The 57,671-nt window shown below is 59.3% G+C and carries 47 protein-coding genes, 1 pseudogene and 1 riboswitch (1 of these 49 running past the window's edge); of the genes and pseudogenes, 20 read left to right on the top strand and 28 right to left on the bottom strand.

Annotated elements, in window-relative coordinates:
* Positions 1 to 2,169, bottom strand: partial view of an immunoglobulin-like domain-containing protein gene (locus G5179_RS17615; RefSeq protein WP_421258823.1) — the 5' portion only. It extends 21 nt beyond the left edge of the window; only the first 2,169 of its 2,190 coding nucleotides appear in the window; the start codon lies at positions 2,167 to 2,169; its stop codon lies beyond the left edge, outside the window.
* 50 nt (positions 2,170 to 2,219) lie between these two features.
* A riboswitch (cyclic di-GMP riboswitch) is annotated at positions 2,220 to 2,305 on the bottom strand.
* Positions 2,306 to 2,742: 437 nt separating this feature from the next.
* On the opposite strand from G5179_RS17615, the gene prlC reads away from it, so the two are divergent.
* Positions 2,743 to 4,785 carry an oligopeptidase A gene (prlC, locus tag G5179_RS17610; protein WP_421258822.1) on the top strand — a complete coding sequence of 681 codons (2,043 nt, stop codon included), beginning with the start codon at positions 2,743 to 2,745 and terminating at the stop codon, positions 4,783 to 4,785.
* Positions 4,786 to 4,989: 204 nt separating this feature from the next.
* Positions 4,990 to 7,536: a putative bifunctional diguanylate cyclase/phosphodiesterase gene (locus G5179_RS17605; protein ID WP_421258821.1), complete on the top strand. Its 2,547-nt coding sequence runs from the start codon at positions 4,990 to 4,992 to the stop codon at positions 7,534 to 7,536.
* 5 nt (positions 7,537 to 7,541) lie between these two features.
* On the opposite strand, the gene G5179_RS17600 is transcribed toward G5179_RS17605, so the two are convergent.
* Positions 7,542 to 8,282, bottom strand: coding sequence for a substrate-binding periplasmic protein (locus tag G5179_RS17600; protein WP_421258820.1), 741 nt, complete (start codon positions 8,280 to 8,282; stop codon positions 7,542 to 7,544).
* 70 nt (positions 8,283 to 8,352) lie between these two features.
* On the opposite strand from G5179_RS17600, the gene G5179_RS17595 reads away from it, so the two are divergent.
* A complete protein-coding gene (locus tag G5179_RS17595) occupies positions 8,353 to 9,099 on the top strand; it encodes a class I SAM-dependent methyltransferase (RefSeq protein ID WP_421258819.1) in 747 nt (248 codons plus the stop codon).
* A gap of 59 nt (positions 9,100 to 9,158) precedes the next feature.
* Here the strand turns inward: G5179_RS17595 and G5179_RS17590 are convergent, their stop codons facing one another.
* The 4 genes from G5179_RS17590 to rhlB all read right to left on the bottom strand — a co-directional run bounded on the left by G5179_RS17590 (position 9,159) and on the right by rhlB (position 13,418).
* Positions 9,159 to 9,428 (bottom strand): Rho-binding antiterminator, encoded by a 270-nt coding sequence (locus G5179_RS17590; protein ID WP_421173146.1) that lies wholly within the window; start codon positions 9,426 to 9,428, stop codon positions 9,159 to 9,161.
* 25 nt (positions 9,429 to 9,453) lie between these two features.
* Positions 9,454 to 10,431: a DUF4382 domain-containing protein gene (locus tag G5179_RS17585; RefSeq protein WP_266135501.1), complete on the bottom strand. Its 978-nt coding sequence runs from the start codon at positions 10,429 to 10,431 to the stop codon at positions 9,454 to 9,456.
* A gap of 195 nt (positions 10,432 to 10,626) precedes the next feature.
* On the bottom strand, positions 10,627 to 12,117 hold the full coding sequence (gppA, locus tag G5179_RS17580) for a guanosine-5'-triphosphate,3'-diphosphate diphosphatase (RefSeq protein ID WP_227341662.1): 1,491 nt from the start codon (positions 12,115 to 12,117) through the stop codon (positions 10,627 to 10,629).
* 11 nt (positions 12,118 to 12,128) lie between these two features.
* Entirely contained in the window at positions 12,129 to 13,418 is a 1,290-nt protein-coding gene (rhlB, locus tag G5179_RS17575) for an ATP-dependent RNA helicase RhlB (RefSeq protein WP_005339414.1), read from the bottom strand.
* 113 nt (positions 13,419 to 13,531) lie between these two features.
* On the opposite strand from rhlB, the gene trxA reads away from it, so the two are divergent.
* From trxA to G5179_RS17545, 6 genes are all read left to right on the top strand, one after another.
* Positions 13,532 to 13,858 carry a thioredoxin TrxA gene (trxA, locus tag G5179_RS17570; RefSeq protein WP_005339416.1) on the top strand — a complete coding sequence of 109 codons (327 nt, stop codon included), beginning with the start codon at positions 13,532 to 13,534 and terminating at the stop codon, positions 13,856 to 13,858.
* A 204-nt stretch (positions 13,859 to 14,062) separates the two neighbouring features.
* Positions 14,063 to 15,328: a transcription termination factor Rho gene (gene rho, locus G5179_RS17565; RefSeq protein ID WP_005342418.1), complete on the top strand. Its 1,266-nt coding sequence runs from the start codon at positions 14,063 to 14,065 to the stop codon at positions 15,326 to 15,328.
* 108 nt (positions 15,329 to 15,436) lie between these two features.
* The gene (locus tag G5179_RS17560; protein WP_421207186.1) at positions 15,437 to 16,429 is read left to right on the top strand and encodes a hypothetical protein; all 993 of its coding nucleotides are present in this window, start codon (positions 15,437 to 15,439) and stop codon (positions 16,427 to 16,429) included.
* Between the two features lie 33 nt (positions 16,430 to 16,462).
* Positions 16,463 to 17,932, top strand: coding sequence for a 4-hydroxy-3-polyprenylbenzoate decarboxylase (ubiD, locus tag G5179_RS17555; protein ID WP_005339421.1), 1,470 nt, complete (start codon positions 16,463 to 16,465; stop codon positions 17,930 to 17,932).
* Positions 17,933 to 18,078: 146 nt separating this feature from the next.
* Positions 18,079 to 18,777 carry an NAD(P)H-flavin reductase gene (gene fre / locus G5179_RS17550; protein ID WP_421258818.1) on the top strand — a complete coding sequence of 233 codons (699 nt, stop codon included), beginning with the start codon at positions 18,079 to 18,081 and terminating at the stop codon, positions 18,775 to 18,777.
* A 217-nt stretch (positions 18,778 to 18,994) separates the two neighbouring features.
* Positions 18,995 to 20,008, top strand: coding sequence for a diguanylate cyclase domain-containing protein (locus G5179_RS17545; protein WP_421258817.1), 1,014 nt, complete (start codon positions 18,995 to 18,997; stop codon positions 20,006 to 20,008).
* A gap of 54 nt (positions 20,009 to 20,062) precedes the next feature.
* Here G5179_RS17545 and ubiK read toward each other — a convergent pair whose 3' ends face one another.
* Entirely contained in the window at positions 20,063 to 20,320 is a 258-nt protein-coding gene (gene ubiK / locus G5179_RS17540) for a ubiquinone biosynthesis accessory factor UbiK (protein ID WP_005339429.1), read from the bottom strand.
* Positions 20,321 to 20,620: 300 nt separating this feature from the next.
* Here ubiK and G5179_RS17535 point away from each other — a divergent pair, with 300 nt between their 5' ends.
* Positions 20,621 to 23,065, top strand: a complete 2,445-nt coding sequence (locus tag G5179_RS17535) for a VolA/Pla-1 family phospholipase (RefSeq protein ID WP_421258816.1) — start codon at positions 20,621 to 20,623, stop codon at positions 23,063 to 23,065.
* A 66-nt stretch (positions 23,066 to 23,131) separates the two neighbouring features.
* Here G5179_RS17535 and glpG read toward each other — a convergent pair whose 3' ends face one another.
* From glpG to G5179_RS17500, 7 genes are all read right to left on the bottom strand, one after another.
* Positions 23,132 to 23,965, bottom strand: a complete 834-nt coding sequence (gene glpG, locus G5179_RS17530) for a rhomboid family intramembrane serine protease GlpG (RefSeq protein ID WP_421258815.1) — start codon at positions 23,963 to 23,965, stop codon at positions 23,132 to 23,134.
* The gene (glpE, locus tag G5179_RS17525) at positions 23,962 to 24,285 is read right to left on the bottom strand and encodes a thiosulfate sulfurtransferase GlpE (RefSeq protein ID WP_005355913.1); all 324 of its coding nucleotides are present in this window, start codon (positions 24,283 to 24,285) and stop codon (positions 23,962 to 23,964) included. The genes glpG and glpE overlap by 4 nt, the downstream gene beginning before the upstream one ends.
* A gap of 122 nt (positions 24,286 to 24,407) precedes the next feature.
* Entirely contained in the window at positions 24,408 to 25,109 is a 702-nt protein-coding gene (locus G5179_RS17520; protein ID WP_236297787.1) for an ABC transporter ATP-binding protein, read from the bottom strand.
* Positions 25,110 to 25,119: 10 nt separating this feature from the next.
* Positions 25,120 to 25,893: a high-affinity branched-chain amino acid ABC transporter ATP-binding protein LivG gene (livG, locus tag G5179_RS17515; RefSeq protein ID WP_219296971.1), complete on the bottom strand. Its 774-nt coding sequence runs from the start codon at positions 25,891 to 25,893 to the stop codon at positions 25,120 to 25,122.
* Positions 25,890 to 27,158 carry a high-affinity branched-chain amino acid ABC transporter permease LivM gene (locus G5179_RS17510; RefSeq protein ID WP_005355922.1) on the bottom strand — a complete coding sequence of 423 codons (1,269 nt, stop codon included), beginning with the start codon at positions 27,156 to 27,158 and terminating at the stop codon, positions 25,890 to 25,892. The genes livG and G5179_RS17510 overlap by 4 nt, the downstream gene beginning before the upstream one ends.
* Positions 27,158 to 28,084 carry a high-affinity branched-chain amino acid ABC transporter permease LivH gene (gene livH, locus G5179_RS17505; RefSeq protein ID WP_005339439.1) on the bottom strand — a complete coding sequence of 309 codons (927 nt, stop codon included), beginning with the start codon at positions 28,082 to 28,084 and terminating at the stop codon, positions 27,158 to 27,160. Before livH ends, G5179_RS17510 begins: the two co-directional genes overlap by 1 nt.
* A 66-nt stretch (positions 28,085 to 28,150) precedes the next feature.
* The gene (locus G5179_RS17500; RefSeq protein ID WP_005342436.1) at positions 28,151 to 29,272 is read right to left on the bottom strand and encodes a branched-chain amino acid ABC transporter substrate-binding protein; all 1,122 of its coding nucleotides are present in this window, start codon (positions 29,270 to 29,272) and stop codon (positions 28,151 to 28,153) included.
* A 433-nt stretch (positions 29,273 to 29,705) separates the two neighbouring features.
* On the opposite strand from G5179_RS17500, the gene G5179_RS17495 reads away from it, so the two are divergent.
* Positions 29,706 to 30,710 (top strand): substrate-binding domain-containing protein, encoded by a 1,005-nt coding sequence (locus tag G5179_RS17495; RefSeq protein WP_005355925.1) that lies wholly within the window; start codon positions 29,706 to 29,708, stop codon positions 30,708 to 30,710.
* 64 nt (positions 30,711 to 30,774) lie between these two features.
* Here G5179_RS17495 and G5179_RS17490 read toward each other — a convergent pair whose 3' ends face one another.
* Both G5179_RS17490 and G5179_RS17485 read right to left on the bottom strand, forming a co-directional pair.
* Positions 30,775 to 32,100: a 6-phospho-alpha-glucosidase gene (locus tag G5179_RS17490; protein WP_421258814.1), complete on the bottom strand. Its 1,326-nt coding sequence runs from the start codon at positions 32,098 to 32,100 to the stop codon at positions 30,775 to 30,777.
* A complete protein-coding gene (locus tag G5179_RS17485; RefSeq protein WP_139438824.1) occupies positions 32,097 to 33,686 on the bottom strand; it encodes an alpha-glucoside-specific PTS transporter subunit IIBC in 1,590 nt (529 codons plus the stop codon). Before G5179_RS17485 ends, G5179_RS17490 begins: the two co-directional genes overlap by 4 nt.
* 282 nt (positions 33,687 to 33,968) lie before the next feature.
* On the opposite strand from G5179_RS17485, the gene G5179_RS17480 reads away from it, so the two are divergent.
* Positions 33,969 to 34,676, top strand: a complete 708-nt coding sequence (locus G5179_RS17480) for a GntR family transcriptional regulator (RefSeq protein ID WP_227341655.1) — start codon at positions 33,969 to 33,971, stop codon at positions 34,674 to 34,676.
* A 156-nt stretch (positions 34,677 to 34,832) separates the two neighbouring features.
* Positions 34,833 to 36,050, top strand: coding sequence for a 4Fe-4S binding protein (locus G5179_RS17475; protein WP_421258813.1), 1,218 nt, complete (start codon positions 34,833 to 34,835; stop codon positions 36,048 to 36,050).
* 124 nt (positions 36,051 to 36,174) lie between these two features.
* Here G5179_RS17475 and G5179_RS17470 read toward each other — a convergent pair whose 3' ends face one another.
* The 4 genes and pseudogenes from G5179_RS17470 to glyQ form a co-directional block, all read right to left on the bottom strand.
* Positions 36,175 to 36,939: an EAL domain-containing protein gene (locus tag G5179_RS17470; RefSeq protein WP_421258812.1), complete on the bottom strand. Its 765-nt coding sequence runs from the start codon at positions 36,937 to 36,939 to the stop codon at positions 36,175 to 36,177.
* Positions 36,940 to 37,182: 243 nt separating this feature from the next.
* Positions 37,183 to 38,000 (bottom strand): annotated as a pseudogene (locus G5179_RS17465) (restriction endonuclease).
* A 162-nt stretch (positions 38,001 to 38,162) separates the two neighbouring features.
* On the bottom strand, positions 38,163 to 40,232 hold the full coding sequence (gene glyS / locus G5179_RS17460) for a glycine--tRNA ligase subunit beta (RefSeq protein ID WP_335838063.1): 2,070 nt from the start codon (positions 40,230 to 40,232) through the stop codon (positions 38,163 to 38,165).
* A gap of 9 nt (positions 40,233 to 40,241) precedes the next feature.
* Positions 40,242 to 41,165, bottom strand: a complete 924-nt coding sequence (glyQ, locus tag G5179_RS17455) for a glycine--tRNA ligase subunit alpha (RefSeq protein WP_005339464.1) — start codon at positions 41,163 to 41,165, stop codon at positions 40,242 to 40,244.
* Between the two features lie 222 nt (positions 41,166 to 41,387).
* Here glyQ and G5179_RS17450 point away from each other — a divergent pair, with 222 nt between their 5' ends.
* Together G5179_RS17450 and G5179_RS17445 are read left to right on the top strand one after the other, a co-directional pair.
* Positions 41,388 to 41,960, top strand: coding sequence for a DNA-3-methyladenine glycosylase I (locus G5179_RS17450; RefSeq protein WP_047434822.1), 573 nt, complete (start codon positions 41,388 to 41,390; stop codon positions 41,958 to 41,960).
* Positions 41,961 to 42,089: 129 nt separating this feature from the next.
* Positions 42,090 to 42,746: an OmpA family lipoprotein gene (locus tag G5179_RS17445; protein ID WP_005339468.1), complete on the top strand. Its 657-nt coding sequence runs from the start codon at positions 42,090 to 42,092 to the stop codon at positions 42,744 to 42,746.
* 144 nt (positions 42,747 to 42,890) lie between these two features.
* Here G5179_RS17445 and G5179_RS17440 read toward each other — a convergent pair whose 3' ends face one another.
* Both G5179_RS17440 and tusA read right to left on the bottom strand, forming a co-directional pair.
* Positions 42,891 to 43,238: a RidA family protein gene (locus G5179_RS17440; protein ID WP_005355943.1), complete on the bottom strand. Its 348-nt coding sequence runs from the start codon at positions 43,236 to 43,238 to the stop codon at positions 42,891 to 42,893.
* A 21-nt stretch (positions 43,239 to 43,259) separates the two neighbouring features.
* Positions 43,260 to 43,505 carry a sulfurtransferase TusA gene (gene tusA / locus G5179_RS17435; protein ID WP_005342448.1) on the bottom strand — a complete coding sequence of 82 codons (246 nt, stop codon included), beginning with the start codon at positions 43,503 to 43,505 and terminating at the stop codon, positions 43,260 to 43,262.
* 169 nt (positions 43,506 to 43,674) lie between these two features.
* Here tusA and G5179_RS17430 point away from each other — a divergent pair, with 169 nt between their 5' ends.
* Complete coding sequence (locus tag G5179_RS17430) at positions 43,675 to 43,866, top strand: hypothetical protein (protein ID WP_005339471.1); 192 nt, start codon at positions 43,675 to 43,677, stop codon at positions 43,864 to 43,866.
* A gap of 75 nt (positions 43,867 to 43,941) precedes the next feature.
* Here G5179_RS17430 and G5179_RS17425 read toward each other — a convergent pair whose 3' ends face one another.
* From G5179_RS17425 to G5179_RS17400, 6 genes are all read right to left on the bottom strand, one after another.
* Complete coding sequence (locus G5179_RS17425) at positions 43,942 to 45,180, bottom strand: ABC transporter substrate-binding protein (RefSeq protein WP_421258811.1); 1,239 nt, start codon at positions 45,178 to 45,180, stop codon at positions 43,942 to 43,944.
* Positions 45,181 to 45,184: 4 nt separating this feature from the next.
* The gene (locus G5179_RS17420) at positions 45,185 to 46,630 is read right to left on the bottom strand and encodes an ATP-binding protein (RefSeq protein WP_005339474.1); all 1,446 of its coding nucleotides are present in this window, start codon (positions 46,628 to 46,630) and stop codon (positions 45,185 to 45,187) included.
* A complete protein-coding gene (locus G5179_RS17415; protein WP_005339475.1) occupies positions 46,627 to 47,349 on the bottom strand; it encodes a response regulator in 723 nt (240 codons plus the stop codon). The genes G5179_RS17420 and G5179_RS17415 overlap by 4 nt, the downstream gene beginning before the upstream one ends.
* A 278-nt stretch (positions 47,350 to 47,627) precedes the next feature.
* Positions 47,628 to 48,791 carry an acetyl-CoA C-acyltransferase FadA gene (gene fadA, locus G5179_RS17410; protein WP_005342451.1) on the bottom strand — a complete coding sequence of 388 codons (1,164 nt, stop codon included), beginning with the start codon at positions 48,789 to 48,791 and terminating at the stop codon, positions 47,628 to 47,630.
* A 21-nt stretch (positions 48,792 to 48,812) separates the two neighbouring features.
* A complete protein-coding gene (gene fadB, locus G5179_RS17405) occupies positions 48,813 to 50,960 on the bottom strand; it encodes a fatty acid oxidation complex subunit alpha FadB (protein WP_421258810.1) in 2,148 nt (715 codons plus the stop codon).
* Between the two features lie 204 nt (positions 50,961 to 51,164).
* Entirely contained in the window at positions 51,165 to 53,102 is a 1,938-nt protein-coding gene (locus G5179_RS17400; RefSeq protein WP_421258809.1) for an acetoacetate--CoA ligase, read from the bottom strand.
* A gap of 191 nt (positions 53,103 to 53,293) precedes the next feature.
* On the opposite strand from G5179_RS17400, the gene pepQ reads away from it, so the two are divergent.
* Genes pepQ through hemG form a run of 4 tightly spaced genes read left to right on the top strand, consistent with a single transcriptional unit; the run spans position 53,294 to position 57,259 of the window.
* A complete protein-coding gene (gene pepQ / locus G5179_RS17395; protein ID WP_421258808.1) occupies positions 53,294 to 54,616 on the top strand; it encodes a Xaa-Pro dipeptidase in 1,323 nt (440 codons plus the stop codon).
* Positions 54,616 to 55,233 carry a YigZ family protein gene (locus G5179_RS17390; protein WP_421258807.1) on the top strand — a complete coding sequence of 206 codons (618 nt, stop codon included), beginning with the start codon at positions 54,616 to 54,618 and terminating at the stop codon, positions 55,231 to 55,233. Before pepQ ends, G5179_RS17390 begins: the two co-directional genes overlap by 1 nt.
* A gap of 36 nt (positions 55,234 to 55,269) precedes the next feature.
* Complete coding sequence (locus G5179_RS17385) at positions 55,270 to 56,727, top strand: TrkH family potassium uptake protein (protein ID WP_005339482.1); 1,458 nt, start codon at positions 55,270 to 55,272, stop codon at positions 56,725 to 56,727.
* Between the two features lie 7 nt (positions 56,728 to 56,734).
* Positions 56,735 to 57,259, top strand: a complete 525-nt coding sequence (gene hemG / locus G5179_RS17380; protein ID WP_005339483.1) for a menaquinone-dependent protoporphyrinogen IX dehydrogenase — start codon at positions 56,735 to 56,737, stop codon at positions 57,257 to 57,259.
* Positions 57,260 to 57,671 lie beyond the last annotated feature (412 nt).

Raw genomic sequence — 57,671 nt, 5'->3', positions numbered from 1 at the left:
GCTCCAGGCAGAGCCGGTACCCGGTGCATAATGGCTGGTCGAGCCGCCACACCAGCCGCTGTAGGGCCAGGGTTTGCACTCGTAGTTGCCACCGGCATTGCTGACCCGATCACCGGCCTGATAGCCGGTGTTGGGAGCGTAGGCCGGGTAGTCACCTTCGCTACCGCCGTTGCTCTCTTCGGTCAGCGCAACCGGGAAGCGCTGTACCACCGGCTTCTGGCCATCTGCCAGACCGGTGATGACTACTTCGTAGCTACCGTCGGTCACATTGCTGCCCTGCAGCACCAGGGTGCTGGTGCCGTTCACCTGGCTGCTGGTGGTACCGTGGCTGTGGCCGCTCTGCTCCAGAGTCGCGGTGATCTGTACCGGGTTGGCGGTGGTCACGTTGAAACGGATGCTGACCTGACCGTTGACAATGGTGTAGTCGGAGCCCATGGCGCTGACGGTGAAGTCGCTGCTGCCTTCTGCGGGTGGCGTTGTGCCGCCGCAGTCGCTGTCGCCCTGTACGCGCCAGACGCCCCAGTCACCCGTGGTGCCCGGCTCTTCGTTCTGGGTCCACCAGCCTGCCAGCCAGTTCTTGCCGTTGTGGCTGACGATGTCGCCGCCCACGTAGACCTTCTTGGCATCCCAGCTGTTTTCACAGACGGCGCCTTGCTCCCTGACGGTCACGTTGCGCTGCTGGGTTACCTGCTGACCGGCGCTGTCGCTCACCTGATAGGTGAGGGTGTAGCGGCCGACCTTGCTGCTGTCGACGCTGCCGCTGACCTTGATTTGGGCGGTCAGGTCGCCATCTTCCTCATCGTGGGCGCTGACGCCGCTCATCGGATCGAAGGGGGTACCCAGCTCCAGCGTGGTGTCGGTGACACCGCTGAACACCGGCTTCATGCTGTAGACCTCGACGGTGCGAATCTGCTCGGTTGTCTGGTTGTCGCTGTCGCTCACCTTGTAGGTGAGGGGATAGAGGCCGATGCGCTGGCTGTCTACCGAGCCTTCCACCTGGATCTGGCCAGTCAGGTCGCCATCTTCCTTGTCGTTGGCGCTGACACCGGCCAGCGGATCAAAGGCGGTGCCCTGCTTGATGCGGGCATCGCTCAGGCCGCTGAACACCGGCTTGCCGTTGTCGTCCGGGGGCGTGATCTCCTGATCGTGTATGAATGGGCCGTAGCTCTTGATGAAGGATTCGTTGTAGGACTGACCGGCGGCGTTGCGGCCCATGTCCCAGTTGATGGACCAGGTCATCACGCCGCGCAGCGGTTGCCCCTCGCTCTTGAGGCGGTTGAAGGCGTTGTAGAGCTTCTGCGGATCCTGCACATAGCCGGTGGCGGCGGCGTCGATGTTGGTCGGAATGCCGAACACCAGCTTGTCATGGGGGATCTTGTAGAAGCCGCGGGTACCGTTGCTCAGCGAATCCGCCATGTAGTAGATGAACTCTTCTTTCAGGGCATCGTTGTTCTGGGCAATCCAGCCGATGCCATCGATGTAGATACCGTCGCCACCCTGGTTGTAGAACTGGGGGTTGATCCAGTCGTAGTAGCCTTCCAGATTGCGGATATAGGGGATGTAGGCGCCAGTCTGGGTCAGATAGGGGAACTCCGGCGCCATGGTGATGAGGAAGTTTTTCCCCTGGGCGCGGTAGTGATCCTTGACCAGACGCAGGGCTGCCGGGATCACGGTCTGGTTGTCGGCGGCGGTGATGGCGGCCTGTTCCAGGTCGATATCCAGCCCGTCGAAGCCATAGGTCTCCACCAGACGGATGATCTCGTCGGCAAAGGCCTGCTCCTGACCCTTGCGCAGCTCGATGTGTGCATCGGCACCGCCCAGCGCCAGCAGCACGGCTCGGCCCTGACGGTTCAGCTCGGCGATCTGCTCGATAAACTGGCTTTCGCTCATGCCGATGGCCGGGTCGAGTTTGAAGGTGGGGATGGGATCGCTGCCATAGACCTTCATGAAGGAGACATCGACCACGTTGTATTGCGGGTTGACCTGATCGAGCTTGACGCAGGGGGCGATACCGCCCTTGTAGCCCGAGCCGTCACACCAGTTGTGCCAGTAGCCGACCACTACGCCGGACTGGGGGTTAACCATCGCCTGACCGGCACTGGCGGCATATGCCATGGGGGTGCCCATGCCGAGCAGGCAGCCAAGCAGGGATAATTTGAGTTTGTTCATCGTCTCTCCGTACGGTGCAAATGGGGCGTCGGTTGTGACCGGACGTCCCCGGGGGCAGCCCCGCTGTCATAGGTGTTTTCCCTTAGACCGGTGGCTTTGCGTCGCGCCCTTTCGGGTCACTTTGCCTTTTTCACCCGATTTCTGTGCAGCACAGAGAATCAAGTGACCTGCATGGCAGGTTACCTATGATAGATGCTTGAAAATAAATTAATCAATAGTTGGTTTTGATTCTAATTGACTGAAAAATATTGATAATTTGTTACAGTTACCACATCTTGTCCGTTTCCATGATTGAGCATGACGGCACTTGGCTGGCAGCTGTGGCGCCGGTAAATGGCGGCTTTTTGCCCCTTGAAAGTAGCGATAAGAGCCAAAAAAGGCCCACAGATTCATCCTGTTACTGGCTGTTGATGGCAAAACTGCAGCAACGGCAGAGATCCGGGTCGCAATGGCTGGAAAAGTACAGGGTTGCGGCGGATTCCCGCTTGATTATTGCGTGGCTTGGCCACATGTTAGAAAGCCATACAGAGCTGCTAAAGCGGTCTGTTCAAGACCAAACAAGAGGTAACCGGGATGAATAACCCTTTGCTGACAATGGATTCACTGCCCCCTTTCAGCCAGATCAAGCCGGAGCAGGTTCAGCCTGCCGTGATTCAGGCGATTGCTGACTGCAAGCAGAAGATCAGCGATGTGCTGGCCCAGCGTGATCCCCATACCTGGGATAGCCTGATTGCCCCGCTGGAAGAGGTAAATGACCGCCTGTCACGGATCTGGTCACCGGTCAGCCACCTCAACTCCGTACTCAACAGCGAAGCGCTGCGCGAGGCCCATGACGCCTGCCTGCCGCTGCTCTCCGAATTCCAGACCTATGTCGGTCAACATGAAGGGCTCTATCAGGCCTATCTGGCCCTCTCCCAGAGCGATGATTTCCCGCTGCTCAGCGGCGCCCAGCGCAAGGAGATCCAGAATACCCTGCGTGACTTCCGCCTCTCCGGCATCGGTCTGCCTGCCGAGGCGCAGCAGCGCTACGGCGAAATTCAGGCCCGCCTCTCCGAGCTGGCCTCCCGTTTCAGCAACAACGTGCTGGATGCGACCCAGGGCTGGCACAAGCTGGTGGTTGATGAAGCCGAACTGGCTGGTCTGCCCGAGAGCGTGCGTGCCGCTGCCCGTCAGATGGCTGAACTTAAAGGCAAAGAGGGGTGGCTGTTCACGCTGGATATCCCTTCCTACCTGCCGGTGATGATGTACGCGGACAACCGCGAACTGCGCGCCGAGATGTATGAGGCCTTCACCACCCGCGCCTCCGATCAGGGCCCCAATGCGGGCAAGTGGGACAACTCCGCCATCATGAGCGAGCTGCTCACCCTGCGCCGCGAACTGGCCCAACTGCTGGGCTTTGCCAACTATGCCGAGCTCTCCCTGGCCACCAAGATGGCGGACAAGACCGAACAGGTGGTGAGCTTCCTCACCGATCTGGCGGCCAAATCCCTGCCGCAAGGCAAGGCCGAGCTGGAGGAGATCCGCGCCTTCGCCGCCGAGCAGCATGGTCAGAGCGAGCTGGCCGCCTGGGATCTCCCCTACTACGCCGAGAAGCTCAAACAGCACAAGTTCTCCATCTCCGATGAGCAGCTGCGCCCCTATTTCCCTGCCAACAAGGTGGTGAAAGGGTTGTTCGAAGTGGTCAAGCGGGTGTTCGGCATGAAGGTTCGCGAGCGCCTCGGCATCGACACCTGGCACCCTGACGTGCGCTTCTACGACATCTTCGATGCCGACGACGAGCTGCGCGGTAGCTTCTATCTCGACCTCTATGCCCGCGAGCACAAGCAGGGCGGGGCCTGGATGGATGTTTGTTTGGGTCGTCGCTACCGTCAGGATGGCTCGCTGCAAAAGCCGGTGGCCTACCTGACCTGCAACTTCAACGGTCCGGTGGATGGCAAACCTGCGCTGTTCACCCACAACGAAGTAGTTACCCTGTTCCACGAGTTCGGCCACGGCATTCACCACATGCTGACCCGGGTCGATGTGGCCGGCGTGGCCGGCATCAACGGCGTGGCCTGGGATGCGGTAGAGCTGCCGAGCCAGTTCCTCGAGAACTGGTGCTGGGAGTCCGAAGCACTGGCCTTTATCTCCGGCCACTACGAGACCGGCGAACCGCTGCCAGCCGATCTGCTGGAGAAGATGCTGACCGCCCGCAACTTCCAGGCTGCGATGCAGATGTTGCGCCAGCTGGAGTTCGCCCTGTTTGACTTCCGTCTGCACCAGGAGTTTGATCCGGCCAATCCGGCGCAGCTTCCGGCGCTGCTGGATGAGGTGCGCAGTCAGGTAGCAGTGATGACGCCACCGGCGTTCAACCGCTTCCAGCACAGCTTCTCCCACATCTTCGCGGGCGGCTATGCGGCGGGCTACTACAGCTACAAGTGGGCCGAGGTGCTCTCTGCCGATGCCTTTTCCCGCTTCGAGGAGGAGGGCATCTTCAACCCGGCCACCGGACAATCTTTCCTGAAGAATATTCTGGAGAAGGGGGGCTCGAAGGAGCCGATGGAGCTGTTCCGAGCCTTCCGTGGTCGTGAGCCCAAGGTGGATGCTCTGCTCAGACACAGTGGGATTGCCGCATGAGGCTGATGGCCACGACTGCACAGAGCCTCAAGCAGATACATTTTTGAGCCATAGTGGGATCAAGACGTGATTTCTGCGATAAAAAGGGACCTTTTGGTCCCTTTTTTCAAGGCTTTTTAATATCTTGCTGATTGCATATTTGCACAGCCTACGGCTCTTCAGTAGAGTCGTGTTCTAACCTTCAAGGAGAGAAAGCCACTTGCCATGAGGCGAGCACTCGATTCCGTCTGTCAAATCATCTCCAGTCTGGCTCACTCGAGCGGTCAGGGATATTTCGATACCTTTGTGAGTGAAATCGCCGCTGCTGTGATGGCTGATGTCGTCCTGATCGCCAGCAGGGAATCAAATGCTACCCACCTGACGGTTCAGACCGCCTATCCCTCCTCCCTTGACACCGATGCCCTGACGCTGCCACTGACTGACTCTCCGGTTGCCATTACCTGGCAGGAGGGGGAAGCCTGGTTCAGCGATCGTCTGCTTCAGCTCTTTGCCAACGTTCCCCTTGCACAGGAGTGGCAACCTCAGGCCTATGCCGGGATTGTCCTCAGGAATGCAGATGGCGAGACCATAGGTATCTGCGCCCTGCTTTATCGTCAGCCGCAGGCCAATATGAGCAAGGTGATTGGGTTACTCCGGTTGCTTGCTCCGTTGGCGGGTCGCGAGCTGGCGCTGATGCTGCAACGACAGCTGCCCTCCCCTCTGCCTGAACCGTCCCATGCATTGCAGAGCATGCTGTTCCAGGCTCCGGTGGGGATCGGCAAGCTGGACCTGGCTGGCCGTATCCTCTGGGCCAACCCGGCCATCGAGCAGATGCTTGGTTATCCCCTCGACGAGTTGCTGCAGCGATCCATCTCCGACATCAACCATCCCGAGGATTGGCAGGGCAGCCTCGTTTGCTACGAAGAGATCCGCCGTGGCGAGCGCAGCAGTTTCACCCGGGAGAAGCGCTACTTCTGCAAGGGGGGGCAGATCTTGTGGGGGCGGGTAACCGTCACCCTGATCCGTGACAAGCAGCAGCAGCCGGACTACCTGATGGTGCTGCTGGAGAATATCGATCCTCTCAAGCGCCATGCGGAGCAGCTCAAGCTCTCCCACCGGGTCTATGACAATCTCTCCGAGGCGATCCTGGTCTGTGATGCCGATAGCCGCATCATCTCGGTCAATCCGGCCTTCGAGCAGATCACCGGCTACAGCAGTGACGAGGTGCGAGGCCAGCGCCCCAGCCTGCTCAAGTCGGGGCTGCACGATCAGACCTTCTATGCCGACATGTACCATGCGCTGGAGCGGGTGGGGGTATGGCGTGGTGAGGTGTGGAACAAGCGCAAGAATGGCAAGCTCTATCCACAGCAGTTGATGATTAGCACCCTGCGGGAAGGGGGCAGGATCAGCCAGTACATCGCCATCTTCAGCGACCTCTCCCAAACCAAACTGGCCGAGCAGAAGATCGCCGCACAGGCCAACTATGACAACCTCACCAGCCTGCCCAACCGCTGGCTGTTCAGTCGCTGTCTCAGCCGCTTCTGCGAGCGGGGCGAGCGCTTCGCCCTGATGGTGCTCGACCTCAACAACTTCAAGGCGGTCAACAACAGCATGGATCACCATGCCGGTGACGCCCTGTTGCGGGAGGTGTCGGACCGGCTGGTGAGCCGGGTGCGCACCGAGGACCTGGTGGCCCGCATCGGTGGTGACGAGTTCGCCTTTCTGGTGCCAGGCATCGTCACCCGTCGTCAGGCCGAGGTGTTTGCCAAGCAGGTTATCGGTAGCTTTACCCGTCCCTTCATGCTGGCCAACCAGCATCTCTATGTTACGGCAACCGTGGGGATGACCCTCTGCCCCGTCGATGGTAGCGAGAGTGACGAGCTGCTGCGAAACGCCGAACAAGCGTTGTTTGCCGCCAAGCGGCAGGGGCGGTTGATCGGTACCTACTGCTCCTCAATGCGGGAAGAGGTGCGTCAGCGCCACCAGATGCAACAGGATCTGGCGGAGGCGATCAAGCTGGAGCAGTTAACCATGGCCTACCAGCCGATCTGGGACAACCGCAGCGGTCGGGTCGCCAAGCTTGAGGCGCTGGTGCGCTGGTATCACCCCCAGTGGGGACAGGTGTCGCCAGCCGAGTTTATCCCGCTGGCGGAAGAGGCGGGGTTGATTCAGGGGCTGGGTGCGCTGGTGTTGTGGCAATCATGCCGGGATCTGGCTCGGTTGCAGCAGTCCGGCTTCCCTGATCTGCAGATGTCGATTAACCGCTCCACCATGGAGTTCCAGACTATCGACCCTGAGGCGAGCGAGTGGCTCAAGGTGATCCAGCACTTCGGGCTCGATCCTGCCGACATCGTCATCGAAATCACCGAATCTCTGCTGATGGAGAGCAGTGATCAGCACAGGGTGCGGATCGATGCCCTGCGCGAGGCGGGTTGCAAGCTGGCTATCGATGATTTCGGTACCGGCTACTCGGCCCTCAACTATCTGCGCTCTTTCCCGGTGGATCTGGTCAAGATCGACCGCTCTTTTGTGCGCCATATCCCCTTCAACGAGCAGGATCGGATGCTGCTGGACGGCATCATCAACATAGTGCACAACCTCGGTATGCAGGTGGTGATTGAGGGGGTAGAAACCCGCGAGCAACTCAACTTCCTCTGTCAGAAGGGATGTGCCTTCACCCAGGGTTATCTGCTCAGCCGCCCGCTGGCCTATGACGATCTCACCGAATATCTGCAGCTCAATGACAAGGGGATGTTTCTGCAGATCAGTTAGGGGGTTTACTCCTTCGATGTCATCTCTGCCTGCTTCGTTTGCAGTGTCCGGTAATTCTCGCCGAGATAGCGCAGATAGATGCGATCCAGTACCCCTTCATCCAGCATCTGTTGCAGCGCCTTGTTGTAGGCAGGCAACAGGTCTGCTTTCTGCTTACCAAAACAGAGGTAGAGCGGTGTCGAGTCGATAAAGGGGGTGAGGGCGCGGATCCTGACGTCCTGCTCTCTCGACAGAATGGGGGCAGAGAAGTAGTCCAGGATGATCATATCGACCCGGCTCTTTTCCAGCATCAGGAGCAGCTGTTTGTCGGAGTGAACCTTGATGGGCTCCCAGCCGGTGAAGTTCCTGATCTTGGCCGTGTAGTCATACCCCCTGACCATCCCTACTTTCAGCCCCTTGGCCATCTCCCACGAGAAGTTCTGTAACGGACTGTCGGTACGCACATAGGCGGCCAGAGGATAGAAGGCGGTGGCAAGGTCAGAGTGATAGCAACCGGGGAGAGGGGCGTTGTCGAGAATGCCATCCGCCAGCTGGGTGCTGACATATTGCTCGCAGCGTCCCCAAGGCAGTTCAAGCAGGGTGAGGTTCATGCCAAGGCGGCGCGCCACCTCTTGATGGATCTCCACCGAAATGCCCTCTTTCAGGTTGCCCTGTTCGGCGTAGGAGAAGGGGGGCCAGTCTACACCGCATACCTTGAGACTGGTGCTGCTCTGGGCGGCAAGCAACAGGGCTATCAGCAGCTGCATGGGATTCTCCGGGATATGAGGGGGGTTGTGGTACACTCGCTTCACTGAACTTAGAACGCATCCAGAGACCATGCAAATCCTCCTCGAAGACCCCGCCAAGGCCGCGCAGGCAGACGCGCTGGCCAGCCAGCTTGGCCAAATCGACCTTCCCCTGTTTGCTCTGGTGTTTACCCCGGAGCGGCTGGAGTTGCGCAAGCTGGATGAGCCCAAGCTGGGGGCCGTCTATGTGGATTTCGTCGAAGGGGCCGTCGCCCATCGCCGCAAATTTGGCGGCGGTCGTGGCCAGTCCATCGCCAAGGCAGTGGGGCTCAGGGCCGGCGCCACACCGACCGTAGTGGATGCCACTGCCGGACTGGGGCGTGATGCCTTCGTTCTGGCTTCTCTTGGTTGCAAGGTGACCCTGATCGAACGCAGCCCTGTGGTAGCCGCCCTGCTGCAGGATGGTCTGGCTCGAGCCGCCGAAGACCCGGAGATTGGCCCCTGGGTGCGCGAGCGGATGCAGTTGCTGCACGGCCCGGCGGTGGAGACCTTGCTAGGGCTAACCGAGCGGCCTGACGTCATCTACCTCGACCCCATGTTCCCCCACAAACAGAAGTCGGCGCTGGTGAAAAAAGAGATGCGGGTGTTTCAGTCGCTGGTGGGGCCGGATCTTGACGCCGATGCCCTGCTGCCGGCGGCGCTGAAGATGGCACAAAAGCGGGTAGTGGTGAAGCGACCGGACTATGCTGGCTGGCTCAATGAGCACAAACCCAGCATGGCTATCGAGACCAAGAGCAACCGCTTTGACGTCTATGTGATGGCGGCGCTGGCGGGATAACGCCGCACGCGAGGGGTAAAAGAAGAGGGCCAACCCGATGGGGTTGGCCCTCTTGCCATCTATTGGCCGTCGGCTGGGGCCGGCGGGGTAAAGCGGATCAGTTTTTCCTCCCCCTGCCAGCTGAATCTCATGGTCGCCAGATCCGCCAGACTGAGTTGCTCGCCGCTGTGCAGCTGGAGATACTCTACTCCATCGCGGGCCTCTATGGTGCGGATCCGATCCGCCCACTGACGTCCGTCCCGACTGGTCAGCGCGACCGGCAACTGCCAGCTGGCGGCGATCTCCAGCCAGTCGTAGAGATCGCAACTGATGGGTTGGTAGGTGTTCATGTGCGGGTTGCCCTCTTGTCGCCGGTTACTGGAAATTGATGATGGTGGCGGGCGCCACCACCGCCTGGGCTTTCTGCACCTGTTCCAGTTGCAGCGGGTCGCCAGCCAGCGCCGGATCGTCCTCGTGGCCATTGCAGACCAGCGCCAGATCGTAGCTACCGAGATTAACAAATCCCAACTCGTAACCAAAGCCGCCACCGCTTTGCGGCAACACGGGCGCGCTGGCATAGAAGCCGTTGTCGCTGTCCGCCATGTCGGGGTAGTTGTCGTCACTTCTGGGTTGGTAGAAGTAGACGAAAGCCTTGTCGGTCAGCAGGCCGCCACACAAGCCAGCTGCTACCGTGCCCCTGACGATGGTGACCTGGGTGTTATTCACCAGCCGCACCCCTCTGGGCTTGAGCTTGTAGTACTGCTCGTGGCCGGGCAGCACCATGGCCTGGCGCAGGTCGAACTCGGTGGTGAAGGCGCTGAGGCCGTTTGCTGCGATGGTGAAGGCATCCAGCTTGAGCTCGCTGCTTGGCACTTCCAGCGGCTTGATCCCCCCATCATCCCGTTTGACGTAGGAGTAGGGGGTGCCATTCAGAAATTGGTTGCTGACCTCCCGTCCATCCAGTATCCGCAACCTCATCTGGCTGTAGTCACCGGGCATCACGCTCTGACCGGACAGCAGGGGGCGACTGGCGGATCCTTGATAACTCAGCAGGTCGATGTAGGTGAACTGCGGCCGGTCTGCACTGTCGAGCGGTATCGTCTCGCCGCTCGGGGTGCAGCCATCGTCCTGGGCCGAGGTGAGAAAACTGGCGGTGGTCCAGATCTGTTCGTTGCCGGCGACGGGGTGGATGCTGATGTTGGCGACGGCGATGCAGACCTTGCTGACCGCATCCACCGGGGCGTCGGAGAAGGCCAGCGAGAGCTGGGCTGGTTGTGGTTGGCTATTGCTGTCGCCACCACCGCCGCAGGCGGTGAGCAGGGTGGTCAGTCCGATCAGAGTCAAGGATTTCATGGCGTCCATTCCGGTTGGTTATGAAGACACCCCAACTCTAGTCGAACGTTGGTCATGAAGGGGAGGCTGGGCCCAGACGCAAGGGCGGGATCTGCCCGTCAGCCCAATAACATCAAGGTGTAGGCCTGAGTAGCACCAGTGTTGGCAGCGAAAGAGATTTTCGGAACGCCGGGGCACTGATTGGGCGTGGCCCAATCAGGCTTCCAGCAGGCGGGTGGGCCAGCCCATCTTCTGCTGGCGCTCTACCTCGAGGCGCAGCTCGCTGGCGCGCAGGTAGTGCTCGTCCAGCCACCCCTTGGGCAGGGTCAGGGTCAGTGACTCCTCTTCTGCCTGCAGGGTGAAGCTGGGCACTGTGCCCTGGGTACGGCGCATGCAGAGGATCAGCGCGATGCGCAGGATACGGGCCAGCCGGATCGCCTGACGACCGGTGACGGCACCCTGTTTCTCCAGTGGTTCCAGCTTGAATTCGTCCCGCTGGTTGAACAGCAGGGCCGACAACAGCTTCTTTTGCGCGGGAGTAAAGCCCGGCATGTCGATGTTGTCGATGATGTAGGCGGCGTGTTGCGGCGCCTTCTTGTATTCGATACAGAGGCCGATCTCATGCAGCAGGGCGGCATAACGCAAAATCGGGCGACCGTAGCGTTTGGAGAGTCGCCAGGCCGGTTGCAGCTGGTTGAACGCCTCGACGGCGGTATCGCGCACCCGTTCGGCGTGCTCTTTATCCAGCTGATAGCGGCTGATCAGGCTGTCGGCGGTGCGATCCCGGGCATCACAGTCGTGATTGTTGCCAAGCAGACCGTAGATCAGTCCTTCGCGCAGGGCGCCACCCGCCAGCGTCATGCTCTCGATATCGAGGGTTTCGAAGATGGCGATCAGGATGGCAAGGCCGGAGGGGAACACGGTCAGCCGTTCGGCCGCCAGCCCTTCCAGTTGCAGCCGGTCGAGCTTGCCGCAGGCGATGGCCTGACCCATCAGCTCCTGCAACTTCGGCAGGGTGACCCGCTCGCTCTTCCCTTGCGCCAGCATGATCTCTTGCAGCGCCTGTACCGTGCCGGAGGCGCCGACGCAGGTGCGCCAGCCGAGGGCGCGGTAATCTTCCGCCACCTTCTCCAGCACCGTCTTGGCGGCGGCAATCGCCTGCTCGAAACGGGCTTCGGAGAGCTCGCCATCACCGAAGTGATTGTTGAGCCAGGTGACGCAGCCCATGTGCAGGCTGTTGAGCAGTTTTGCTTCGCTATGTTCGCCGATCACCAGTTCGGTACTGGCGCCGCCGATGTCGATCACCAGCCGGTTGCCTTCCCCGGCAGAGGTCCAGGAGACCCCTTCATAGATGGTCTTGGCCTCTTCCTCGCCCGAGATGATCTCGATGCTGTGGTTGAGCACCCGTTCCGCTTCGCTGAGGAACTCGTCGACGTTGGTGGCCAGCCGCAGGGTGGCGGTGCCCACCACCCGGATATTGTCGGCCGGAATGTCCTGCAATTGTTCGGAGAAGAGACGCAAACAGTCCCAGCCCCGCTCCATGGCGGCACGGCTGAGACGAAATTCCGGATCAAGCCCTGCTGCGAGGCGAACCTTGCGCTTGACCTTGGCGACGGTGCGCAGGGCACCGGCGACCTCGCGCACCACCAGCATATGAAAGCTGTTGGAGCCGAGGTCGATGGCGGCATAGAGAGGCGAGTTGTGCAACGGGCCTGTCCTTAGCTCTTGCGCGGCGGACGACGACGGTTGTTGCTGTTGCCACCGCCCTGACGATCCCGCATGTTGCGGTTCACCGGCTGACGGTTGCGGAACACCCGTTTCGGCGGGGTCACGTCATCCAGCAGCGCTTCGCGATCATATTTGCTGACCGGAATGGCGTGGTGGATGTACTCCTCGATGGCCGGCAGGTTGAAGGCATAGTCTTCACAGGCTAGGCTGATTGAGTGACCGCTCTTGCCGGCACGACCGGTACGACCGATGCGGTGTACATAGTCTTCAGCGTCGTCGGGCAGGTCATAGTTGAAGACGTGGGTCACGTCAGGGATGTGCAGACCACGGGCGGCCACGTCGGTGGCGACCAGAATATCGAGCGCACCCTTGGTGAAATCCTCGAGGATCTTCATCCGTTTCTTCTGCGGCACATCACCGGTCAGCAGACCGACGCGGTGGCCGTCATTCTCCAGCCAGGCATGGACGTCTTCACAGACATGCTTGGTGTTGGCGAAGACGATGGCTTTTTCCGGCCACTCCTCTTCCATCAGGGAGAGCAGCAGCAACATCTTGTCTTCATTGGAGGGGTAGAACAGCTCCTCCTTGATCCGCACGCCGGTCATCTGCTCCGGCTCGACCTGCACATGTTCCGGGTGGTTCATGTGTTCGTATGCCAACTCCTGCACACGCAGGGAGAGGGTGGCGGAGAACAGCATGCTCAGACGCTCGGTGGCGGGCGGCATGCGGCGGAACAGGAAGCGGATGTCCTTGATGAAGCCCAGATCGAACATGCGATCTGCTTCGTCCAGTACCACGACCTGAATGTTGCTCAGATCGATCACCTTGGACTTGAAGTAGTCGATGATGCGGCCAGTAGTGCCGATCAGGATGTCGACGCCCTGCTCCAGCACGGCCAGCTGCTTGTCGTAACCTTCGCCACCGTAGGCGAGGCCGAGTTTCAGGCCGGTAGAGGCGGCGATGCTGTCGGCATCGTTATAGATCTGTACTGCCAGTTCCCGGGTGGGGGCCATAATGATGGCTCTGGGTTGGTTAACCAGACGGGGCTTGGTCAGCGGGTGAGTCAGCAAATAGTTGAATGTCGCGGCCAGGAAGGCAATGGTCTTGCCGGTTCCTGTCTGGGCCTGACCGGCGAGGTCATGGCCCTCTACCAGCAGTGGCAGGGAGAGTGCCTGGATGGGGGTGCAATAGTGAAATCCCTTTGATTCCAGACCAGCCAGAACTTCGGGTTCGAGGCCCATTTGGGCGAATTTGTCGGTCGTTAAGTGTGTTTTGCTCATGGCGGTAGGTTATCAGGTTAGGCTTGCAATAATAAACAGGATCATTTCAAATAGGGCAACTATTGCCTTTATTGACGAGTCAATAAAGCCTTATTTACTGACTGGAGTTGGAGATGAGTGACAAGATTGTTCAGCTGAGCGATGCCAGCTTCGAGGCAGATGTAATCAAAGCCGATGGCGCCGTTCTGGTCGACTTCTGGGCCGAGTGGTGTGGTCCGTGCAAGATGATTGCCCCGATCCTGGAAGAAGTTGCCCAAGAGTACGAAGGTCGCGTGACCGTAGCCAAACTGAACATCGACCATAACTCTGATACTCCGCCCAAGTACGGCATTCGTGGTATCCCGACCCTCTTGCTGTTCAAGAATGGCGAAGTGGCAGCGACCAAGGTCGGTGCACTGTCCAAGACTCAGCTGAAAGAGTTCCTGGACGGCAACCTGTAATAATTAAAGAGGAGCGCATTGCAATAATGCGCTCCTTGTGTTTTATCACCTAGACGCTCATCCCGATTGGTGCTAGTTTATCGCTCGTTTGCTAACCTTTTTGCCTGACTCTTTGCTAACCACAGCCTGGCAATCAAATCCGATCAGCATCAATCCAGCAGACTGTCTCCTCATTTCAATCCTTGCTTACAGACTTTCACCACTATGAATCTGACTGAATTAAAGAACACTCCTGTGTCCGAGCTGGTCAAGCTTGGCGAATCCATGGGGTTGGAAAATCTGGCTCGGGCGCACAAGAAAGATATTATTTTTGCAATCCTCAAGGCGCACGCCAAGGGTGGTGAAGATATCTTTGGCGACGGTGTGCTGGAAATCCTGACCGATGGTTTCGGCTTCCTGCGCAGTGCAGACGGCTCTTATCTGGCAGGCCCTGACGATATCTACGTCTCCCCGAGCCAGATCCGCCGCTTCAACCTGCGTACCGGCGATACCATCTCCGGCAAGATCCGGCCACCGAAAGAGGGCGAACGCTACTTCGCACTGCTCAAGGTCAATGAGGTCAACTACGACCGTCCGGAAAACTCCCGCAACAAGATCCTGTTTGAAAACCTTACCCCCTTGCATGCCAACGAACGTCTGCGTATGGAACGGGGTAACGGCTCTACCGAAGATATCACCGCCCGTGTACTGGACTTGGCATCCCCCATCGGTAAAGGCCAGCGCGGCCTGATCGTGGCGCCGCCCAAGGCCGGTAAGACCATGCTGCTGCAGAACATCGCCCAGAGCATCGCCTACAACCACCCGGACTGTGAACTGATCGTTCTGCTGATCGACGAGCGTCCGGAAGAAGTGACCGAGATGCAGCGCATGGTGAAGGGCGAAGTGATCGCTTCCACCTTCGACGAGCCTGCTTCCCGTCACGTTCAGGTTGCTGAAATGGTGATCGAGAAGGCCAAGCGTCTGGTCGAGCACAAGAAAGACGTAGTGATCCTGCTGGACTCCATCACCCGTCTGGCCCGTGCCTACAATACCGTTATCCCGTCATCCGGCAAAGTACTGACCGGTGGTGTGGACGCCAACGCCCTGCACCGTCCCAAGCGCTTCTTCGGCGCCGCGCGTAATGTGGAAGAGGGCGGCAGCCTGACCATCATCGCCACCGCGCTGATCGATACCGGCTCCAAGATGGATGAAGTCATCTACGAAGAGTTCAAGGGTACCGGCAACATGGAACTGCACCTCTCGCGCAAGATTGCCGAGAAGCGTGTCTACCCGGCCATCGACATCACCCGCTCCGGCACCCGCAAGGAAGAGCTGCTGACCACTGGTGACGAGCTGCAGAAGATGTGGATCCTGCGCAAGATTGTCCACCCGATGGGCGAGATCGACGGTATCGAGTTCCTCATCGACAAGCTGGCGATGACCAAGACCAACGACGAGTTCTTCGACGCCATGCGGCGCCAGCAGAAGTAAGTCCGGTCAGAAAATGACGAAACCGCGGCCCTGGTCGCGGTTTTTGTTTATCTGTTTTCCGGTTGCCCTAGTAGTATGAGATCCCGATGTCGCATGGATGGAGACGTCATGAAGCCTGTTGTCTGGTTATTGCTGGGATTGCTGAGTGCAATGCCAGTCTGTGCGCAGAGTGCTCCGGCTACGGTGACAGCCGAGACGTTGCAAACGCATCGGCACTATCTGGCGAGCCGTCTGCAGCAAGGACAATTTGCCGCCATCGACTCTCTGCTGGCGACCCTGAGCCGCGAGCAGCGGGAGTTCCTGCTGTTGCAGCTGCTGCGGGATATTCCGGTTACCGCTCCTGCGTCCCCCGCGTTGCAACGCTGGGTCGAGGCACAGGCCGACAAGGCTCCAGAGTGGCTGCAGGAGCAGCAGGTAGACGGTTTTCTGGTGCAGCAACCTGTCTACGATTTTGCCGCGCAGGCCCGTCAGTTGCTGGGCGAATGGCAACTGCACTCATTGGTGCAGCGTTATCAGCAGCAACTTGCCCAGGGCAACTTCCAGCTAAAGTCCATCTACTACAGCAGTAACCCCGATATTGCCATGCAGCAGCAAGCTCTGTTGCTGGCCCTCGACGCCTTGCCGCAATCGATCTGGATGCGGGAGGCGCAAGCGCTGGCCAGCCGGAATATCTATCTGCCCGACAATCAGCTGTTGCTCCATCTGCTGCTGCGCACAGGTGAACCGGCGCTCTATGGCATGTTGTGGCGGCGGCCGGCAGATCAGGATGCGCTGCGCGCACTCGCCACCATCAACCGCTTCCATCATGGCAATACGGCCAGCTCCCTGCTGATTGCCGCCAGCGGCAATCCCGGTTTGAGAGAGCCGGCCCTGCGCCAGCTGAGCGCCCTCTCTCCTTTGCCGCCACAAGCCCAGAAATACCTGCTGGCCGAGCTCTCCAACCGCCAATACGGGGCGCTGGTGGCCGGTCTATTGATGGAGGTGGATGAACCCCAGTTGCTCTCCGGCCTTGCCAGACGCCTCGGCCAGCGTGATCTCCCCCCCGCAGCACCGAGTCTGCTGCCTGATTCGGGTACACCCGATGGGCAGCCAGGGTTATAATGCGTGACCTCCTGAACCCGGTTGGGAACTTGCATGAAATACAAGGATTTGCGTGATTTCATCGCGCAGCTGGAACAAAACGGACAACTCAAGCGCATCACCCGCGAGATAGACCCCTATCTGGAGATGACCGAGATCAGCGATCGCACCCTGCGTGCGGGTGGCCCGGCTCTGCTGTTCGAAAATCCCAAAGGCTACACCATGCCGGTGCTGACCAATTTGTTCGGCACCCCGGATCGGGTTGCCATGGGCATGGGGCAGCCCGATGTGGGCGCTCTGCGTCAGGTCGGGGTCTGGCTCTCCTATCTCAAGGAGCCCGAGCCGCCCAAGGGATTCAAGGAGCTGATGGAGAAGCTGCCGATCTTCAAGCAGGTGCTCAACATGCCGACCAAGCGCCTCTCTTCCGCCCCCTGCCAGCAGGTGGTGCAGGAGGGCGATGCGGTCGATCTCGACCAGATCCCGATCCAGCACTGCTGGCCCGGCGATGTGGCGCCGCTGGTCACCTGGGGCCTCACCATCACCCGCGGCCCCTACAAGAAGCGCCAGAACCTCGGCATCTATCGCCAGCAGAAGATCGCCAAAAACAAGCTGATCATGCGCTGGCTGGATCATCGTGGCGGTGCCATCGATTTTCGCGAGTGGCAGGAGGCCCACCCGGGCGAGCGATTCCCGGTGGTGGTGGCACTCGGTGCCGATCCGGCGACCATTCTCGGCGCGGTGACGCCGGTGCCGGATACTCTCTCCGAATATGCCTTTGCCGGTCTGCTGCGCGGCAGCCGTACCGAGGTGATCAAGGCCATCAGCTGCGATCTGGAGGTGCCCGCCAGCGCCGAGATCGTGCTGGAAGGCTATCTGGAGCCGGGTGAGATGGCGCCGGAAGGGCCCTATGGCGACCACACCGGTTACTACAACGAGGTGGACGAGTTCCCGGTCTTTACCATCACCCACATCACCAAGCGGCGCGATGCCATCTATCACAGCACCTACACCGGCCGTCCGCCCGATGAACCGGCGGTACTGGGTCTGGCGCTGAACGAGGTGTTCGTGCCGCTGCTGCAGAAGCAGTTCCCCGAGATTGTGGACTTCTATCTGCCGCCGGAGGGGTGCTCCTACCGGATGGCGGTGGTGACCATCAAGAAGCGTTACCCGGGCCACGCCAAGAGGGTGATGCTGGGAGTCTGGTCATTCCTGCGCCAGTTTATGTACACCAAGTTCGTGGTGGTGTGTGACGATGACGTCAACGCCCGCGACTGGAAGGATGTGATCTGGGCCATCACCACCCGGATGGACCCGGCACGGGACACCACCTTGATCGAGCATACGCCGATCGACTATCTGGACTTCGCCTCGCCGGTCTCCGGTCTCGGCTCCAAAATGGGGCTGGATGCCACCAACAAGTGGCCGGGCGAGACCAATCGGGAGTGGGGTCAGCCCATAGTTCAGGATGAGGCGGTGAAGCAGAAGGTCGATGCCATCTGGGATGAGCTCAATATCCTCGGATGAGGCAAACATGACAGCTTTGCTGCAAAAAGTGATGCGATCCGCACTGATTTGAGTATTCTCGACTGACGGGGCCAGGGCTGCTGGTCGTCACTCCATAGTGAAACAATGAGCGAAGCGGGCCGAGCGAGCCCGCCACAAGGACAAGAATGCAACGTATCAAATGCCGCGTAGAGGAACTGCGCGAATATGTCGACACCATCTGGCATGTGGCTCTGACGCCGCAGCAAGCGATCAGCTTCAAGCCGGGCCAGTATCTGCTGGTGGTGATGAGCGATTCGGACAAGCGCCCCTTCTCCATCGCCAACTCGCCGACCCGCCCGGGCGTGCTGGAGCTGCAAATTGGTGCCACTCCCGAGAACGCCTATGCCGGTCAGGTGCTGGCCCGCATGCGCGAGCAGGGGGAGATCGAGGTCGAATTGCCGGCTGGCAAGGCGTTCCTGCGCGATGAGTCTCCCCGTCCGCTGATCCTGATGGCGGGCGGCACCGGCTTCTCTTACGCCCGCTCCATTCTGGAATATCTGATCGACACAGGCAGCAAGCGCCCGGTGTTCTTCTACTGGGGGGTACGTCAGGCTCACTGGCTCTACGAACTGGAGCAGATGCAGCAGTGGGAGCGTGACTATGCGCCGCTCACCTTTATCCCGGTGGTGCAGGAGCCGGATGCTGACTGGACCGGCAAGAGCGGACTGGTGCACAAGGCGATCATGGATGACTTCGTCAGCTTCCACGACTACGACATCTATGTCGCCGGTCGCTTCGAGATGGCGGGGGCCGCGCGTGAGGAGTTCAAGATCCTCGGTGCCGAGCCGGAGCGCATCTTCGGTGACGCCTACGAATTTATCTGACGGGATCCCCGCTTGGATGACGCAGCCCCCGGTTTGCCGGGGGCTTTTGTTTTTGGGTTGTCGCAGTACCGGATCGCCCAGAATGGTTGGATTATCGCGGCGTTATCCCATTATTTTTCAATATTTTGACTATGAATGGCTACTAATCAAACGTAGCTGATGGCATCTTTGTGAGGGATTGACAAGATCATCTATAGAGCAAGCACAAGGGGGCGTAGTGTTGAGTGAAGAGGGCAGGGCATCTGCGGAGGATGACAGGGGAGAGACCGGTTCTGTCGAGCGGGTCGCAACGCTGATCCCGTCCCCTCATGGCGGTGAAATAGCCCGTTTGCAGGCAGAGATCGCCGCTTTGAAGCATGAAAACGGCCTGTTGCAGGAGAAGCTCAATGCCGCCCTCGATGGCACCGGCATCTGTCTCTGGCAGGGCACCATTCCCACCGGCGAGCTGCGGGTCTTCAATCTGCAGAACTTTCAGGCCGGTGACATGGCCCCTCATTTCGATCAGTGGAGCGCCAAGCTCCATCCCGACGATCGCGCCCATGCCATGGGCAGCTACTTTGCCCACCTTGAGGGTAAAACCCCCTTCTATGAAGCCGAATACCGCACAATCAATCCGCAAGGCGAGGTCACCTGGCTGTGGGATCGTGGTCGCGTCGTGGAGTGGGATGATGAGGGCAGGCCATTGCGGATCATGGGCTCCCATATCGATATCACCCAGCGCAAGGCTTATGAGCAGCGGCTGGCAGAGCGTGCCAACTGCGATGCGCTCACCGGCCTGCTCAACCGGCAGGGATTTGGCAAGGCGTTCGCTCTACAGCCGCCACAAGGGACGGGGGCACTGCTCTTTATCGATCTGGATGACTTCAAGGGGATCAATGACCAGTTGGGCCACGCTTGTGGTGATCAGGTACTGCAGCAGATGGCGGAGTGGTTGCGTCTCATTATGCCGGGTTCTGCCCTGTGCGGCCGTTACGGCGGTGACGAGTTTGTGGTTTATCTGCATCGTGATGTATCAAACCATGCTCTGGCTCATCTGGCCGATGCCCTGATCTGCCGGATGCATGGTTACGTGCCCAAACCCGGTTGCCCGCAGCGGGTGGGGCTGAGTATCGGCATCGCCCTGTGGGAGGAGCAACCATTGAGCTTCCGACAGGCATTGGAGGTGGCCGACCGGGCCATGTACGAGGCCAAGGCGCGCGGCAAGCGGGCCTGGTATCTGCTTCAGGTGTGATGCTTTTTACAGGTTCAATACAAAGCAAAAACCCCAGCTGAGCTGGGGTTTTCGTTATTCGCCTTTGGCGCCGAGCTGCTGCTCGAGCTGAGCCAGCTTGCTTTCGAGGGCGGCCAGTTTTTCCCGGGTACGCAGCAGCACCTTGGTCTGCACGTCGAACTCTTCACGGCTGACCAGATCCAGCTTGCCCAGCTGCGCTTGCAGTACCTGACGCATCTTCTTCTCGGCCTCTTCACCCATGCTGCGAATGCCGGGTGGCAGGGAGTTGTGCACCTGCTTGGCGATCTCTTCCAGTTTCTTCGGGTCGATCATGATGTCCTCCTTAAGCGTTGGCGGACATTCTACCGACAATTCCCTCACTTTGCCGAGATCGCGGCGGCTTTTTAGTCGTGATGGTGCCCGCTGGCTGGTCGGGTCTGGTTAATCACTCACTGTTGTTACCCTTGCGCCCCTTTGTTGACGTAAAACCTTGATTCTCTCCACAAACCTGAGCAGAAGATGACCAACATGAGTCTCGTTGGTTGTTGGTTTTATGTTAACGTCTTGCAGTCGCGGTCGTGATGGCCTCGTTGGCTGGTGATGGATAACAACCCTATAAAAAGAGAATAAAAAATGAAGAAGAAGCTAATTTATGCAGCTGTTGTCAGCGCTCTGCTGAGCGGATGTGGTGGAGATGACAACAAGGGAGATACTACCAGCTCCCTGGACTATGCCCTGAGTGGAGCCAATGGACTTCGCCCGAGTGTGCTGGCCCCCCGCGCCAGCGATGGTACCCTGAAGTTTTCGACAGAAACTGCTGATCTGTCGAACCCGGTATCTGCCCTCTCCACCCTTGATGGCTGGTCAACCACCCAACCCGTCCAGCTGGTACCGGCGACCGTGACCGGTGTCTCTGTGCCGGCCCCGGCGGCCAGCGAGTATGTTTCTGCCATTGCGCCCCTCTACCTGATCGAGCTCACGCTGGATCCGGTCACTCTGCAACCCAACGGAGTCAAGGGCGGCAAGCCACTGGTTTATGGGGCCGACTTTGTGGTCACTGGCGGGGACGGCAAGCTTAATCTGGTTCCGCTCAAGCCGCTCAATCCCTCTTCCTACTACATGATCGTGGCGACCGACTCCCTCAAGGACAGTCGTGGTACGCCGCTCAAGGCCGGTGGTGATTACAGCAACTTCAAATCGACGGCTGGTGCAACCGCGCAGGAGCAGAGCATCAGCAGCCTGATTGCGCTGCAGGAAGCGTTGTTCAAGGCCGCTACCGGGATTACTGGCGATCGGGTGATCTTCTCCGACTGGTTTGCCACCCAATCTGGCGCCGATGTGCTGCTGGCTGTCAAGGGAGCTGCGGCCACCGTGTTGCAGAGCCCGACCCTGGATGCCGCATCGTTGTGGAAGCAGGACGCCAAAGGCAACACCAACCTGCCGGGGACCTATACGATTGATGCGCTCAATGGCGGGGTACCCTTCCTGACCCAGCTGGCGAACGAGCCATTCTTGCCTCAAGATGATCGGGATGCGATTGCTGCCGCTGTCGCTGCCAATGCCACATTGAACGGCATCGCGGCGGTGACCAAGGTGTATACCGGTGCCGTCAAGCTCCCTTACTTCCTCTCTACTCCAGCGATAGCTGGCTCATGGGACAAGGCCAAGACCCAATCCTGGCATGGCGCCATTCCCAGCCTCTATGCCATCGCCAACGCGCTGAAAGCGGGTGATAGCGAAGTGATCGGTGGGCTGGTAGGCGCCGGAGTGAATCCGGATCTGCTGGGTGAGCTGATTGCCGATCCGAGCCGTCAGGCCGATCTGCTGAGGGAGGCGAGCAAGCTGATCGGGGTGACCCTCACCTCGGGTGGCAAGCCGCTGGATGCTGAGCGCAATATCGGTCGTTTCAACCCGCTGCCGACCCTGACCGAAGTACAATCTGTACCGCTGCGGATCTTTGCCCCCACCACTGACCTCAGCACTGTCACCGATGTGATCATCTATCAGCACGGGGTCACCTCCATCAAGGAAAACGCCTATGCGCTGGCGCTGAGCCAGATAGGTGCCGGGTTAGACCCATCAGTGAACAAGGTGGTTGCTGTGGTGGTGATCGATCACCCGCTGCACGGTGAGCGTGGCTATGCCCTGAGTGGCAGCATGGATACCGTCACCACCTCCGAGAACCCGACTCCCTATCTGAATTTGGGTTATCTGACGGTGGCGCGGGACAACCTGAAACAGAGCGTGGCCGATCTGCTTGGCCTTCGCCTGGCTGTCGGTCTGGCCAATGCCAAGGGGCTGGGTGGCCAATTGGGTGGTGCTGGTCTGAAGGTGCATTTCCTCGGTCACTCACTCGGTGCCATTACCGGGGCCAATCTGCTGGCTGTTGCCAACCAGACCACCGGCAGTGCTCAGGCTGATGCCCTGTTCAAGTTCGATACCGGCGGTCTGGCGATGCCGGGTGGCGGCATCGCCCCGCTGCTGCTCAACTCGCCGAGCTTCGGGCCGACCATCAAGATGAGCGTGCTCACCTCGGGCAGTCCTGAGTTGAAGGCCGGGTTTGAGGCTTATGCTCCCGGTTGCCAGACGGCGGTGCCGACCTGTTTCGTGAACGAGTTCCTGCCCAGTCTGGATGCGGCTACTCAGGCGGGGGCTGCGAGCACCTTGCAGAGCTATACCTTTGCCGCCCAGTCAGTGCTGGACTCTGCCGACCCGATCAATCTGGGCAGTGGCGTCGCCAAGAGCTTCCCGCTGTTCGCCACCGAAATTGTTGGTGATGGGGCGCTCAGCTTACCGGATCAGGTGATCCCCAACAGCATCGCCTCTGCGCCGCTGGGTGGCACCGAGCCGCTGTTCCGGGTGCTGGGTTTGCAAGAGCTGAAGGGTTCCGGCGTGCTCCCGGCGGGTCACCATGCTGCGCGCTTCCTGAAAGGGGGCCATAGCTCGCTGCTGGCTCCTGACGAGAACTTCGATCAGGCTGGCGCGGTCACCACCGAGAGCCAGACCCAGTTCGCCAGCTTCTTTATGAGTGGCGGTGCGGCGGTCAAGGTGACTGACGACACCCTGCTCAAGCAGTAACTGCGCAGACCATAAGCAAACGCCGCCCTTCGGGGCGGCGTTCTCGTTTCTGAAACTGCTGAAAAATCAGGTCGGCTGGTGGTTGCGATCCAGCCAGCCTTGCAGCAGGCCGACCAGCAGGCCGGCCAGGTGGGCGATGTTGGCGGTGCTGGTGCCGAGCATGTCGAAGAAGCCGAGCACCATCCAGAACAGCATAAAGCCCATCAGTGCCGGTGGCAGAGTCAGGCCGCAGGCCGGTTGCAGCTTGCTGCGCAGCCAGCAGTAGCCGAGCAGGGCATAAACCACGCCGGAGAGGCCGCCAAACAGCGGGCCGCTGGCAAAGAACTCTGCGATATTGGGCAGGGCGGCGCCCACCAGCAGCAGGATCAGCAGCTTGCCGCTGCCGAGGCGCTGTTCGATCTGGCCGCCGAGATACCACCACCACAGCAAGTTGAACACCAGATGGAGCACCGAGAAGTGGATCAGGGCGGGGGTGAAATAGCGCCACGCCTGCCAGTCGGTGAACTGAGCCAGCGTCGGGTGGAAGGCCAGTTCATCGTAGATGGGCAGGCCGATGGCCTCGATCCCGTAGATGGCGAGGCAGGCGATGATGACCACCAGCGTCAGTGGCCCCGCCTGATGGAGGAAGTCGGTGATGGGATCCGTCATCCCCTTGCTGTAGTCGATGCGGGCATCGGCGCGGCCGGATTGCCAGGAGGCCTCCATGTAGCGCGGGTGGGCCGGCTCGGCCAGAAAGCGCTTCACCTCCAGCTGGGCCTGAGCGAGGCGTAGCTCGTCCGCCAACCAGATGGTGACCCCCAGCTCGGACTGGGTCAGCTCGCAGGAGATCCCCAGCGTCGCCAGATAGTCCACCAGCGCCTGTGCCATGCGGGCGTTGTCGAGCACCAGCAGCTGGATCATGCCTCGCCTGCCTCGATGGGAAACTCCCGGCGCCACGCCTCGAAACCGCCATCCAGACTGTAGACCTCGTCATAACCCTGTTGCAGCAGGTATTGGGCCGCCCCCTGACTGCTGTTGCCGTGATAGCACATCACGATGACCGGGGTATCGAAATCCACTTCGTTCATAAAGCGCACCAGGGTGCCGTTGGTGAGGTGGAAGGCGCCGACCGCGTGGGCCGCTTCAAAGGATTGCGGGTCGCGAATATCCACCAGACGGGCTTCACCCGCGCTCAGTTTCTGGTGGGCATCATGGGCATTGATATGGGCAAACTGGTCCATCGGGATGTCCTGCGAATAGGTTGATTACGGGCCAGTGTACCGCAAGCTTGGGCGCAAACTAACCCCACAAAAGATAAGGGAGCCAGCGGCTCCCTTGTTGATATGGCATGTGGCTCAGTGGGTTAACCGCCCAGATAGGCCTGCCGCACGGCCGGGTTGGCCAGCAGGGCGGCGCCCGTGTCTTGCAGCACCACGTGGCCGTTCTCCAGCACATAACCGCGGTCGGCCAGCTTGAGCGCCTGGTTGGCGTTCTGCTCCACCAGAAAGATGGTCATCCCCTTCTGGCGCAACTGCTCAATGGTGTCGAAGATCTGCTGGATGACGATGGGGGCCAGCCCCAGCGAGGGTTCATCCAGCAGCAGCAGGCGTGGTTTGCTCATCAGGGCACGGCCGATGGCCAGCATCTGCTGCTCGCCGCCGGACATGGTGCCCGCCCGTTGTTGCAAGCGTTCGTGCAGGCGCGGGAACAGGGTGAATACCTGATCCAGCAGGCCATGCTGCTCTGCCTTGTCGACGAAGAAGGCGCCCATCAGCAGGTTCTCCTCCACCGTCAGGCGGGCGAAGATGCGGCGCCCCTCCGGCACCACGGCGATATCCTTGCGCATAATGCGAGCGGTGGTGAGGGAGCTGATCTGCTCCCCCTCAAACCAGATGGAGCCGCTGCTGGGCTTGGGTTCACCGCAGAGGGTCATCAGCAGGGTGGTCTTGCCCGCGCCGTTGGCGCCGATCAGGGTGACGATTTCCCCCTCTTTCACCTCGACGCTGATATCGTGCAGCGCCTGAATTTTGCCGTAGTGGGTCGATACGTTGCGAAGTTCTAACATCTTTTTGTCCTTACGACTCGCCCAGATAGGCCTTGATCACTGCCGGGTTGTTGCGGATCTCATCCGGCTTGCCGTGGGCCAGCGGGGTGCCCTGGCTGACCACGAAGATGCGGTTGGAGATGCCCATCACCAGCTTCATATCGTGTTCGATCAGCAGCACCGAGACCCCGAATTCGTCCCGCAGGCTCATGATCAGCTCATCCAGCTCGTCGGTCTCCTTCGGGTTGAGACCGGCGGCCGGTTCGTCCAGCATCAGCAGCTCGGGACGGGTCGCCATGCAGCGGGCGATCTCGAGGCGGCGCTGCTGACCGTAGGCCAGGTTGCCGGCGGCGCGGTTGGCGAGATCCTTGAGGCCCACTTTATCCAGCCAGAAGGCGGCCCGCTCCAGCCCCTCCTGCTCGGCACGGCGGAAGGCCGGGGTCTTGAACAGGCCGGCGATAAAGCTGGTGTTGAGGTGCTGGTGCTGGGCAACCAGCAGGTTCTCCACCGCCGTCATCTCCTTGAACAGCCGCACGTGCTGGAAGGTACGCACAATCCCCTTGCGGGCGATGAGGTGGCCGGGCAACCCCTGGATCTCCTCACCCTTGTAGCGGATGATGCCGCCGCTCGGGCAGTAGAAGCCGGTCAGGCAGTTGAAGATGGTGGTCTTGCCCGCGCCGTTGGGGCCGATGATGGAGATCACCTCGCCCTTGTCGATATCCAGTTTGACCCCGTTGACGGCCAGCAGGCCCCCGAAGCGCATCGACAAATCAGAGACTTCCATTAACTTCTGATGTGTACTCATTTCTTCAACTCCAGATGCGGACGGGTCATCGGTAGCAATCCCTGTGGCCGCCAGATCATCATGAACACCATCAAGAGGCCGAACATCAGCATGCGGTACTCGTTGAATTCGCGGGCCAGCTCCGGCAGCACCGTCATCACGATGGCAGCCAGCACCACCCCGATCTGGGAGCCCATGCCCCCCAGCACCACAATGGCGAGCACGATGGCCGACTCGATAAAGACGAAGGATTCCGGGCTGATAAAGCCCTGCCGGGAGGCAAAGAAGCTGCCGGCAAAGCCCGCGAAGGTGGCGCCTATGGTGAAGGCGGTCAGCTTGATGATGGTGGGGTTGAGCCCCAGCGATTTGCAGGCGATCTCGTCCTCCCGCAGCGCTTCCCAGGCTCGGCCAAGGGGCATGCGCAGCAGGCGGTTGATGACAAACAGGGTCACCACCACCAACACCAGCGCCATCAGGTAGAGGAAGATCACCTTGTGGTTGGCGTTGTAGGTAATGCCGAAGAAGTTGTGGAAGGTATCAAAGCCCCCATCCTTGACGGTGCGGTTGAACTCCAGACCCCCCAGCGTCGGCTTGGGGATGCCGGAGATCCCGTTCGGGCCGCCGGTCAGGGTGGTCATGTTGTTGAGCAGGATGCGGATGATCTCGCCAAAACCCAGGGTGACGATGGCCAGATAGTCCCCCCGGAGCCGCAGCACCGGGAAACCGAGCAGGAAGCCGAAGGTCGCGGCCATCAGCCCGGCGATGGGCAGGCACTCCCAGAAGCTCAGTCCGAAGTAGGTGTTGAGCAGGGCATAGCTGTAGGCACCGACCGCGTAGAAGCCGACATAGCCGAGATCGAGCAGACCGGCGAGGCCGACCACCACGTTCAGCCCCAGCCCCAGCATGATGTAAATCAGGGTGAGGGTGGCGAGATCGATGGCGCCGCGAGAAGCCATAAAGGGCCAGCTCACCGCGAACAGCAGCACCAGCACGGCAGTGAGGTTATAGAGCTTGGGTGCCTCTTCCGGGCTCGGCAGCACCAGCTTGGTGAAGCCGACCGAGAAGCCGCTGATGGAGGCCTGAAACAGCTTGGCGATCTGGCCGCGCAGCATCTGGAACCAGAAAACGAGGGTGGCGCCCCCCAGTAGCCAGGCCAGCGACACATCGAGGCGGCTCACTACCTGCAGGCTGGAGCCATCGGTCTCCAGCTTGAAGCCGAGCAGCCAGAAAGAGAGCACCAGCAGCACCAGGCTGGCGATACAGGCGTGGATAAATTGATGTTTCATCACACTTTCTCCACTTCCGGACGACCCAGAATGCCGGTCGGCATAAAGAGCAGCACAAAAATGAGCAGGGCAAACGCCATCACATCCTTGTACTCGGTGCTGAGATAACCGGCGGTGAGCGCTTCAACCACCCCCAGCAGCAGGCCGCCCAGTACGGCACCCGGAATGCTGCCGATACCGCCCAATACTGCGGCAGTGAAGGCCTTCAGACCGGCCATAAAGCCGAGGTAGGGATTGATGACGCCGTAATACATGCCGAGCAGCACCCCGGCGACGGCGGCCAGCGCGGCCCCCAGCACGAAGGTGATGGAGATGACTACATGGGTGTCGATGCCCAGCAGGTTGGCCATCTTGATATCTTCCGAACAGGCGCGGCAGGCGCGGCCCATGCGGGAGCGGCCGATGAACTGGGTCAGCGCCAGCATGGTGATGAAAGTCACCACGAAGATGATCAGCTGCATATAGGAGAGGCTGGCCTGAAAGCCATCCTCACCCCCTAGGGTCCAGCCGCCGGAGATCAGGCTGGGCATGGCGATATCCCGCGAACCCTGTGCCATCCGCATCATGTTCTGCAGGAAGATCGACATGCCGATGGCGGAGATGAGAGGGATCAGCCGGTTGCCACCGCGCAGTGGCCGGTAGGCGACCCGCTCGATGCTCCAGCCATAGGTGCCGGTGATGATGATACTGACCAGGAAGGCGCCCCCCAGCAGTAGAAAGGTGCTGTCGATGCCCATCATCATGAGCCCCGCCATCACCATAAACGCGACATAGGAGCCGATCATGTACACCTCGCCGTGGGCGAAGTTGATCATGCCGATGATGCCATAGACCATGGTGTAACCAATGGCGATCAACGCATAGGTGCTGCCTATGGTTAATCCGTTCAGCAGTTGCTGAACCAGATAGAGGAGGTGTTCGGACATACTGCGTTCCCTGTACTTGCCCGCAAAGAGAGGAGGGGGTGAGCGTACTCACCCCCGATCGGCAGATTATTTGACTTGGCTGGAAGTACCGTCAGCGTGCCACTGGAACACACCGAATTCGAAGCCTTTCAGGTCACCGTTAGGTGCCCAGGTCAGGGGGCCCATCACGGTATCGATCGGTGCGGCCTTGATGGCGGCGGCAACGGCGGCCGGGTCATCTTCACCCGCCTTGGCGATACCGGCAGCCAGGCTCTGCACCGCGGCATAGGTGGTCCAGACGAACGGGCCGGAGGAGTCCTGACCCTTGGCCTTGAACGCTGCGACCAGCGGGGCGTTGGCAGGTACCAGATCGTATTTGTTCGGCAGGGTCACCAGCAGGCCTTCGGAAGCCGGGCCGCCGATGGCGGAGATATCCTTGTTACCCACCCCTTCCGGGCCCATGAACTTGGCTTTCAGCCCCTTCTCGCCAGCCTGACGCAGGATCAGGCCCAGCTCAGGGTGATAGCCGCCGTAGTAGACGAAATCGACGTTCTCTTTCTGCAGCTTGGCGATCAGGGCGGAGAAGTCCTTGTCACCGGCGGTGATCCCTTCATAGGCCACCACCTTCACGCCAGCCTTGTCGAGTGCGGCTTTGACGCTGGAGGCGATACCTTCACCGTACTGCTTCTTGTCGTGGATAACGGCCACGCGCTGGGGTTTGACCTGCTCGATGATGTACTTGGCGGCAGTCGGGCCCTGATCGCTATCCAGACCGATGGTGCGCAGGGTCAGCTGGTAACCGCGTTCGGTGATCTTGGGGTTGGTGGAGGCGGGGGTAACCATCAGGATCCCCTCGTCTTCATAGATGTCGGAGGCGGGCAGGGTGTTGTCGGAGCAGAGGTGACCGACCACGAACTTGACGCCATCATTTACCACCTTGTTGGCGATGGCTACCGCCTGCTTGGGATCACAGGCATCGTCATAGATGACGGCTTCGATCTGCTTGCCATTGATGCCGCCAGCCTTGTTGATCTGCTCGACCGCCATCTTGCCGCCGGTGAACTGCATGTCCCCGTACTGGGCAACCGGGCCGGTGAGCGGGCCTGCGATACCTATCTTGATGGTGTCTGCCGCGTGTGCGATGGAGATCGATCCAAACAGAGCCAAAGAAACCGCTGCGCTTACTGTAATTTTGCTCAACTTATGCATTGATTCGTCCCTTAATCAGTGGATTGTTTCATTTACGAGTGCCATTCCGGATCGACATCCCGTGCATCCGGCTATAGGTATGGTTCTATCATTCCTCACGGGGCAATAACAAGCTGTTAAAGATACTAACCAGAGGGGGTGGGGTGGGCTTATTTTGAAATAAATGACCTGTCATTTGTGTTTAATTGGAATTTAGTATCGATTTTCGCCTTAACATCTTGGTAACCAGAGGTGATTATGATGAAGCACAGAGGATTAGTCTGGTGATATTTTACTCTGATGGTGCTCCCATTTTGACCATTAATCGTTTGCGCAAACAGAAATGAGCGCCTAAATTAGCCGGCATTGACAATTCCGTGGCAGAGCCCGTTAAAACCAAGCCTTTATTCGGGAAATCTGCTAATGTTCCGCCTTTGACAGTCAGGAGACAGAGATGGCCACTATCAAGGATGTCGCCTCGCGCGCAGGCGTATCCATCTCCACCGTCTCACATGTGCTCAACCACACTCGGCGGGTCAGCGAAGACGCGACCCAGAAAGTGATTGAGGCGGTGGCAGAACTCAACTACGCGCCCAACTCGGTAGCGCGCAGTCTTAAGATAAATTCGACCAAGACCATTGGCATGCTGGTCACCACCAGCGTAAACCCCTTCTTCGCGGAAGTGGTGCAAGGGGTTGAAGCGTACTGCTTCGAACAGGGCTACAGCCTGATCCTCTGCAACACCGAAAACCAGCCGCCTCGCCAACAGCATTACCTGAGAATGCTGATGGAAAAACGGGTGGATGGTCTGCTGGTATTGGGGACCGATATCGACACTCCGTTGCGCGACATGCTGCGCATCCACAAGAACGTGCCGCAGGTGGTACTGGATTGGGGGACGGAGTGCGATTTCGCCAACGTCATCAACGACAACGCCCGCATCGGCGCCCGCATGGCCGTACGCCATCTGCTGGAGCTGGGGCACCGCGACATCGTCTGCATCACTGGCCAGCTCTCCAAGCCGACCACCCAGCAGCGGCTGGACGGGGTACGTGATGCGCTGGGCGAGCACGGTCTGACCCTCAAAGATGAACAGGTCTTTGAAGGGGATTACGAGAGCCAGAGCGGCTTCGATGCCATGCAGCGCATCCTGGCCCTGCAGCCTCGCCCGACCGCGGTCTTTGCCTTCGACGATCCCATGGCGATCGGCGCGATTTGCGCAGCCTGGGAAGCCGGAGTCAAGGTGCCGGACGATATCTCCATCATCGGTTACGACGATGTGGAGATGGCGCGCTTCTCCAGCCCGCCGCTGACCACCATCCGTCACCCGAAGGCCGAACTGGGCCAGCTGGCGGTGAAGCATCTGGTCAGCCGGATCCGCAACAAGGAGCTGGAAGTGGAGTCGATGACGGTACAGCCCGAGCTGATTGTCCGTCGCTCGGTCAAACCGCTGCGTTAATCCGCACCCGTTGCCAACACGAAAAACCCCCTCTGTCACGAGGGGGTTTTTGTTTATGGGCGGTTTATTTCAGTTCCGGCCAGTAGGCTTTGTTGGCCTCTATCAAGTCATCGAGAATGGACTTGGCCACCGATGCACTGGGCACTGTCTTGGATAGGGTGATCGCTTGCCACAGCTTCTGGTAAGAGTGCTCGACCCAGGCTTCGACCACCAGTTTCTCGACCGCGACCTGCTGGCCCATCATGCCCTGCTGGAACAGCGGGATGCTGCCCACCTGCAACGGCTCTGGCCCGCTACTGCCGACCAGGCAGGGGATCTCGACCATGGCTTCCGGGTCAAAGTTGGGGATGGCGCCGCGATTGGGAACGATCAGCAGCATCCGCTCCTGGGTGTTGAAGGCAATGGCGGTTGCCAGGTCAACGATATAGGAGGCGTGTTCATCGATCTCCAGCTCGCCCGCTGCTGAATTACCTGCCCTGACGATGTCGCTACAGGCGGTGAAGACCTGCTTCTCGCGGTGCTCCATCACCTCGTTGGCACGGGTGTGTTCCGGATTGGAGTGGGCCACCACATAGTCCGGGTAGAGGTAGTACTTCAGATAGGTGTTGGGCAGGGTATCCGGGTCGAGCGCCCACACATCCTTTGCCTTGGCGAAGGTATCGTTCCAGCTTGCTTCGGCATGGCTGGTGCTGTTGGGCACATAGCCGTGGCGGGCGACGTGCTCCTTGATCTTCGGCATCAGGTCGTTGCCTTCCAGATCCTCGATGCGGGTCCACCAGCCAAAGTGGTTGAGGCCGTAATAGCGTACCCGCATCTCTTTGCGGGATTTGAGACCGGCAATCTGGGCCATGCGCCCCTCGATCCCGATCGGCATGTCGCAGATGTTGAGGATTTTGGCGTTGGGACGCAGGCGACGGGTCGCTTCGGCGACGATGGCGGCCGGGTTGGAGTAGTTGAGCATCCAGGCATTGGGTGAGTACTGCTCCATATAGTCGACCAGCTCCAGCACTCCGCCGATGGAGCGCATGCCATAGGCGATACCGCCCGGGCCGCAGGTCTCCTGACCGACCACGCCATGACGCAGCGGGATCTTCTCGTCCAGCTCGCGCATCGGATATTTGCCAACCCGGATATGGGCCATGACGAAATCTACATCGCTAAACGCTGCTTTGGGGTCGGTGCCATAGCTGAAGGCGATCTCGGGAGCCTTCTCTTTCAGCAGGATTTTGCAGGCTTCGGCGATGATCTCCTGACGGGCACCATCGTTGTCGTAGAATTTGATCTCCTTGAGCGGGAAGCGATGTTGATTTTCCAGCAACATCAGAACGATACCAGGAGTAAAAGTGCTGCCACCACCGGCAATGACTACAGAGAATTTTTTCATGATCATGACTCCATTACTAAAGATGATTGTTGATGACTGTTGTTCATAATCGATTCCATATTTTCACGTACCTGAGGTACATGCAGACCGATAATTACCTGGATACTATCGCCATGGCGGACGACACCATGGGCCCCTAATTTAATAAACTCCTCATCTGCAGCGGCTAGCTTGCTGTTAACCAGCGATATTCTTAAGCGGGTGGCACAATTATTCAGACTGCGTATATTTTTGACTCCACCAAGCGCTTCGATAATTTGTGTTGCACTATCACTGCCACGCTGGTTTTTGGCTGCCTGATAATCTGACTTGGAATAAAGCTTTATTTCACTGTCTTCCCGGCCCGGTGTTTTAAGATTGAGTCTGATAATCAGCGCGCGGAATATCAGGAACCAGATTCCGGTAAAGACCAACCCGATAGCGATCTGGGTGAACATCATTCCCGCATGGTTGTGGAACATGGGTATCCAGTTCTGCGGCAGGAACTGGTCGAGCAGACCTCCACCCATGTTGCCGACCACACCAAACAGGTACATCACAGTCGACATGGTGGCTGCCAGCAGGGCGTGGATGGCAAACAGCAGAGGCGAGATGAAGAGGAAGGTGAACTCCAGCGGCTCGGTGATACCGACCAGAATGGCGGTCAGGGTGGCCGGGATCAGCAGGCCTGCCACCTTGGCCTTGTTCTCTTTGGCTGCCGTGGCATAGATGGCCAGAGCAATCCCCATGGCACCGAAAATCTTCGAGTTGCCGTGCAGGGCGAAGCCACCCTGAGGGAACTGTTCAATCAGCGGGCGAGTGCTCTGGCTGAACTCCAGCATGTGCTGCGCCCAGTAGAGCTGAATGCCTCCCTCTACTGCCGCTGGGCCGAAGATGAAGGGGCCGTAGATAAAGTGATGCAGGCCGGTCGGGATCAAAATCCGCTCGAGGAAGGTGTATACCCACACCCCGACCGGACCCGAGACCAGCATGAAATTCTGCAGGGAGGCGATGCCCATCTGTACTTTTGGCCAGCCGAGCAGTGTCAGCCAGGCACAGGGGATCATCACGAAGAAGGCGACAATGGTGACAAAGGAGCTGCCCTGAAAGATGCCGAGAAAGACCGGCAGTTGGCGATCAAACAGGCGGTTGTGCAGTGCCGTCACGATGCCGGAGATGACGATGGCTCCTATGATGCTGGTATCCAGGGTCTTGATCCCCGCTACCATGGCGAGGCCACTTTCACCCCCTACATCCTGACTGAAGTCGACCCCGAAATAACTGCCCCAGGTCATGCCCATGGCGTTGATAAAATAGTTCCAGGTCATGAAACTGACCAATACAGCCAGACAGGCTCTGGCTTGTGCCTTATTTGCCAGACCGATTGGCAGGCCAATCGCAAATATAAGCGGCATATTCCTGAATACTGTCCAGCCACCCTCTTCAATAATATGGATGATCTGGAAGAATAATCCTTGTGGGTTTGCCAGTGATTCACCGACAAACATCGGGTTTTTCAGCATAATTGCAATGCCTACTACCATACCTGCAAAAGGAAAAAGCAGTACAGGAGTGAACATTGCTCCGCCAAAACGTTGAATTTGACTGAGCATATATTGTCCCTTGGTTGAAATAGCTAATCGAATCCTTGCCGGTGTTGCCTGATGCAAATTAGCAACGATAAAAAGAGACCTCATGAAATATCTTGGAATAATGTGATCTGACGCATGCAGTTATTTAGACAAAGATGTCTAACTTTTGCGATATTGTTGTACCTCTTGGTTTCGTGATGTTCTTGCAGCTTTAGTTGAAAGTTAAGTTATTGTTTTTAAGCAATTTAGTCACTTGATTCAGAATAAGATGGTTGGCGTTGTGACCACAGGAGATGTCTAGCAGTGATCTATAAATCGGTGGCTGATCGACTCAGGATCAGGGTAAACGGTGCCGAGTGCCGGGTGGGTGATGTGTTGCCGGGCGAAAAAGCGCTGGCAGAACAGTATGGCGTCTCCCGCATGACCATTCGCAAAGCGGTAGACATGTTGATCGAGTGGGGATTGGTCGAGCGGCGCCACGGCAGCGGCACCTATGTGACGAAAAAGGATGTCCAGCATGAGACCAAAGGGCTGAGCGGGTTTACCGAACTGATGCGCGAGCAGGGGCGTACTTTGACCAGCCAGGTGTTGGAATTTCGCACCATGCCTGCGCCACCGGCCATCGCCAGTCAGCTGCGGGTGAAGGTGAATGAACCTGTCTACTACTCCAGCCGGATCCGCTCGGTGGATGGTCGGGCTCTGCTGCTGGAAGAGAGCTACATGCCGGTCAGACTGTTTCGCAATCTGTCGGTCGCCCATCTGGAAGGGTCCAAATTCGACTACATCGAACGGGAGTGCGGCATCGCGATTGCGGGCAACTATGAGTGCTTCAGTGCCGTGCTGGCGGATCGGGCTACTGCCGAGCTGCTCCATATCGAGCAGGGGGCCCCTATCCTGCGGCTTACCTCACTCTCATACAGCGAGAGCGGAGAGTTCCTCAACTACTCCATCATGTTCCGTAATGCCAACGACTATCACGTTGACTACCACCTCCACCGTGCCCGCGGCTAGTGCCTGGCTGATGAGGCAGCGTGTCGTTGAAAGAGGGGAGAGCCTGCGAGGGAGGCATTGGCCATAACTCCTCCCTCGGCCCATGCAGATCAAAATAATCAACTCAAATGTTAGTTATCCTTGCTGCCGGATCCGGATGTAGGCAGTGGGGGATGCATGAGCGTGATTGAAGCGATAACCATGGTGGCCGGTATGGTTTATCTGGTGTTGTTGGCGTGGCAGGTGCGCACCGGCTGGCCGGGGCGTCTTGCGCTCGGCCTGCTGGGGCTGGTCTGGTTGCTGGCGGCGGACAGCCTGCTCTGGCTCGCACTGGGGACGGTCACCGCCGTGCTTGCCCTCCGGCATCAGAGGCGGCCGCTGCCCGTGTTCGGGGCGATCGACAGTCAGCAGTTGCGGGCAGGCACTCGCCATCTGCTGCTGCTCTGCTGGGGGCTGGTCACAGTGCAATACAGCCTGCATATCTGGCAGTTGGGACAGGGGATGAGCCCCTGGCTGGAGCGCCCGGATGTGGTGGATGCCTTCCTGCCCATCGCCGGTGGCCTCGGGCTGCGGGCCTGGTTCGCGCAGGGGTTGGTGGATCCCCACCATCCGGCGGCCACCGTCAGCGTACTGGTGCTCTCCCTGTCGGCCCTGCTGCTGGGGCGGGCGTTCTGTGCCTGGTTCTGTCCGCTCGGGCTGGTGGGGGAGTGGCTGCATGGCCTGCGCCACCGGTTGCTGCCAGGGGAGTGGAGCCCGCCTCGCTGGCTGGATCTTGCCCTGCGCACCCAGAAATTTCTGGTGCTCGGCTTTCTGCTCTTCATCATCCTGCTGGCGGTGCCGGCTGCTGCCCTGCCCGGCTACTTCACCAGCCCCTACCATCAGGCGGCGGATATGAAGATGGGGGCCTTCTTCTTCAACCTGACCCTGATCTCGGGTCTGTGCCTCGGCTGGGTGTTGCTGCTTACCGCGACCTTTCGTCAGGGATTCTGCCGCTACCTCTGCCCCTATGGCGCTTGGCTCGCCCTGCTGGGGCTACTGACGCCGCTGCGCATTCGCCGTGACCCGGCCCGCTGCCTGCGAAGCCAGGGTCATGACTGCGACAAGTGCAGCCGGGCCTGTCCATCGCGCATTGCGGTGCACCAGCTTATTGCGGTACGCAGCCTGGAGTGCACCGGCTGCCTGAGCTGCGTGGCCGCCTGCCCCAAGCGGGTCGAGGCCCTGCACCTTGGCAGCAAGGTGAAGCGGCTTGCACCAAGCCGTTTGCTGGGGCTGCTCTGCCTGTTGCTGCTGGTGCTGCCGTTGCTCGCGTATGGCCTGCTGGAGATCTGGGTTAGCCAGACGCCGCTGGCGATACGGGCTCACCTGCTGCAACTGTTGCCACAGCTGACCCATTAACCGGGGAGGGTGACTGTGTGACCATGGCGCAAGGTCATAGGGTATGCACATGGACACCCTCGGGTGTCCGTTTTCATATTCGGGTGGGAGTGGGCTGAGGGGGAGGCAGTGCAGACCGACTGGCTTATAAGCTGGCGAAATCCACTTCGGGCAGGGTTTCGAAGCCGGGGCGGGCGAACAGGTAGCCCTGCATCAGGTTGATGCCCATCTCCCGCAGGCAGGCCATCTCTTCGCGGGTCTCGATCCCCTCCGCCAGCGGGGTGATCTGCAACTCGGCAAACAGCGCCAGACAGTGGCGCACTATGGCTTGTCGGGTCGGGTCCTGGTCGATGCCGCGCAGCAGGTGCATATCGAGTTTGACGATGTTGGGATGAAAATCGGCCAGCAGGTTGAGGCCCAAGTAACCGGCGCCAAAGTCATCGATCGCCGTTTTGAAGCCGAGGGCCTGATAGTGATCGACGATGCCGCGAAGATGCTGGCTATCCTGCACCTGCTCCACCTCGGTCAGCTCGAACATGATCTGCTCGATGGGGAAGTGGTGCTCGCGGGCCGCCTGCAGGGTGGTGCGGATGCAGCGCTCCGGGCGATAGACCGCATTGGGCAGAAAGTTGATGCTCAGCATCCCCTTCATCCCGAGTCGGGCCGCCAGCGCGATGGCCTTGATGCGGCACAGCTGATCGAAGCGGTAGCGGTTGTCGTCGTTGACCCGGGCAATCACGCTCTGCGCCGGCTCGTTGTGGAGCCCCCGCACCAGCGCCTCATAGCCGAAGATGGTGCGCTGGCTGCAATCGACGATGGGCTGAAAAGCCATGGTGAAGTCGAAGCCGAGCTCTGCTTTCTCCTGACACAGCTGGCAGATGGACGGGGCGGGGGCGGCAGGTATATCCATGACTCTCCTCTTGGGGCGTGGCTGCGCTGGGCACTGTCTCAAATGATAACAGCTCATCACCCCCCTGTAGGTTCGATTAGCGAAGCGTAATCGGACGAACGAGAGGCTTTGATTACGGTTGTTGCCGTGTAACCGTGTCGGCCAACCGGAGGGTGGAATTAGGCTGGCCGTTATGGCGGGAGAATCCATTTACGCGAATGTCCGATTACGCCTGACGGCTAATCGAACCTACGATCAAAAATTTCAATCATCTTCAAAATAGTCATTGTCAACTTTAAATGTGGAGTAGTTTTTAATAGTTGACACTCCTACACCATGATTAATCATTAAGTCACATAAAAGAATTCCATCTACTAAAATAATACTTTTTTGTTGTTTTGCTGCATACTCAATGGCAGTTTTTGAAAATGACGACGTTGTGATGAAAACTCCTTTTTGGACATTTCCATTGCGCCAACAAATTGTTGTACATCGGGTCTTCCAATGCTTTTCTCTGCATATCTCTTGGCTTGAATATATATTTTATCTAGACCAAGTTTGTCTTCTTTTATCACGCCGTCAATGCCACCATCTCCAGGAGATCCACTAACTAATCCTGCATCTGGGGAGTTTCCGCTATAACCCATTGACAGTAATAGATCAACAACTAGCCTTTCAAAAAATGCAGGGTCAGATGCTAGAATTCTTTCTAGTAGAAGGGATTTAACATTATTGATATGCTCCCGATATGCATCATGGAGTTTCTCTTCTGGAATTTTATCCGTACTTGTTTCGGTGACTTCTTTTTTGCTCAGTAACTTCTGTTGCTGGAGGTTTTCAAATATAAAGTATTTAGTTATCTTTCCATTCTTACTAGATATTATAAAATGCTTTGCAGGACTAGAGGATGGAAAGTCCAATCCAAAACAATGCTTTCGTAACTTACTGTTTACAATAGATTCTGGTTGCTTTGCTCCAAACTCATATAGCCCTCTAGATATGATTTCACTATATATTTCCTGTGAGGTCATTGGTTTGTTATTTAAGCTAAGAACTTCTTTTATCGCCTCAACAATAGTCATTGTATTTTCCCAGAAAAACAAAGCTAATATTAATATCCTCCATATAACTTGTAATGGTCAAGTGAGGAAGCCTCCATATGAAATAGCATTGATGTTTATGTGATCAAAAACAAAAAAAGGCGCCTTACGGCGCCGTTTTTTATATCACTAACCCAACCAAGATCACTGCAGCAGGGAGATATCCGCGACTTGCAGGAACAGGTTGCGCAGGTTGTTCAGCAGTGCCAGACGGTTGGCCTTGAGGGCTTCGTCGTCGGCCATCACCATCACTTCGTTGAAGAAGGTATCAACCGGCTCGCGCAGGGCGGCCAGACGGGTGAGGGCAGCCTGATAGTCACCGGCGGCGAACAGCGGGGCCAGTTCGGCTTGCAGTTCGGCAACCTGGGTAGCCAGCGCCTTCTCGGCGGCATCGACCAGCAGTTCCGGTTTGACGGCAGTCGGCAGTTCGCCTTCGACCTTGGCCAGAATGTTGCTCACGCGCTTGTTGGCGGCAGCCAGTGCCAGTGCGGCATCCAGAGTGCGGAAGTGGCTGACGGCCTTGACGCGACGATCGAAGTCGAGCGGACGGGTTGGGCGGCGGGCCAGTACGGCCAGCACCACGTCGGCACCGATGCCTTCGTCCTGATAGGCGGCGCGGAAGCGGCCCAGCATAAAGTCGACCACGTCGGTAACGACGGTTTTGTTGGTCAGCTTGTCGCCGTAGACGCGTACCGCTTCTTCAACCAGTTCAACCAGATCCAGATCCAGCTGTTTCTCGGTCATGATGCGCAGGGCACCGATGGCGGCGCGACGCAGGGCGAACGGGTCCTTGTCACCCTTGGGCAGCATGCCGATGCCGAAGATACCGGCCAGGGTGTCGAACTTGTCGGCCAGCGCGACGGCGCAGGCAACCAGACCGGACGGCAGGGCATCACCGGCAAAGCGCGGCATGTACTGCTCGTTGAGGGCCACGGCCACTGCTTCGTCTTCGCCATCGTGACGGGCGTAGTGCATCCCCATGACACCCTGGGTGTCGGTGAACTCACCGACCATGTTGGTCATCAGGTCACACTTGGAGAGCAGACCGGCACGCTTGGCCTGAGCCACGTCGGCGCCGATACGCTCGGCGATAAAGCCGGCGACGGTCTCGATACGCTCGACCTTGGCCTTGACGGTACCCAGCTGTTGTTGGAACAGCACGGTTTCAAGGCGCGGCAGGCGGGAGGCCAGGGTCTGCTTGAGGTCGGTCTTGAAGAAGAACTCGGCGTCAGAGAGACGGGGGCGAACCACCTTCTCGTTGCCGCTGATGATCTGGCTCGGGTCTTTGGACTCGATGTTGGTGACGAAGATGAACTTCGGCAGCAGCTTGCCGTTCTTGTCGTAGACCGGGAAGTACTTCTGGTCACCCTTCATGGTGTGCACCAGCGCTTCAGCCGGCACGGCCAGGAACTTCTCTTCGAAGTTGGCGGTCAGCACCACAGGCCACTCGACCAGTGCGGTCACTTCTTCCAGCAGGGCGTCGTCCAGGTCGGCCACGCCACCGAAGGCGGCAGCGGCCGCTTCGACGTCAGCCTTGATCTTGGCCTTGCGCGCCATAAAGTCGGCAATCACCATGCCGCGCTCCTGCAGGATCTGCGGGTACTGGCTGGCGTTGTCGATGGTGAACTCGCTCTCGCCCATAAAGCGGTGACCGCGGATGGTGCGGGCAGAGTCGATACCCAGAATGTGGGCGGGCACCAGCTCTCCATCCAGCAGCAGGGTCACGGTGAAGACCGGACGCACGAACTGGATGGTCTTGTCGCCCCAGCGCATCATTTTCGGGATGGGCAGTTTGGCCAGCGCCTGGCTAACCAGCTCGCCCAGCAGATCTTTGGCCGGACGGCCTTCGACCTTGGCGGTGTGAACCAGCCACTCGCCCTTGTCGGTGACCAGACGCTCGGCCTGCTCAACTGTGATGCCGTTGCCACGGGCCCAGCCTTCGGCAGCCTTGGTCGGCTTGCCTTCGGCATCGAACGCCTGCGCTACGGCCGGGCCGCGCTTCTCGACGCTCTTGCTCGGCTGTTCGCCGGCCAGCTCGCTTACCTTCAGCGCCAGACGGCGCGGTGAGGCAAACCACTCGACGTCGCCGAAGGCCAGATCGGCCTTGGTCAGTTCGGCTTTGAAGTTGTCGGCAAAGGCTTCGGCCAGGGAGCGCAGGGCTTTGGGCGGCAGCTCAGCAGTACCGATCTCTACCAGAAATGTATGTTGTGCCATGTCCGTTCCTTAACCTTGCTTGTTCTCACTGCGCTGACACATAGGGAAGCCCAGCGCTTCGCGGGAGGCGTAGTATGCCTCTGCCACGGCCTTGGTCAGGGTGCGAATGCGCAGGATGTAGCGCTGACGCTCGGTGACCGAGATGGCCTTGCGGGCATCCAGCAGGTTGAAGGAGTGAGCGGCTTTGAGGATGCGCTCGTAGGCAGGCAGCGGCAGCGGTTTTTCCAGTGCCAGCAGATTCTGGGCTTCCTTCTCGTACTGCTCGAAGCAGTGGAACAGGAACTCCACATCGGCGTGTTCGAAGTTGTAGGTGGATTGCTCCACTTCGTTCTGGTGGAACACGTCGCCGTAGGTGGTCTTGCCCAGCGGGCCGTCAGACCAGACCAGATCGTAGACGCTGTCCACGCCCTGAATGTACATGGCCAGACGCTCGAGACCGTAGGTGATCTCGCCGGTGACCGGCTTGCACTCGAGGCCGCCAACCTGCTGGAAGTAGGTGAACTGGGTCACTTCCATGCCGTTCAGCCACACTTCCCAACCCAGACCCCAGGCACCCAGAGTCGGGTTTTCCCAGTTGTCTTCCACGAAGCGGATGTCATGGATCTCGGGATCCATGCCCAGCTCTTTCAGGGAGCCCAGATAGAGTTCCTGAATGTTGTCGGGGGAAGGCTTGATGATCACCTGGAACTGGTAGTAGTGCTGCAGGCGGTTCGGGTTTTCACCGTAGCGGCCGTCAGTCGGACGGCGGGACGGTTGCACGTAGGCGCAGGCGATGGGCTCCGGGCCCAGGGCACGCAGACAAGTCATGGGGTGGGAGGTACCGGCACCCACTTCCATATCCAGCGGCTGAATGATGGTACAGCCCTGGCGGGACCAATAGTCCTGCAGCTGCAGGATCAGGCCCTGAAAGGTTTTGACATCGAATTTTTGCATAATTTTTTTCGCGCGAAGTGAAAATCAGAGCAAGATTTGCTGAATGTGAACCGAGGGAGTATACCGTCTGGCATGGTCGGATAATAGGCGAAATTGCAGCGGATTCGCGGGATGGTGCTGCGCCCTGGCTGGTCGGGCGGGATGTCCGGTATATGATGTGAGCAGTGCCGCCTGCAGAGTGGGCAGGGTCGGGCAAACCGCTGAAATAACGAGGGAGAGGAAATGGAACTGCGCTGCGCCTGGGTGACCAAGGACCCGGAATACATTGAATACCATGACAAACAGTGGGGCAGGCCGGTCTATGACTCGCGCGAGCTGTTTGCCAAGCTCTGCCTCGACGGCCAGCAGGCGGGGCTGTCGTGGATCACCATCCTCAAGCGCACCGAGAGCTACTACCGCGCCTATGCCGACTTTGATCCGGTGCAGATTGCCCGCTTCGACGAGCAGGATGTAGAGCGGTTGATGCAGGACAGCGGCATCATCCGTAACCGGCTCAAGGTGCAGTCGATCATCAGAAATGCCCGCGCTTATCTGGCGTTGCAGGAGCAGGGGATCGACTTCGCCGACTACCTGTGGGGCTTTGTTGGCGGCGCCCCCATCGTCAACCAGCGGCAGGGCAACGGCGATATTCCTGCGACCTCACCGGAGTCGGATGCCATGTCGAAAGCGCTCAAGAAGCTCGGCTTCAACTTCGTCGGCAGCACCATCTGTTACGCCTTTATGCAGGCGGTGGGGATGGTGAACGATCATCTGGTCAGCTGTCCTTGCCATGCCGAGTGTCAGTTACCGCGCTGATAACCCGCCGATTGCCCAAAAAAACACCACTCTCGCCGTCTGTTCAGGCTTGCGTCAGACAATGGCGTGCCAGCGCGTTACAATCCGGCCCCCGGCATGGTGCCGGATTGTTTTCACAGAGGTTTTTTCATGCGAGCCAAGATCCTGGTGCCTGCTCTGGCACTGACCGTTGCCCTGAGCGGCTGTACCACCAACCCCTACACAGGTGAATCCCAGACCTCCAAAGGTGCCTGGGGCGCGCTGGCTGGCGCCGCTGCCGGTGCGGCCGTAGGTGCGCTCTCCTCCAGCAAGGGTGACCGCAAGAAGGGCATCCTGACCGGCGTTGCTGCCGGCGCGGCGCTGGGTGGCGGTATCGGCTACTACATGGACGTGCAGGAAGCCAAGCTGCGCGAGAAACTGCAGGGCACCGGCGTCAGCGTGACCCGCAATGGCAATGAGCTGATCCTCAACATGCCGAACAACGTCACCTTCGACAGCTCCAGCTCCCAGCTGAAAGCGGCCGGTGCCAACACCCTCTCCGGCGTGGCCATGGTCGTTGCCGAGTTCGACAAGACCCGCCTGAACGTGGTCGGTCACACCGACAGCACCGGTTCCCGCGATCTGAACATGAAGCTTTCCCGGGATCGTGCCGATGCCGTTGCCGCCCAGCTGATTGGTCAGGGCGTAGCAGGTAGCCGCATTTCCACCACCGGCGTGGGCCCGGATCAGCCGGTTGCTACCAACAGCACCGCTGCTGGCAAAGCCCAGAACCGCCGCGTGACCATTACCCTGACCCCGACCGCCTAAGTCGTTCAGGTTTCGGTAACGAAAAGGCCCCGCCAGTGATGGCGGGGCCTTTCTATTGGCGCCGTGGCGAGCAATGACGCCTTGTTGCTTGCTCCCTTCTCCCCTCGTGGGAGAAGGGGCGGGGATGAGGGGGATAAGCGCCTCTTAGACTGCCGCAGTCAGCTGCACTTCCACCTTGTAGCCTTCGTGGGCGAGGCGGGCTTGTACGCAGGCACGCACGGGTGCGGTGCCAGCCGGGATCCAGGCATCCCACTGCTCGTTGAAGGCAGCGATGTCCTGAATGTCTTTGAGATAGATATTGGCCATCAGGATCTTGTCGACGCCGGAGCCGTTGGCTTCCAGCAGGCGTTGCAGGCTTGCCAGCACTTCGCGGGTCTGCTGGTGGATGTCGGCCTCTTCGCTGACGGGCACTTCCACCACGTAGAGGGTGCCATTGTGGATGACCACGTCTGACCAACGCTGGGTGGTGCCGATTCGGGTAATGGTTGTCATGGAGTGCTCCGGTACGGGGGCTTATTGACCCTTGCGGATCAGATAGCGGTAGGGGGCCTGCTCTGTCTCGCTGGCGACTAGGGTGTGATCCATAAAGCGGCAGAAACTGGGGATGTCGCGGGTGGTTGAAGGATCGTCGGCGCTGACCAGCAGGGTCTCGCCATCCGCCATCAGCCGCACTTTCTTGCGAACCATCATAACGGGTTCCGGGCAACGAAGCCCGATTGCGTCCAACTCGTGGGTCGCATCGCAGAATAAATCACTCATCTATTATCAACCTTCAACCTATTCGGCTGCCAATGATACTCAGGGCTAAAAAATAATCAAACAAACACCCCATTAACCAGCATATGTAACCGAAATGTTATTCGGCCCTATCCAGCTTGCGTCGGACGAGTAATATAAAAATTGAACCATATTCAACAAGGAGGTGAATATGCAGGTCTCCTACGGCAGATTACAAGCCTATGCAGGCATGGGGTTCTTGTCCTTCGCCATGATAGTGATGGGCAGCCCGATCGGGAATACCGGTACCTGGTTCGGCTCTATGGTGATGGTCGGGTTGGGGCTCTGGATCGAGCTCAGCGATTACTATGACGAGGATGAGGACGAGAACGATCAATCCTGAATCGGATGACGATTCAACAACAAAGGCGGAGCAATTCCGCCTTTGTCATTTCTGCCGTTTGGCAATGTGCCCGGATCAGCGGGTCGAGCGCATCGCCCGCTCCAGATGCAGCGCCGTCTGCTCCGGGTTGGCCTTGGGGTCGTTGAAGAAGTTGCTCAGCACATCGAGGATCGCCTGCCGCATATTGGTCGGCGTCGCCATCCCTTCCGCCATGCTGGGCAGCAGGTTGTCCTGCTTTTCCGCCAGCAGGAAGTCCTGATAGGAGCGTACGGCGCAGCGGTCGAACTTGCTCATGTCGGGATTGGTCAGCGCCGGGATCGACCCCTTCACCCGATTGAACTCTTCCTGGAATTTCGGCGTCATCAGCAGCTGGGCCAGATCGCCCTGCGCTTGCAGTTGGGCCGGATCCCGCTGTTTGAACATGGCGATGGAGTCGAGGTTGTAGCTGAATAGCCCGGCGCTGCCCGGGCTCGGCAGACAGGCGATATCCTCACCCGGCCGATAGTTGCCCGCGCTCAGCTCCCCCTTCACCCAGTCCCCCATCACCTGCATGGCGGCGCCACCGCTCTCCAGCAGATTGGTGGCCTGATGCCACTTCAGACCGGCGTATTTTTGCGGCACATAGGCGCGCAGCTGCTGGAAGCGGATCAGCACCCGCACCATGTCGGGGCCGGTCAGGGTGGCGCTGTCCTGCTCGAGGAACGCCTTGCGATAGAATTCTTTACCGCCCTCACCGAGTGCCACCGTTTCAAACAGTACCGCCAGCTGCCAAGGCTCGTTGCCGATGGCGAGCGGGGTGATGTCCCGTTTTTTAAGCTGGTCGGCGACGGTGACAAACTGGGCCCAGTCGGTGGGCGGAGTCAGCTTGTTGCGCTCGAACACCTTGCGGTTGAGCCACAACCAGTTGACCCGGTGGATGCCGGTGGGCACCGCCATCAGGGCACCATTCTGGCTGAGGGTGGCACGCACCATGGGCGGCATCTGACCGTACCAGCCGAGGTGTTCGGCCATCGGGCTAAGATCGCGCAAAAAGCCGAGTCCGGCCCACTCCTTGAGCTCGTAACCCTTGAGGTGGGCCGCTTCGGGCGGGTTTGCCGCCAGCGCCCGGCTCTTCAATACCGTCATGGCACTCTTGCCGCCGCCGCCCTGTACCGCGAAGTCGTTCCACTGGTTGCCCTGTTTGGTCCACTCGGATTTGAGCACTTCGACCGCTTTCGCTTCGCCGCCGGATGTCCACCAGTGCAGTACCTCCACCTGGGAGGCGGCAACGGGAGCAGAGAGCAGGGCGATGACAGAAAAAGACAACCACTTCATAAGGTTACTGCCTTGGTAGGGAGAGCGTGGCCTGCAGGCCACCTTGCGGACGGTTTTCCAGCACCAGATCGCCGCCGTGGGCGTGGGCAATGTTGCGGGCGATGCCAAGGCCGAGGCCGGTGCCGGCCTGATCCGTGCTGAGCCGGTAATAGGGCTCGAAGATGCGCTCGAACTGATCGTCCGGCAGGCCGGGGCCCTCATCCATGATGAAGAGGATCAGCATCTCCTCGTCATCCATGATGATGATGCGAACCCGCTGGCCGTACTTGATACCGTTGTCCACCAGATTGCCGATGCAGCGCTTGAGCGCCAGCAGCTTGCCGCGATAGGGCCACTTGCAGTGCCCTTCGATGGTCAGTCGCTCGTCGTGCAGGTTCATCGACTCCGCCATCTGTTCAAGCAGGGCGTTGATGTCGATCTCCTCGATATTCTCGTGAATATCTGTCTCTTTGACCGTCTGTAGCGCCCCCTTCACCATCAGCTCCAGTTCGTCGAGATCCTTGTTGAACTTGGCGATTTGCACCTCGTCGTCGAGCAGTTCGACCCGCAGTCGCAGTCGGGTGATGGGGGTCTTGAGGTCGTGGGAAATCGAGCTGAACAGCCGCTCTCTATCATCGATATAACGGCGGATGCGGTGTTGCATGATGTTGAAGGCACGGGTCGCCGCTACGATCTCGGAGGCACCCTCCTCCTTGAGCGAGGGTTGATCGATATCCTTGCCCAGATTGACCGCCGCCTTGGCGAGACGGCGCAGCGGGCGGGTCTGCCAGCGCACCAGCATAAAGGTGAAGAAGCAGAGGAACACCGTCATCAGGGCGATAAAGCGCACCTGATTGCTCGGCATCACGGTATCGTCGAGGGTCATGTAGGGGGCGGGCAGCAGGGCCGCCAGATAGAGCCACTCCCCCTTTTCAATCTCGATCTGGGTCACCAGTACCGGTGGATTGAGCGGCTCCAGCGACAGGGTGTAGCGGGCCCAGGAGGAGGGGAGATCCGCCAGCAAGGTGTCGTTGTTGAAGACGTGGAGGTCATCGGGTCGGGAGAAGTCCACCTTGATCGCCATGGCGTCGGAGAGCTTGCGGGTCAGCACTCCCTGAACCTCCTCCAGCACCTGCGTCTTGCGTTCGCTGTCGGGGATGGCGTTGATGTGGATCTCTTCCTCGTTGAGCGAGACGAAGAAGCGGCTGCCCCCCATGTTGCGCAGCTGGTCCAGCGCGATATGGCGATACTGCAGCGGCAGGGATTTGAAGAAGTTGACGGTGGAAGCGGCAGACATGGCGAGGTTGCGGGTGGTGCTGAGCATCCCCTCCAGTTCCCGCTTCTGGATCTGCTGCATCCAGATGCCGGTCAGAATGGTCTGGGAGAGCAGGATGGCCAGCAACAGCAGCAGGATCATCCGTGACAACAGGGAGCGGGGCACCAGCGCCCCCCAGGACCACTTGTTGCTCATGGCAGCTCGTGCACCTCGGCAATCAGCATGTAGCCGCTACCGCGAATGGTCTTGATGATGCGCGGGCTCTTGCCGTTGTCGCCCAGCTTCTGGCGCAGACGGCTGATCTGCACGTCGATGCCGCGCTCCATCGGCAGACTTTCGCGGCCGCGGGTGGCATCCGAGATGGTGTCTCGATCCAGCACCACGCCGGGCTGTTGCAGGAACATGCCGAGCAGCATGGCATCGCTGCCGGAGAGATCCAGCAGGCTGCCATCGTCATGGGTCAACTGGTGGCTCAGGGTGTCGAGGGTCCACTCGGCAAAACGCAGGCGGCGGCTCGGCTCTTTCTCTTTTTCCGGCTGGCGGAATTCGGCGCGGCGCAGCAGCGCCTTGATGCGGGCCTGCAGTTCGCGGGGGCTGAACGGCTTGGCGATATAGTCGTCGGCACCGAGTTCCAGGCCGATCACCCGATCCGCTTCGTCGGAGGCGGCGGTCAGCATGATGATGGGCACCTGGGAATCACGACGGATCTGCTGGCAGAGGGTAAAACCGTCCTCGCCGGGCATCATGATGTCCAGAATAATCAGGTCCGGGCTGTGCTGGGCGAGTTGCTGGCGCATCTCGTTGCCCTCCGCCGCCGTCAATACCTGAAAGCCCGCCCGGGTCAGGTACTCATTGAGCAGCTCGCGGATCTCTTGGTCGTCATCGACGATCAGCAGTTGTTTGCTCATTGACATATGTATGTGCATCCACCCATTTTTTTGTGCAGATTGAACCTGTCGGGGGAGTAAAAAGCAAGCAAGCCCCCTATCTAATGTGAGGTTTAAGGCAATAACAGCCTATTGATAAGATTAAAACGAAAAAAGGCCGACCCAAACGGGACGGCCAACAGACAGCTTCTGACCACTGACGAGCACCCCGAGTGGCGCTCGTCACAGACTTGAAAAGGGGCCAGTCAGACTGGCCCCGAAAAGGGACAACTCTCAGTAGTGCATCCCGTCGATCCGGTTGGTTATCACACCCGTTCAAACACGGTGGCGATACCCTGACCCAGACCGATACACATGGTGGCAACCCCCAGGGTGGCATCCTTCTCCTCCATCAGATTGATGAGGGTGGTGGAGATGCGGGCACCGGAGCAGCCGAGCGGGTGACCCAGCGCAATGGCGCCGCCGTTGAGGTTTACCTTCTCGTCCACCAGATCCTGCAGACCCAGATCCTTCACGCAGGGCAGGGACTGGGCGGCAAACGCCTCGTTCAGTTCGAACAGGTCGATATCACCGACGGTCAGACCGGCACGTTTGAGCGCCTTCTGGGTGGCTGGCACCGGGCCGTAACCCATGATGGCGGCGTCACAGCCGGCGATGGCCATGGCACGTACCTTGGCGCGCGGCGTGAGGCCGAGGGCCTTGGCGCGATCCGCGCTCATCACCAGCATGGCGGCGGCGCCATCGGACAGGGCCGAGGAGCTGCCGGCGGTGACGGTGCCGTTGACCGGATCAAACACCGGGCGCAGCTGGCTCAGGGTTTCGACCGTGGTCTCCGGGCGGATTACCTCGTCGTAGTCGTAGAAGAAGCGGGCGCCGCTGGCGTCGTGCCCTTCCAGCCCGACGATCTCCTTGGCAAAACGGCCTTCCACGGTGGCGGCGTGAGCGCGGCGGTGGGAGCGGGCGGCAAACTCGTCCTGCTGCTGACGGCTGATGCCGTGCAGCTTGCCAAGCATCTCGGCGGTCAGCCCCATCATGCCGGAGGCTTTCGCCACGGACTTGGCCATGCCGGGGTGGAAGTCCACCCCGTGGCTCATGGGCACGTGGCCCATGTGCTCGACGCCGCCGATGATGAAGATGTCGCCGTCACCCACCTGGATGGCGCGGGAGGCGTCGTGCAGCGCCTGCATGGAGGATCCGCACAGCCGGTTGACGGTGACCGCCCCCACCTGTTTCGGGATGCCGGCCAGCAGGGCGGCGTTGCGGGCGATGTTGAAGCCCTGCTCCAGGGTCTGCTGCACGCAGCCCCAGTAGATGTCCTCGATCTCGTTCGGGTCGAGGTTGGGGTTGCGCAGCAGGATGGATTTCATCAGGTGCGCGGACAAGTCTTCTGCACGCACGTTGCGGAAGGCGCCGCCCTTGGACCGGCCCATCGGGGTCCGGATACAGTCGACAATGACTACGTCTTTCATGAATGGATCTCCTTTCCGCAATCAGTAGAAGGTTTTGCCCTGGGCGGCCATCTCACGCAGCTTGTCGCTGACGCGGTAGAGCGGGCCCAGGTCGGCATACTGGTCGGCCATGGCCACGTAGCGATCCAGACCGATAGTGTCCAGATAGCGGAACACGCCGCCGCGGAAGGGAGGGAAGCCCAGACCGTAGACCAGCGCGATGTCGGCTTCGGCTGGGGTGGCGACTATGCCCTCTTCCAGACAGAGCACCACCTCGTTGATCATGGGGATCATCATGCGGGCGATGATGGCGTCCTTGTCGAAATCCTGTTTCGGCTTGGCAATCGGGGTCAGCAGCTCGTAGCTGGCGGCGTCGGCCACCTTCTTCGGCTTGCCCTTCTTGTCGGCCTCGTAGGCGTAGAAGCCCTTGCCATTCTTCTGACCGAAGCGGCTCGCCTCGTACATCACGTCGATGGCGGTACGGCCTTCCTTGCTCATGCGCGCCGGGAAGCCCTGCGCCATCACATCACCGGCATGGTGGCCGGTGTCGATGCCGACCACGTCCAGCAGGTAGGCGGGGCCCATGGGCCAGCCGAACTCCTTCTCCATCACCTTGTCGACGGCGGCGAAGTCGGCACCATCGGCAACCAGCTTGTTGAAGCCGAAGAAGTAGGGGAACAGCACCCGGTTGACGAAGAAGCCCGGGCAGTCGTTGACCACCACCGGGGACTTGCCCATGGCGGCGGCATAGGCCACCACGCGGTTGATGGTTTCATCGGAGGTCTGCTCGCCGCGGATGATCTCCACCAGTGGCATGCGGTGCACCGGGTTGAAGAAGTGCATGCCGCAGAAGTTCTGCGGGCGCTTCAGCCCCTTGGCCAGCAGGGAGATGGGAATGGTGGAGGTGTTGCTGGCGAGCACGGCGTCGTCACCGATAATGCCTTCCACTTCGCCCAGTACGGCGGCTTTCACCTTGGGATTCTCGACCACGGCTTCGACCACGACGTCCACATGCTTGACGTTGTCATAGCTGAGGGTCGGAGTGATGGCAGAGAGCACCTGGCCCATCTTGATGCCATCGATGCGGCCCTTTTCGAGCTGGCCGTTGAGCAGCTTGGTGGCTTCACCCATGCCAAGTGCCAGCGCCTTCTCGTTGATGTCCTTCATCACCGCCGGAATGCCCTTGCTGGCAGACTGGTAGGCGATGCCGCCACCCATGATGCCGGCACCCAGTACGGCGGCGTGGTTAGTGGCCTTGCTCGCCTGCTTGGCCGCTTTCTTGGCCAGCGCCTTGATGTGCTGATCGTTGAGGAAGATACCGACCAGTGCCTTGGCGACATCGGTCTTGGCCAGCTTGATAAAGCCCTGTGCCTCGACGGCCAGCGCCTCGTCACGGCCCATACCTGCGGCGGCCTCGACGGTTTTCACCGCAGTCATCGGCGCCGGATAGTGTTTGCCCGCTACGGCGGCAACCATGCCGGCGGCGGTGGTGAAGCTCATCATGGCTTCCAGTTTGGAGAGGCGCAGCGGGGCTTTCTTGGCGGCACGACGGCTCTGCCAATCCAGCTTGCCCGCGATGGCGTCCTTGATCATCTGCAGCGCAGCGCTCTGCAGTGCGTCCGGGGCAACCACGGCGTCGATGGCGCCCACCTTGAGGGCGTCATCGGCACGGTAATCCTTGCCGGTGGTGATCCACTCGAGCGCGCTGTCGGCGCCGATTACCCGCGGTAGACGGACTGTGCCGCCAAAGCCCGGCATGATGCCGAGTTTGGTCTCGGGCAGGCCAATCTTGGCGCTGGTGTCAGCCAGACGGAAGTCGGTGGAGAGAATGGTCTCGCAGCCGCCGCCCAGGGCGTGGCCCTTGATGGCAGAGAGGGTCGGAACAGGCAGATCTTCGATGGCATTGAAGATGTCGTTGGCCTTTTTCAGCCAGCCGAGCAGATCTTCTTGCGGCAGATCGAACAGTTCCAGGAATTCGGTAATGTCGGCACCGACGATAAAGGCGTCTTTGCCGGAGGTGAGGATCAGACCTTTTAGTTCACGTTCTTGTTGTAATGCGGCGATCGCTTCGCTCAGGGAGAGCAGGGTAGCGCGATCCAGCTTGTTGACTGAACCCGGGGCATCAAACCTCAGCTCGGCGATGCCGTTTTCGAGGTAGCTGACCGACAGGGTTTCGCCTTGGTAGATCATGAGAGTGTCTCCTTGTTCCCACTCAGTGGGGAGTGGTGCTCCTTAATCCCCAGCAGGGGGCGAGGCTCACTATTGATCCAAAAGGAGACATTTTCAACACCTATTTAAAACATTTGTTTAACAGATCTCGAGTAAAAGCTCTTCATCACAAAACGGGCAAAAGAGAGGCGCCTTGCGGCGCCCCGGATAGATGTGAGTTTGCTATCAACTGGCCAGTTCAGGCCGGTTGCGATACTGGTTAAGCACCTCGGGATCGGCGAGGGCATGGGTGTTGTTGACCGGCCGATTGTGCACCACTTCCCGCACTGCCAGTTCGACGATCTTGCCGGACTTGGTGCGGGGGATGGCATCCACCTGCAGGATGCGGGAGGGCACGTGGCGGGCGGTGCAGTGCTGCTTTATTTGCTGGCGGATCCGCTCGCGCAGCGGCTCATCCAGCTTGCAACCCACCTTGAGCTTGACGAACAGCACCACCCGCTCGTCCTGCTGCCACTGCTGGCCGATGACGATGCTCTCCTCCACCTCGTCGAGTTGTTCGACGTAGCGGTAGATCTCGCTGGTGCCGATGCGCACGCCGCCCGGGTTGAGGGTGGCGTCGGAGCGGCCGTAGAACAGAATGCCGCCGGTCGGGGTTAGCTCGATCCAGTCGCCGTGGCACCAGATGTTGTCGAACCGCTCGAAATAGGCGGCGTGGTACTTGTCGCCGCTTTCATCTCCCCAGAAGCCCACCGGCTGGGCCGGGAACGGCTTGGTACAGACCAGTTCGCCCTTCTCCCCCTGCACCGGCTGGCCCGCTTCGTTGAATACCTGCACCGCGAGGCCAAGGCCGCGCCCCTGACTCTCGCCGCGATAGACAGGGCTGAGCGGGTTGCCGATGACGAAGCAGGAGCAGATATCGGTGCCGCCTGAGATGGAGCTGAGCTGCACATCCTGCTTTATCTGCTGGTAGACGTAGTCGAACCCCTCCGGCGACAGCACGGAGCCGGTGCTGCAGATCAGCCGCAAGTGCGGCAAATCGTGGCTCTTGATGGGGGTGTAGCCCTGCTTGTGCAGCGCATCAAGATATTTGGCCGAGGTACCGAACAAGCTGACCTGCTCGTCACGGGCGAGATCCCACAGCACATTGCCATCCGGGTAAAACGGCGAGCCGTCATAGAGCACCAGGGTGGCGCCGGAGGCGAGGGCGCTCACCAGCCAGTTCCACATCATCCAGCCGCAGGTGGTGAAGTAGAAGATCCGCTCCCCCGGCTTGATGTCGCAGTGCAGCTGGTGCTCTTTCAGGTGTTGCAGCAGGGTGCCGCCGATGCCGTGCACGATGCACTTGGGTTTGCCGGTGGTGCCGGAGGAGTAGAGGATATAGAGCGGATCGTTGAAAGCCATTGGCTCGAACTGGAGGCCGGCGTCCGGCTGGCTCGCCAGCAGTTGTTGCCAGTCGTGGCCAAGCTGCAGCGGGTTGCCGAGCAGCGGGATCATCACCGTCTGCTCTATGCTGCCGATCTGGCTCACCACGCTGGCGACCTTCTGTTGAATGTCGATAGCTTTGCCGTTGTAGCGATAGCCATCCACCGCAAACAGCACTCGTGGTTGGGTCTGGCCGAAGCGCTCCCCCACACTGGCCTCGCCAAAGTCGGGGCTGGTGGAGGTCCAGATTGCCCCCAGACTGGTGGTTGCCAGCATGGCAACCACGGTTTCCGGAATATTGGGCAGGTAGGCGGCGACCACATCGCCACGCCCAATCCCCTGATGACGCAGCCACTGAGCCAGCCGGGCCACCTGATCACTCAGTTCACCCCAGCTAAGAGTACGGCTTGGACCCCCTTCGATGCGGGAGATGATGGCCGGGCTCTCGTCCTGACGGCGCAGCAGGTTTTCGGCGAAGTTGAGGCGGCTGTCGGGGAACCAGCGGGTGCGCTGCATATCCTGACGATTCTCCGCCACTATGTTGCCGAGCTCGCCCTTGACGCCGCAGTGCTGCCATACCAGCGGCCAGAAACGGGTGGTCTTCTCCACCGACCATTGATAAAGCTGCGGATAGTTCTGCAACTGCAAGCCGTGGAAACGGTTCACCTCCGCCATAAAACGGTAGAGGTTGGATTGCTGCATCCCGAGCGGATCCGGTTGCCACAGGCAGAGGTTGTCCATGAGTAATCCCTGACTTCATGTATCTACCGGCAGTGTATTGAATTGTTTTTGATTTGTTAATGATTGGTTTTGTGTTGATAACAAACACGTTTGTAACGTATGCGTTACCTCACGAAGCGGCAGCTTGACGGGTCGAGCCGCCAAGCGCTTGATGTTATGCTGCAATCACATTCACCTCGGAGCAGGACGCCATGAGCAGCTACAGCCAACTTTTTGCCCAGCACCTCGATACCTTGCAGCAGCGCACCCACGACATTCTGCAACAACAGGGGCTCAGCGGACTGGCCATCCACTCCGGCCAGACTCACCGCATCTTCCTCGATGATCAGGATTACCCGTTCAAGGTAAACCCCCACTTCAAGGCCTGGTTGCCGGTGCTGGACAATCCCCACTGCTGGCTGCTGGTGGACGGGGTAAACAAACCAATCCTGCTGTTCTACCGCCCGGTGGATTTCTGGCACAAAGTAGCGGATCTGCCCAATGCCTTCTGGGTCGAGTTCTTCGATATCCGTTTCCTGACCCGGCCGGAACAGGTGGCCGACCATCTACCTGCCAACAAGCAGGAGTGGGCCTATCTGGGCGGTCATCTGGAAGTGGCTGAGCTGCTGGGGCTGACCCAGCCCAATCCGGAGGCGGTGCTCAACTACCTGCACTACCACCGCGCCTACAAGACCCCCTACGAGCTGGAGTGTCTGCGCGAGGCGAACCGTATCGGTGTCCGTGGTCATATCGCGGCCAAGGACTCTTTTATGGCGGGGGCGAGCGAGTTCGAGATTAATCTGGCCTACATGAAGGCGGTCGGGCAGGGAGCCAATGAGGCGCCCTACGGCAATATCGTCGCCATCAACCGCAACGCGGCCATCCTTCACTACACCCATTTGTCTGCCGTGCGGGTGCCGGATGCGGAGCGCCACTCCTTCCTGATCGATGCTGGTGTCGATTTCCACGGTTATGCCTCCGACATCACCCGCACCTGGGCGTGGCGCCGCGGCGAGTTTGCCGACCTCATTGCAGCACTCGACGAGCAGCAGCAGGAGATCATCAAGGAGATCAAACCGGGTCGTCGCTACAGCGAGCTGCATCTGCAGATGCACCACAAGCTGGCGCGCCTGCTGCAAGCGACCGAGCTGGTGGACATGTCGGTGGACGAGATGATCAACACCGGGGTGACCAACGTCTTCTTCCCTCACGGCCTCGGCCACTTCCTCGGTTTGCAGGTGCACGATGCGGGCGGTTTCATGCAGGATGAGCGCGGCACCCATCTGGCGGCGCCCGAGCTGTTCCCCTATCTGCGCTGCACCCGGGTGATGGAGGTGGGTCAGGTGTTCACCATCGAGCCGGGGCTCTACTTCATCGACAGTTTGCTGGAGCCGCTGCGTCAGGGCGAACAGGGTAAACGGGTCAACTGGAACAAGGTGGAGGCGCTGCGTCCGTTCGGCGGCATCCGCATCGAAGACAACATAGTGCTGCACGCCAACGGGGTGGAGAACATGACCAGACAAGCAGGGCTCTGATGGCGGCAGCGTACTCCATTCCGGCTGCCCCGCTGGAGTTGACCGAAGAGATAAAGAAGAGCCGCTTCATTACCCTGATCGCCCACACCCCGACCGTCGAGGTGGCCAAGGGGTGGGTCAACGAGATCAAGCGTCAACATCCGGCCGCTCGACACCACTGCTGGGCGTTTGTGGCTGGCGCGCCGCAAGATAGCCAGGTCTATGGCTTCAGCGATGATGGCGAACCGTCCGGTACCGCGGGCAAGCCGATCCTGGCCCAGCTAATGGGGTCGGGGATCGGTGAAATCTGTGCCGTGGTGGTGCGTTACTACGGTGGTGTCCAGCTTGGTACCGGTGGACTGGTCAAAGCCTATGGGGGCGGTGTCGGAGCCGCCCTCAAGCAGCTGCCCACCCTGCTCAAGGTGCCGCGCACTCCCTCTCTCATTCACTGCGATTACGGTGACATGGGGACTGTCGAGTCGCTGATCAGCAGCCATAATGGCGAATTGCTGGCGGCGGATTACGGTCAGCAGGTCACCTTGCAGGTGGCTTGGGAGTCCTCGGTTTGGGCTCAGGTGGGCCGTGAATTGACCGACCGGACTCATGGGCGGGTATCCCTCAGCCCCTTAGATGGCTAGAATCCATCGCTCTTTAATTGGGGAAAGGGAGCTGTAATGCACATTCTGAGCATTATTCGCATTGTTGGCCTGCTGGTTGCGCTGTTCAGCTCGACCATGCTTTTGCCTGCACTGGTGGCCTTTGGTTATCGGGATGGTGGTGGTGCCGAGTTCGTCAGCTCTTTTCTGATCGCCCTGCTGCTCGGCGTGGTGCTCTGGTTTCCCAATCGCTACCACAAGAAGGAGATGCGCTCGAAAGAGGGCTTTCTGATTGTGGTGCTGTTCTGGACCGTGTTGGGCAGTGTGGGGGCTGTGCCCTTCATCATGAGCGACGTGCCGGACATGTCGGTCTCGGAGGCCTTCTTCGAATCGTTCTCCGGCCTGACCACCACTGGCGCAACGGTACTGACCGGGCTTGATAATCTGCCCAAGGCGTTCCTGTTCTATCGCCAGTTGCTGCAGTGGCTGGGGGGGATGGGGATCATTGTACTGGCGGTGGCCATTCTGCCACTGCTGGGGATCGGGGGTATGCAGCTCTATCGCGCCGAGATCCCGGGGCCGGTGAAGGATACCAAGGTGACGCCGCGCATCGCCGAAACGGCCAAGGCGCTCTGGTTCATCTATCTGCTGCTGACCGCGCTCTGTGCGCTGGCATACTGGCTCGCCGGGATGACGCTGTTCGATGCGGTCTGCCATTCGTTCTCGACTCTGTCGGTCGGTGGCTTCTCCACTCACGATGCCAGCATCGGTTTCTTCAACAGTCCGGTCATCAACCTGATTACCGTGGTGTTCCTGCTGCTGGCCAGCGTGAACTTTGCGCTCCACTTTACCGTCTTCTCTCACCGTCCGGTGCGGCTCGGTCGCTACCTTTACGATTCTGAACTCAAGGTGTTTCTGGCCATCCAGGCGACCCTGGTGATGATCTGCTTTGTCGCCTTGCTGACCCACGGACACTACGCCACCTGGCAAGAGGCGCTCAACCACGGTCTTTTCCAGGCGGTCTCTCTGGGTACTACCACCGGCTACAGTACAACTACTTATGCCGACTGGCCCTCGTTCCTGCCCATGCTGCTGATGTTTTCCGCCTTTATCGGCTGTTGTGCGGGCAGTACCGGCGGTGGCATCAAGGTGATGCGTTTTATGATCCTGTTCATGCAGGGGATGCGCGAGTTGAAGCGGTTGGTTCACCCCAGAGCCATCTATACCTTGAAGCTGGGGAATCGGGCTGTGCCCGAGCGTATCGTCGAGGCGGTGTGGGGCTACTTCGCCACCTATATTATTCTCTTCTTTATGTTCATGTTGCTTTTGCTGATGACGGGACTGAACGAAGTGACCGCATTCACCGCTGTGGCTGCGGCTTTCACCAACGTAGGCCCGGGTTTGGGAGAGGTATCAGCCAACTTCGGCAATATCTCGCCGGCGGCCCAGTGGGTACTGGTGTTGGCTATGTTGTTTGGTCGATTGGAAATTTTTACGCTTCTGGTACTGTTTACTCCTGCATTCTGGCGTAGTTGAGGTTGTTATGGACAAGATTCTGGTGCTTTATTCCTCTCGGGATGGCCAAACCCGCAAAATAGTCGATGTCATGCTGGAGCAGATGCCGGGATGCGAAGTGGTGATGCACGACCTGCACACCTTGCCGATGTGCAACCTCAGCAAGTATGCCAAGGTCTTGATCGGCGCCTCCATTCGTTATGGCAACTTCCACCCCAGCCTGTTCAGCTTTATTCACGCTCATCAGGAGCAGCTGGAGGTGGCCAATGCGGCCTTCTTCTGTGTCAACCTGACGGCCCGCAAACCAGAGAAGCAGACGCCGCAAACCAATGCCTATATGAAGAAGTTCCTGCGCCTCTCCCCCTGGAAGCCGAAAACCCTGGGGGTGTTTGCCGGCGCGCTGCAGTACTCCCGCTATAACTGGTGGCAGACTCGCATCATCCAGCTGATCATGAAGATTACCGGTGGTAGTACAGACACCAGTAAGGACATTGAATTTACCGATTGGGAAAAGGTGCGCAGCTTTGCCCGCGAATTCTGGTCAAAAAGGTAGCAGTGTGATGTGAATTAAGGGTTTTTTGCCCGAAACAGCCCCGCCGATGCGGGGCTTTTGTTTAATAAAACAACGGTTGAGCCGGGAAACTGTAAAAAGTGCCATTTTTTGCAGTTTTCCTCTTGTCATCCCGGCGCGGCTCCCTATAATGCGCCCCTACCAGCACGGCGGAACACGCCAACCTGATGAGCCAGCTTCCTGGTGAAGTGGGCGCCGAAAGAAAAGCGAAAACAATCGCTTGACTTTCGAAGTGAGGAGCGTAATATGTGCCTCCTCAACGCGACAAGCGTGACGCTCTTTAACAATTTGAATCAAGCAATCTGTGTGGGCACTCACAGCATCGAACATCAAAAACAATTTTTGATTTTCAATGTCTGGTGAAGTGACCAAGACGATTTCTTAGCAATAAGAA

The organism is Aeromonas sp. 600886 (assembly GCF_049174935.1).
GTDB lineage: Bacteria > Pseudomonadota > Gammaproteobacteria > Enterobacterales > Aeromonadaceae > Aeromonas > Aeromonas veronii_A.
Note: the sequence above shows the minus strand (reverse complement) of the source record. Positions and strands in the feature narration are given on the sequence as shown.

Excerpts from the sequence above, each read along its gene's own strand:
- livG (WP_219296971.1), bottom strand. The coding sequence starts at position 25,893 with ATGAGTACACATCAGAAGTTAATGGAAGTCTCTGATTTGTCGATGCGC.
- G5179_RS17445 (WP_005339468.1), top strand. The coding sequence starts at position 42,090 with ATGCGAGCCAAGATCCTGGTGCCTGCTCTGGCACTGACCGTTGCCCTG.
- glpG (WP_421258815.1), bottom strand. The coding sequence starts at position 23,965 with ATGATCCAGCTGCTGGTGCTCGACAACGCCCGCATGGCACAGGCGCTG.
- glyQ (WP_005339464.1), bottom strand. The coding sequence starts at position 41,165 with ATGCAAAAATTCGATGTCAAAACCTTTCAGGGCCTGATCCTGCAGCTG.
- G5179_RS17450 (WP_047434822.1), top strand. The coding sequence starts at position 41,388 with ATGGAACTGCGCTGCGCCTGGGTGACCAAGGACCCGGAATACATTGAA.
- G5179_RS17500 (WP_005342436.1), bottom strand. The coding sequence starts at position 29,272 with ATGCATAAGTTGAGCAAAATTACAGTAAGCGCAGCGGTTTCTTTGGCT.
- G5179_RS17535 (WP_421258816.1), top strand. The coding sequence starts at position 20,621 with ATGAAGAAGAAGCTAATTTATGCAGCTGTTGTCAGCGCTCTGCTGAGC.
- G5179_RS17415 (WP_005339475.1), bottom strand. The coding sequence starts at position 47,349 with ATGTCAATGAGCAAACAACTGCTGATCGTCGATGACGACCAAGAGATC.
- G5179_RS17490 (WP_421258814.1), bottom strand. The coding sequence starts at position 32,100 with ATGATCATGAAAAAATTCTCTGTAGTCATTGCCGGTGGTGGCAGCACT.
- glpE (WP_005355913.1), bottom strand. The coding sequence starts at position 24,285 with ATGGACCAGTTTGCCCATATCAATGCCCATGATGCCCACCAGAAACTG.
- pepQ (WP_421258808.1), top strand. The coding sequence starts at position 53,294 with ATGAGCAGCTACAGCCAACTTTTTGCCCAGCACCTCGATACCTTGCAG.
- G5179_RS17385 (WP_005339482.1), top strand. The coding sequence starts at position 55,270 with ATGCACATTCTGAGCATTATTCGCATTGTTGGCCTGCTGGTTGCGCTG.
- G5179_RS17485 (WP_139438824.1), bottom strand. The coding sequence starts at position 33,686 with ATGCTCAGTCAAATTCAACGTTTTGGCGGAGCAATGTTCACTCCTGTA.
- prlC (WP_421258822.1), top strand. The coding sequence starts at position 2,743 with ATGAATAACCCTTTGCTGACAATGGATTCACTGCCCCCTTTCAGCCAG.
- G5179_RS17510 (WP_005355922.1), bottom strand. The coding sequence starts at position 27,158 with ATGAAACATCAATTTATCCACGCCTGTATCGCCAGCCTGGTGCTGCTG.
- G5179_RS17430 (WP_005339471.1), top strand. The coding sequence starts at position 43,675 with ATGCAGGTCTCCTACGGCAGATTACAAGCCTATGCAGGCATGGGGTTC.
- G5179_RS17475 (WP_421258813.1), top strand. The coding sequence starts at position 34,833 with ATGAGCGTGATTGAAGCGATAACCATGGTGGCCGGTATGGTTTATCTG.
- ubiK (WP_005339429.1), bottom strand. The coding sequence starts at position 20,320 with ATGATCGACCCGAAGAAACTGGAAGAGATCGCCAAGCAGGTGCACAAC.
- G5179_RS17560 (WP_421207186.1), top strand. The coding sequence starts at position 15,437 with ATGAAGCCTGTTGTCTGGTTATTGCTGGGATTGCTGAGTGCAATGCCA.
- G5179_RS17520 (WP_236297787.1), bottom strand. The coding sequence starts at position 25,109 with ATGTTAGAACTTCGCAACGTATCGACCCACTACGGCAAAATTCAGGCG.
- G5179_RS17585 (WP_266135501.1), bottom strand. The coding sequence starts at position 10,431 with ATGAAATCCTTGACTCTGATCGGACTGACCACCCTGCTCACCGCCTGC.
- G5179_RS17470 (WP_421258812.1), bottom strand. The coding sequence starts at position 36,939 with ATGGATATACCTGCCGCCCCCGCCCCGTCCATCTGCCAGCTGTGTCAG.
- fadA (WP_005342451.1), bottom strand. The coding sequence starts at position 48,791 with ATGAAAGACGTAGTCATTGTCGACTGTATCCGGACCCCGATGGGCCGG.
- G5179_RS17390 (WP_421258807.1), top strand. The coding sequence starts at position 54,616 with ATGGCGGCAGCGTACTCCATTCCGGCTGCCCCGCTGGAGTTGACCGAA.
- G5179_RS17400 (WP_421258809.1), bottom strand. The coding sequence starts at position 53,102 with ATGGACAACCTCTGCCTGTGGCAACCGGATCCGCTCGGGATGCAGCAA.
- glyS (WP_335838063.1), bottom strand. The coding sequence starts at position 40,232 with ATGGCACAACATACATTTCTGGTAGAGATCGGTACTGCTGAGCTGCCG.
- fre (WP_421258818.1), top strand. The coding sequence starts at position 18,079 with ATGCAACGTATCAAATGCCGCGTAGAGGAACTGCGCGAATATGTCGAC.
- hemG (WP_005339483.1), top strand. The coding sequence starts at position 56,735 with ATGGACAAGATTCTGGTGCTTTATTCCTCTCGGGATGGCCAAACCCGC.
- G5179_RS17440 (WP_005355943.1), bottom strand. The coding sequence starts at position 43,238 with ATGACAACCATTACCCGAATCGGCACCACCCAGCGTTGGTCAGACGTG.
- G5179_RS17420 (WP_005339474.1), bottom strand. The coding sequence starts at position 46,630 with ATGAGCAACAAGTGGTCCTGGGGGGCGCTGGTGCCCCGCTCCCTGTTG.
- G5179_RS17495 (WP_005355925.1), top strand. The coding sequence starts at position 29,706 with ATGGCCACTATCAAGGATGTCGCCTCGCGCGCAGGCGTATCCATCTCC.
- G5179_RS17590 (WP_421173146.1), bottom strand. The coding sequence starts at position 9,428 with ATGAACACCTACCAACCCATCAGTTGCGATCTCTACGACTGGCTGGAG.
- trxA (WP_005339416.1), top strand. The coding sequence starts at position 13,532 with ATGAGTGACAAGATTGTTCAGCTGAGCGATGCCAGCTTCGAGGCAGAT.
- tusA (WP_005342448.1), bottom strand. The coding sequence starts at position 43,505 with ATGAGTGATTTATTCTGCGATGCGACCCACGAGTTGGACGCAATCGGG.
- livH (WP_005339439.1), bottom strand. The coding sequence starts at position 28,084 with ATGTCCGAACACCTCCTCTATCTGGTTCAGCAACTGCTGAACGGATTA.
- ubiD (WP_005339421.1), top strand. The coding sequence starts at position 16,463 with ATGAAATACAAGGATTTGCGTGATTTCATCGCGCAGCTGGAACAAAAC.
- rhlB (WP_005339414.1), bottom strand. The coding sequence starts at position 13,418 with ATGAGCAAAACACACTTAACGACCGACAAATTCGCCCAAATGGGCCTC.
- rho (WP_005342418.1), top strand. The coding sequence starts at position 14,063 with ATGAATCTGACTGAATTAAAGAACACTCCTGTGTCCGAGCTGGTCAAG.
- G5179_RS17595 (WP_421258819.1), top strand. The coding sequence starts at position 8,353 with ATGCAAATCCTCCTCGAAGACCCCGCCAAGGCCGCGCAGGCAGACGCG.
- G5179_RS17600 (WP_421258820.1), bottom strand. The coding sequence starts at position 8,282 with ATGCAGCTGCTGATAGCCCTGTTGCTTGCCGCCCAGAGCAGCACCAGT.
- G5179_RS17605 (WP_421258821.1), top strand. The coding sequence starts at position 4,990 with ATGAGGCGAGCACTCGATTCCGTCTGTCAAATCATCTCCAGTCTGGCT.
- fadB (WP_421258810.1), bottom strand. The coding sequence starts at position 50,960 with ATGATCTACCAAGGCGAAACCCTGTCGGTCAGCTACCTCGAAAACGGC.
- G5179_RS17425 (WP_421258811.1), bottom strand. The coding sequence starts at position 45,180 with ATGAAGTGGTTGTCTTTTTCTGTCATCGCCCTGCTCTCTGCTCCCGTT.